The sequence below is a fragment of the Pseudomonas sp. JH-2 genome, assembly GCF_036231725.1.
Lineage (GTDB): Bacteria > Pseudomonadota > Gammaproteobacteria > Pseudomonadales > Pseudomonadaceae > Pseudomonas > Pseudomonas delhiensis.
On record NZ_JAZAQP010000034.1, the window covers coordinates 1 to 57,290 of the forward strand.

General features: G+C 69.4%; 45 protein-coding genes. 23 read left to right on the plus strand and 22 right to left on the minus strand.

The genetic code is table 11. The features are described 5' to 3' along the window. Nucleotides 1–437: 437 nt before the first annotated feature. A complete protein-coding gene (locus tag VV867_RS21220; protein ID WP_328567486.1) occupies nt 438–1,646 on the minus strand; it encodes an ammonium transporter in 1,209 nt (402 codons plus the stop codon). A 428-nt stretch (nt 1,647–2,074) separates the two neighbouring features. Between VV867_RS21220 and VV867_RS21225 the strand changes: the two genes are divergently transcribed. The 5 genes from VV867_RS21225 (at nt 2,075) to VV867_RS21245 (ending at nt 5,776) form a co-directional block, all read left to right on the plus strand. Further along, complete coding sequence (locus VV867_RS21225; RefSeq protein ID WP_089392657.1) at nt 2,075–2,392, plus strand: DUF883 family protein; 318 nt, start codon at nt 2,075–2,077, stop codon at nt 2,390–2,392. A gap of 3 nt (nt 2,393–2,395) precedes the next feature. After that, entirely contained in the window at nt 2,396–2,779 is a 384-nt protein-coding gene (locus VV867_RS21230) for a phage holin family protein (RefSeq protein WP_089392658.1), read from the plus strand. Next, the gene (locus VV867_RS21235; protein ID WP_328567487.1) at nt 2,776–3,129 is read left to right on the plus strand and encodes a hypothetical protein; all 354 of its coding nucleotides are present in this window, start codon (nt 2,776–2,778) and stop codon (nt 3,127–3,129) included. Before VV867_RS21230 ends, VV867_RS21235 begins: the two co-directional genes overlap by 4 nt. Nucleotides 3,130–3,211: 82 nt before the next feature. Then, a complete protein-coding gene (locus VV867_RS21240) occupies nt 3,212–4,375 on the plus strand; it encodes an EAL domain-containing protein (RefSeq protein ID WP_328567488.1) in 1,164 nt (387 codons plus the stop codon). A 69-nt stretch (nt 4,376–4,444) separates the two neighbouring features. Continuing rightward, complete coding sequence (locus VV867_RS21245) at nt 4,445–5,776, plus strand: deoxyguanosinetriphosphate triphosphohydrolase (RefSeq protein ID WP_109934763.1); 1,332 nt, start codon at nt 4,445–4,447, stop codon at nt 5,774–5,776. Nucleotides 5,777–5,815: 39 nt separating this feature from the next. On the opposite strand, the gene VV867_RS21250 is transcribed toward VV867_RS21245, so the two are convergent. Next, a complete protein-coding gene (locus VV867_RS21250) occupies nt 5,816–9,481 on the minus strand; it encodes a transporter substrate-binding domain-containing protein (protein ID WP_328567489.1) in 3,666 nt (1,221 codons plus the stop codon). A 64-nt stretch (nt 9,482–9,545) separates the two neighbouring features. After that, nucleotides 9,546–10,172 (minus strand): response regulator transcription factor, encoded by a 627-nt coding sequence (locus VV867_RS21255; protein WP_024128782.1) that lies wholly within the window; start codon nt 10,170–10,172, stop codon nt 9,546–9,548. 283 nt (nt 10,173–10,455) lie between these two features. On the opposite strand from VV867_RS21255, the gene VV867_RS21260 reads away from it, so the two are divergent. Continuing rightward, the gene (locus tag VV867_RS21260) at nt 10,456–11,703 is read left to right on the plus strand and encodes an EAL domain-containing response regulator (protein ID WP_109934762.1); all 1,248 of its coding nucleotides are present in this window, start codon (nt 10,456–10,458) and stop codon (nt 11,701–11,703) included. 27 nt (nt 11,704–11,730) lie between these two features. On the opposite strand, the gene VV867_RS21265 is transcribed toward VV867_RS21260, so the two are convergent. Beyond that, nucleotides 11,731–12,075 carry a YggL family protein gene (locus VV867_RS21265; protein ID WP_109934761.1) on the minus strand — a complete coding sequence of 115 codons (345 nt, stop codon included), beginning with the start codon at nt 12,073–12,075 and terminating at the stop codon, nt 11,731–11,733. Nucleotides 12,076–12,318: 243 nt separating this feature from the next. On the opposite strand from VV867_RS21265, the gene dacB reads away from it, so the two are divergent. Then, a complete protein-coding gene (gene dacB, locus VV867_RS21270) occupies nt 12,319–13,761 on the plus strand; it encodes a D-alanyl-D-alanine carboxypeptidase/D-alanyl-D-alanine endopeptidase (protein WP_109934760.1) in 1,443 nt (480 codons plus the stop codon). Nucleotides 13,762–13,785: 24 nt separating this feature from the next. Here the strand turns inward: dacB and rlmKL are convergent, their stop codons facing one another. After that, nucleotides 13,786–15,972 carry a bifunctional 23S rRNA (guanine(2069)-N(7))-methyltransferase RlmK/23S rRNA (guanine(2445)-N(2))-methyltransferase RlmL gene (gene rlmKL, locus VV867_RS21275; protein WP_328567490.1) on the minus strand — a complete coding sequence of 729 codons (2,187 nt, stop codon included), beginning with the start codon at nt 15,970–15,972 and terminating at the stop codon, nt 13,786–13,788. 466 nt (nt 15,973–16,438) lie between these two features. On the opposite strand from rlmKL, the gene rmf reads away from it, so the two are divergent. Further along, nucleotides 16,439–16,657: a ribosome modulation factor gene (gene rmf / locus VV867_RS21280; RefSeq protein ID WP_109934758.1), complete on the plus strand. Its 219-nt coding sequence runs from the start codon at nt 16,439–16,441 to the stop codon at nt 16,655–16,657. Between the two features lie 92 nt (nt 16,658–16,749). On the opposite strand, the gene VV867_RS21285 is transcribed toward rmf, so the two are convergent. Continuing rightward, nucleotides 16,750–17,781 (minus strand): quinone-dependent dihydroorotate dehydrogenase, encoded by a 1,032-nt coding sequence (locus tag VV867_RS21285; RefSeq protein WP_275627218.1) that lies wholly within the window; start codon nt 17,779–17,781, stop codon nt 16,750–16,752. A 209-nt stretch (nt 17,782–17,990) separates the two neighbouring features. Between VV867_RS21285 and VV867_RS21290 the strand changes: the two genes are divergently transcribed. After that, a complete protein-coding gene (locus VV867_RS21290) occupies nt 17,991–18,860 on the plus strand; it encodes a DUF6685 family protein (RefSeq protein ID WP_256595896.1) in 870 nt (289 codons plus the stop codon). Here the strand turns inward: VV867_RS21290 and VV867_RS21295 are convergent. Beyond that, nucleotides 18,857–19,306, minus strand: a complete 450-nt coding sequence (locus VV867_RS21295) for a helix-turn-helix domain-containing protein (RefSeq protein WP_275627219.1) — start codon at nt 19,304–19,306, stop codon at nt 18,857–18,859. The two genes, VV867_RS21290 and VV867_RS21295, sit on opposite strands and share 4 nt — an antisense overlap. Nucleotides 19,307–19,429: 123 nt before the next feature. Between VV867_RS21295 and VV867_RS21300 the strand changes: the two genes are divergently transcribed. Next, entirely contained in the window at nt 19,430–19,642 is a 213-nt protein-coding gene (locus tag VV867_RS21300) for a DNA-binding protein (protein WP_109934754.1), read from the plus strand. Between the two features lie 117 nt (nt 19,643–19,759). Here the strand turns inward: VV867_RS21300 and VV867_RS21305 are convergent, their stop codons facing one another. Beyond that, complete coding sequence (locus VV867_RS21305; protein WP_328567491.1) at nt 19,760–20,293, minus strand: hypothetical protein; 534 nt, start codon at nt 20,291–20,293, stop codon at nt 19,760–19,762. 202 nt (nt 20,294–20,495) lie between these two features. On the opposite strand from VV867_RS21305, the gene VV867_RS21310 reads away from it, so the two are divergent. Next, a complete protein-coding gene (locus VV867_RS21310; RefSeq protein WP_089392671.1) occupies nt 20,496–20,720 on the plus strand; it encodes a hypothetical protein in 225 nt (74 codons plus the stop codon). A 6-nt stretch (nt 20,721–20,726) separates the two neighbouring features. Here the strand turns inward: VV867_RS21310 and pgaD are convergent, their stop codons facing one another. The 11 genes from pgaD to VV867_RS21365 form a co-directional block, all read right to left on the minus strand. Then, on the minus strand, nt 20,727–21,170 hold the full coding sequence (pgaD, locus tag VV867_RS21315; RefSeq protein ID WP_109934752.1) for a poly-beta-1,6-N-acetyl-D-glucosamine biosynthesis protein PgaD: 444 nt from the start codon (nt 21,168–21,170) through the stop codon (nt 20,727–20,729). Continuing rightward, a complete protein-coding gene (gene pgaC, locus VV867_RS21320) occupies nt 21,170–22,495 on the minus strand; it encodes a poly-beta-1,6-N-acetyl-D-glucosamine synthase (protein ID WP_109934751.1) in 1,326 nt (441 codons plus the stop codon). Before pgaC ends, pgaD begins: the two co-directional genes overlap by 1 nt. Then, on the minus strand, nt 22,492–24,495 hold the full coding sequence (gene pgaB / locus VV867_RS21325; RefSeq protein ID WP_328567492.1) for a poly-beta-1,6-N-acetyl-D-glucosamine N-deacetylase PgaB: 2,004 nt from the start codon (nt 24,493–24,495) through the stop codon (nt 22,492–22,494). Before pgaB ends, pgaC begins: the two co-directional genes overlap by 4 nt. 9 nt (nt 24,496–24,504) lie before the next feature. Beyond that, nucleotides 24,505–26,967: a poly-beta-1,6 N-acetyl-D-glucosamine export porin PgaA gene (gene pgaA / locus VV867_RS21330; RefSeq protein WP_328567493.1), complete on the minus strand. Its 2,463-nt coding sequence runs from the start codon at nt 26,965–26,967 to the stop codon at nt 24,505–24,507. A gap of 1,131 nt (nt 26,968–28,098) precedes the next feature. Then, nucleotides 28,099–32,961, minus strand: coding sequence for an NAD-glutamate dehydrogenase (locus VV867_RS21335; RefSeq protein WP_328567494.1), 4,863 nt, complete (start codon nt 32,959–32,961; stop codon nt 28,099–28,101). A gap of 300 nt (nt 32,962–33,261) precedes the next feature. Beyond that, nucleotides 33,262–34,113: an urea carboxylase-associated family protein gene (locus VV867_RS21340; protein WP_089392677.1), complete on the minus strand. Its 852-nt coding sequence runs from the start codon at nt 34,111–34,113 to the stop codon at nt 33,262–33,264. A gap of 17 nt (nt 34,114–34,130) precedes the next feature. Beyond that, the gene (locus VV867_RS21345) at nt 34,131–34,796 is read right to left on the minus strand and encodes a GntR family transcriptional regulator (RefSeq protein ID WP_328567495.1); all 666 of its coding nucleotides are present in this window, start codon (nt 34,794–34,796) and stop codon (nt 34,131–34,133) included. 12 nt (nt 34,797–34,808) lie between these two features. Beyond that, nucleotides 34,809–36,317: an amino acid ABC transporter permease/ATP-binding protein gene (locus VV867_RS21350; RefSeq protein WP_109934745.1), complete on the minus strand. Its 1,509-nt coding sequence runs from the start codon at nt 36,315–36,317 to the stop codon at nt 34,809–34,811. A 46-nt stretch (nt 36,318–36,363) separates the two neighbouring features. Continuing rightward, complete coding sequence (locus tag VV867_RS21355; RefSeq protein ID WP_275627223.1) at nt 36,364–37,209, minus strand: ABC transporter substrate-binding protein; 846 nt, start codon at nt 37,207–37,209, stop codon at nt 36,364–36,366. A 384-nt stretch (nt 37,210–37,593) separates the two neighbouring features. Then, nucleotides 37,594–38,385 carry a putative hydro-lyase gene (locus VV867_RS21360; RefSeq protein WP_275627224.1) on the minus strand — a complete coding sequence of 264 codons (792 nt, stop codon included), beginning with the start codon at nt 38,383–38,385 and terminating at the stop codon, nt 37,594–37,596. A 99-nt stretch (nt 38,386–38,484) separates the two neighbouring features. Then, entirely contained in the window at nt 38,485–39,420 is a 936-nt protein-coding gene (locus VV867_RS21365) for a LysR family transcriptional regulator (protein ID WP_275627225.1), read from the minus strand. Nucleotides 39,421–39,624: 204 nt separating this feature from the next. Between VV867_RS21365 and VV867_RS21370 the strand changes: the two genes are divergently transcribed. The 5 genes from VV867_RS21370 to VV867_RS21390 are packed head-to-tail and all read left to right on the plus strand — an operon-like array spanning nt 39,625 to nt 44,244. Then, nucleotides 39,625–40,905 carry an MFS transporter gene (locus VV867_RS21370; RefSeq protein WP_275627226.1) on the plus strand — a complete coding sequence of 427 codons (1,281 nt, stop codon included), beginning with the start codon at nt 39,625–39,627 and terminating at the stop codon, nt 40,903–40,905. A 20-nt stretch (nt 40,906–40,925) separates the two neighbouring features. Next, nucleotides 40,926–41,678 carry a 5-oxoprolinase subunit PxpA gene (locus VV867_RS21375; RefSeq protein WP_328567496.1) on the plus strand — a complete coding sequence of 251 codons (753 nt, stop codon included), beginning with the start codon at nt 40,926–40,928 and terminating at the stop codon, nt 41,676–41,678. Continuing rightward, entirely contained in the window at nt 41,675–42,388 is a 714-nt protein-coding gene (gene pxpB, locus VV867_RS21380) for a 5-oxoprolinase subunit PxpB (protein WP_328567497.1), read from the plus strand. Before VV867_RS21375 ends, pxpB begins: the two co-directional genes overlap by 4 nt. Next, nucleotides 42,385–43,311 carry a biotin-dependent carboxyltransferase family protein gene (locus tag VV867_RS21385; protein ID WP_328567498.1) on the plus strand — a complete coding sequence of 309 codons (927 nt, stop codon included), beginning with the start codon at nt 42,385–42,387 and terminating at the stop codon, nt 43,309–43,311. The genes pxpB and VV867_RS21385 overlap by 4 nt, the downstream gene beginning before the upstream one ends. Before the next feature lie 54 nt (nt 43,312–43,365). After that, nucleotides 43,366–44,244 (plus strand): DUF1353 domain-containing protein, encoded by an 879-nt coding sequence (locus tag VV867_RS21390; protein WP_275627229.1) that lies wholly within the window; start codon nt 43,366–43,368, stop codon nt 44,242–44,244. 1,116 nt (nt 44,245–45,360) lie between these two features. Here VV867_RS21390 and VV867_RS21395 read toward each other — a convergent pair. Further along, nucleotides 45,361–47,250 carry a filamentous hemagglutinin N-terminal domain-containing protein gene (locus VV867_RS21395; protein WP_328567499.1) on the minus strand — a complete coding sequence of 630 codons (1,890 nt, stop codon included), beginning with the start codon at nt 47,248–47,250 and terminating at the stop codon, nt 45,361–45,363. A gap of 220 nt (nt 47,251–47,470) precedes the next feature. Here VV867_RS21395 and VV867_RS21400 point away from each other — a divergent pair, with 220 nt between their 5' ends. The 7 genes from VV867_RS21400 to VV867_RS21430 all read left to right on the plus strand — a co-directional run bounded on the left by VV867_RS21400 (nt 47,471) and on the right by VV867_RS21430 (nt 54,632). Beyond that, nucleotides 47,471–48,430: an AAA family ATPase gene (locus VV867_RS21400; RefSeq protein WP_328567500.1), complete on the plus strand. Its 960-nt coding sequence runs from the start codon at nt 47,471–47,473 to the stop codon at nt 48,428–48,430. Next, on the plus strand, nt 48,430–49,389 hold the full coding sequence (locus tag VV867_RS21405) for a DUF58 domain-containing protein (RefSeq protein WP_328567501.1): 960 nt from the start codon (nt 48,430–48,432) through the stop codon (nt 49,387–49,389). The genes VV867_RS21400 and VV867_RS21405 overlap by 1 nt, the downstream gene beginning before the upstream one ends. Then, on the plus strand, nt 49,386–49,883 hold the full coding sequence (locus VV867_RS21410) for a DUF4381 domain-containing protein (protein WP_328567502.1): 498 nt from the start codon (nt 49,386–49,388) through the stop codon (nt 49,881–49,883). Before VV867_RS21405 ends, VV867_RS21410 begins: the two co-directional genes overlap by 4 nt. Next, complete coding sequence (locus VV867_RS21415) at nt 49,876–50,886, plus strand: vWA domain-containing protein (RefSeq protein WP_089392692.1); 1,011 nt, start codon at nt 49,876–49,878, stop codon at nt 50,884–50,886. Before VV867_RS21410 ends, VV867_RS21415 begins: the two co-directional genes overlap by 8 nt. Continuing rightward, nucleotides 50,871–52,628 (plus strand): VWA domain-containing protein, encoded by a 1,758-nt coding sequence (locus VV867_RS21420; protein ID WP_425343472.1) that lies wholly within the window; start codon nt 50,871–50,873, stop codon nt 52,626–52,628. The genes VV867_RS21415 and VV867_RS21420 overlap by 16 nt, the downstream gene beginning before the upstream one ends. Next, nucleotides 52,625–54,259, plus strand: a complete 1,635-nt coding sequence (locus VV867_RS21425; RefSeq protein ID WP_328567504.1) for a BatD family protein — start codon at nt 52,625–52,627, stop codon at nt 54,257–54,259. The genes VV867_RS21420 and VV867_RS21425 overlap by 4 nt, the downstream gene beginning before the upstream one ends. A gap of 187 nt (nt 54,260–54,446) precedes the next feature. Next, complete coding sequence (locus VV867_RS21430) at nt 54,447–54,632, plus strand: hypothetical protein (RefSeq protein WP_328567505.1); 186 nt, start codon at nt 54,447–54,449, stop codon at nt 54,630–54,632. 46 nt (nt 54,633–54,678) lie between these two features. Here the strand turns inward: VV867_RS21430 and VV867_RS21435 are convergent, their stop codons facing one another. Continuing rightward, nucleotides 54,679–56,493: a monovalent cation:proton antiporter-2 (CPA2) family protein gene (locus tag VV867_RS21435; RefSeq protein ID WP_328567506.1), complete on the minus strand. Its 1,815-nt coding sequence runs from the start codon at nt 56,491–56,493 to the stop codon at nt 54,679–54,681. A gap of 68 nt (nt 56,494–56,561) precedes the next feature. Continuing rightward, complete coding sequence (locus VV867_RS21440) at nt 56,562–57,278, minus strand: lipoate--protein ligase family protein (protein WP_109933760.1); 717 nt, start codon at nt 57,276–57,278, stop codon at nt 56,562–56,564. Between the last annotated feature and the right edge of the window lie 12 nt (nt 57,279–57,290).

Sequence of the window (57,290 nt, forward strand, 5' to 3'; positions counted from 1 at the left end):
TCGCGACATCCATGTCGCATGACCTCCTGAGCGCCGGTTTCGCTCGGCCTTCTGAAGGGGCGTTCCGGTGCGCTCGGATATTTCTCTGGAAACCCGTAGGGCGCATAACGCCTACGGCGTTATCCGCCATCGTCGTCGGGCATCGGTGTTTGGGCTAACGGCGGATAACCGCGAACGGTTATTCGCCCTACGAGTTTGCCGGCTGACGCTGCGTTATCCGCTTGCTCGGGACAGCCCCCTCTCCCTTCAGGGAGAGCGTGATGCAAAACCACAAAGCTCCCGGGCTCCCCGTAGGGCGCATAACGCCTACGGCGTTATCCGCCATGATCGCGGACAAGGTCCGCTCCTTGGTTCCAGGAGGCACGGGCGTAGGAGCGGACTCCGTCCGCGATTGGACTCACCGGCCGCGCCGGACGCCGCGGTGGCACGAACGGCGCTCAATCGTGGTTGATCGCCCCGATCTTGTGGATCGACAGGTCGGCACCGTAGTACTCCTCTTCCTGGCTCAGGCGGATGCCCACCGCCGCCTTGATCCCGCCGTAGACCAGCAGCCCGCCGGCGAAGGCGATGACAATGCCCAGCAGGGTGCCCAGCACCTGGCTCGCCAGGCTCACCCCGCCCAGGCCGCCCAGGGCCTGCTGGCCGAAGATGCCGCAGGCGATGCCGCCCCAGGCGCCGCACAGGCCGTGCAGCGGCCATACGCCGAGCACGTCGTCGAGCTTCCAGCGCGTCTGCGCCGCAGTGAACACCCAGACGAACAGCGCGCCGGCCACCAGGCCCGTGGCCAGTGCACCGACCGGGTGCATCAGGTCGGAGCCGGCGCACACCGCCACCAGGCCGGCCAGCGGGCCGTTGTGCAGGAAGCCGGGGTCGTTGCGCCCCACCAGCAGCGAGGCGATGGTGCCACCGACCATGGCCAGCAGCGAGTTCACCGCCACCAGGCCGCTGGCGTGGTCCAGGGTCTGCGCGCTCATCACGTTGAAGCCGAACCAGCCGACCACCAGGATCCAGGCGCCCAGGGCCAGGAAGGGGATGTTCGACGGCGCGAAGGCCACCAGCCGGCCCTCGCGGTAACGGCCGTTGCGCGGGCCCAGCAGCAGCACCGCGGCCAGCGCCAGCCAGCCGCCGAAGGCGTGCACCACCACGGAGCCGGCGAAATCATGGAAGGGCGCGCCGAACTTCAGGGCCAGCCAGGCCTGCAGGCCGTGGTTGCCGTTCCACGCCATGCCCTCGAAGAAGGGGTAGACGAAGGCCACGATCAGCGCCGTGGCGCACAGTTGCGGGGCGAACCGGGCGCGCTCGGCGATGCCCCCGGAAATGATCGCGGGGATGGCGGCGGCGAAGGTCAGCAGGAAGAAGAACTTGACCAGCGCATAGCCGTTCTCCGCGCTCAGCTCGCTGGCCGGCTTGAGGAAATCCACGCCGTAGGCGATCCAGTAGCCGATGAAGAAGTACGCAAGGCAGGACACGGCGAAGTCCGAGAGGATCTTCGACAAGGCGTTGACCTGGTTCTTCAGGCGCACCGTGCCGACCTCGAGGAAGGCGAAGCCGGCATGCATGGCCAGCACCATCACGGCGCCCAGCAGGATGAACAGGGTATTGGAACCGTGGATCAGGGTTTCCACGGCACTGTTGAGGTTTTCCATGAATCAGGCAGCCCCGGATCAGACCGAAAAAGCACCAAAACAGCTCATCGCCCCGGCGCACCGCACCAGCATGAGGCGCAGGCGCACCGATAAGGTCCAGCCCCCTGCTCCACACGGCACACGAGGGCGCGGAGGGGCACCTCTGTTTTTTTGATTTTTCTTTTGTCTTTCAGTTGGTTAATGGATTTTCCGGCGGTCTTCGGACGTCCCTGAACGCCCCCGTCTGGGGCACTCGCACCGGATGACGCACCACGGCGTTGCAAGCGGCATACCATGCGCCCGACGGGCGAAGCGGCGCAGACTGGTCTTCACTGAACGGGCCTGAGTCCTGCTCTACGTCGCCGCTTCGCCGTCGATTTATGGGAAACTTCCCAACGCCCTGGGGCTCAGAAACCAGTGAACCCCTCGCAAACACAAGGAGCCTCACAATGCCCCGCAAGAGCACCGCGAATACCACCAAGGACGAGCTGCTGGCCGAGTTCCAGGCCCTGGTGGCCGACACCGAGAAACTCCTGCAGACCTCCGCGGAACTGGCCGGCGAGGAAGCCGATGCCCTGCGCGAACAGCTGCGCTCCGGGCTGGGCCGGGCCCGCGAACGCATCGACGCCGCGCAGAGCGCCGTGCGCGACCAGGGCCGCGCCGCGGTGGACGCCACCGAGGACTATGTCGGCGAGCATCCCTGGCAGGCCGTGGGCCTGGCCGCGGGCGTCGGCTTCCTGCTCGGCCTGCTGGTCGGGCGGCGCTGACCGATGAGCGACGCCAAGGACGCCCCGCCACACCAGGGCCCTTCCGTGCGGCGCTTCGGCGCCGCACTGCTGGGCCTGCTGCATGGCCACGTCGAACTCTTCGGCCTGGAGTTGCAGGAGCAGAAGAGCCGTACCCTGGCGCTGCTGCTGTTCGCCGGGCTGGCGTTGCTGTTCGCCCTGCTGCTGATACTGGGCCTGTCGCTGCTGGTGCTGGTGCTGTTCTGGGACAGCGACCGGCTGGCCGCCGTGCTCGGCCTGTGCGCCTTCTATGCGCTGGGCGGCGGGCTGTGCGCCTGGCGCCTGTACCAGCTGGTGGACGACGACAGCTCGCCATTCAGCGCCACCCTGGAAGAACTGGCCCGTGACCGGGAGCAACTGCTGCCATGAGTGAACTGCCGCAACTCTCCCCCCGCCCCACGCGGCAGGAACTGCGCAAGGCCGTGCTGCGCCTGCGCCTGGAAGTCCAGCGCCAGCAGCTGCGCCAGGAAAGCGAGAAGCTCCTGCAGCCGCTGCGCCAGGCCCGCGACCTGGGCCAGGGCGTGCGCCAGCAACTGCGCGGCGGCGCCTCACTGTGGGCCGCCGGCGGCGCGGCGGCCGCGGCCGCCCTGATGCTGCGCCGCAAACGCGGCCTGGTGCGCCTGCTGCGCCTGGCCATCGTGCTCGCGCCGCTGCTGCTGAAGCTGCGCCAGCCGGCCGCGGGCAGCCCGGAGAAGCCGCCGGCGTGCCAGGGCGACTGAGCGCCCTGGCTACATTCTTGCTAGGAGGCAATCCCGGGCCGGCGGCAACGCCCTCCCTTCCCCTTCACTAAGGATGTGTCCCTTGATCGACGGGCAACCGGTCGCCTGCTTCCAGCCTTTCATCGATACCGCCACCGGCCTGATCGCCGGGGTCGAGGCCCTCGGCCGGATGCGCCAGGCCGACGGCCAGCTGCTCTCGGTGGGCCCGCTGTTCGTCGATCCGAAGATTCCCCCGGCGACCTTGCGCCGCCTCGACCGGCAGATCCGCGACGACGCCCTGGCGCGCCTGCCGGAAGCGCCCGCGGACTGGTTCCTCAGCCTGAACATCTCGCCGCGCTGGATCAGCCGGCTGCGCCCCAACCAGCCGCTGCCCAGCCTCAAGCAACTGCAGCAGCACGGCGTCGACCCGCACCGGGTGGTCTTCGAGATCACCGAACTGGGCGGCGGCAACCAGCGCCTGCCCGAGGTGGTGGCGCGCTACCGCGAGGCCGGGGCGCGCATCGCCATCGACGATTTCGGCGCCGGCTACTCCCAGCTCGACCGCGTCCTGGCGCTGCAGCCGGACATCCTCAAGCTGGACATGCGCCTGTTCCAGCAGGCGGCCCGTGGCGGCCCCAGCGGCGAGGTGGTCAAGGCCCTGGCGCAGATGGCCGAGAAGACCGGCTGCTGGATCATCGCCGAAGGGGTGGAGACCGAGGCGGAACTGGACTTCGCCCTGGAGTGCGGCGCGCGCTTCGTCCAGGGCTACCTGTTCGCCCGCCCGGCCCTGGACTTCCCCGCCAGCGACGCCTACCTCGACGCCTTCGGCCAGTGGCGCGACCGCTACGTACAGCGCAAGCTGCAAGAGCGCGCCCGGCTGGTGCAGCTGCGCCAGCAACTGGCCGAACTGGTCGCCAGCCTGCGCCCCTGGGCCGAGGGCGGCGCGCGCCTGGCCAGCCTGCCCACCCCCGACGCCTTCCCGCGCCTGCTGCGGGTGTACCAGTGCGACCGCCACGGCACGCAGATCTCGCCCAACCTGGAATGGAACGGCCTGTTCTGGAAGGAAGACCGGCGTTACGTCGGCCACAACTGGTCCTGGCGCCCCTACTTCTACCAGTTGCTCGCCGAGGGCTGGGAAGAACGCCGGCTGACGCTGTCCAATACCTACCGCGACGCCACCACCAACCAGTACTGCATGACCGCCGGGCAGTTCATCGACCAGGGCCGCCGCCTGCTGCTGATCGACATCGACGCCGAAGGCCTGTGACAGGCCGCGATTGAGATTGCCGCGGGCAAGGGGTAGCGTTGGCCCCACCACGAGCAATCGGACGAGCGAATGGACTGGCATACCCTGCTCCCCCGCGAGCGCCTCGGCAAACCCGTGCACAGCAGCGCGGAACTGGGCCGCAGCGCCTTCCACAAGGACCACGACCGCATCATCTTCTCCGGCGCCTTCCGCCGCCTGGGGCGCAAGACCCAGGTCCACCCGGTGTCGAGCAACGACCACATCCACACGCGCCTGACCCACTCCCTGGAGGTCGGCTGCGTCGGCCGCTCCCTGGGCATGCGCGTCGGCGAGATGCTGCGCGGCGAGCTGCCGGAATGGTGCGACCCCAGCGACCTCGGGGTGATCGTGCAGTCGGCCTGCCTGGCCCACGACATCGGCAACCCGCCCTTCGGCCACTCCGGCGAGGACGCCATCCGCCACTGGTTCCAGCAGGCCGCCGCGCGCGGCTGGCTCGACGCCATGGATGCCGACGAGCGCGCCGACTTCCTCAATTTCGAGGGCAACGCCCAGGGCTTCCGGGTGCTCACCCAGTTGGAATACCACCAGTTCGACGGCGGCATGCGCCTGACCTACGCCACCCTCGGCAGCTACCTGAAGTACCCCTGGACCGCGCGCCATGCCGACTCCCTCGGCTACAAGAAGCACAAGTTCGGCTGCTACCAGAGCGAGCTGCCGCTGCTGGAGCAGATCACCGAGAAGCTGGGCATGCCCAAGCTCGACGACGAGCGCTGGGCGCGCCACCCGCTGGTCTACCTGATGGAGGCGGCGGACGACATCTGCTATGGCCTGATCGACCTGGAAGACGGCCTGGAGATGGAGCTGCTCGACTACCCCGAGGTGGAGGCCCTGTTGCTGGACCTGGTCGGCGACGACATTCCCGAGACCTATCGCCAGCTCGGCCCCAGCGATTCCCGTCGGCGGCGCCTGGCGATCCTCCGCGGCAAGGCCATCGAGCACCTGAGCAACGCCGCCGCGCGGGCCTTCGTCGAGCAGAAGCGGGCCCTGCTGGAGGGCGGCCTGGGTGGCGACCTGGTGGAGCACATGAGCGGCCCGGCCAAGCGCTGCGTGCAGCAGGCCAAGGCCCTGGCGCGGCAGAAGATCTTCCAGGACAAGCGCAAGACGCTGCACGAGATCGGCGCCTACACCACCCTGGAAATCCTGCTCAACTCCTTCTGCGGCGCGGCCCTGGAACAGCATGGCGGCCGCAGCCCGTCGTTCAAGAACCAGCGCATCCTCGACCTGCTCGGGCACAACGCCCCCGACCCCGACTGGCCGCTGCACAAGGCCTTCCTGCGGGTCATCGACTTCATCGCCGGGATGACCGACAGCTATGCCACCGAAATGGCGCGGGAGATGACCGGGCGCTCCAGCCCGGTGTGAGGCGTCGAGGTTGCGCCGCGCCCGTGGGGAAGCCCGGCCCTAGGCCGGGTCGTTCTCGGTGGCCGACGGCGCCGGCCGGATGCAGCCTTCCTCGTCCAGCCGCTTCAGATGGCCATGCAGGCTGGCCTGCAGCGCATCCAGCGCCCTGCGCAGTTGCTCCACGGCACTGCGCAGGGTCGAGAACTCGGCGCGCTCGGCGCAGGCCTTCTCCAGCTCCGCGCAGCGGTCGTGCAGGGCCATGGCGCCCACCAGCCGCGCCGCGCCCTTGATTCGGTGGGCCAGCTCGGCCAGGCGCCGCCGGTCCTGCGCGTGCAGCAGGGGTTCGAGCTGTTCGGCGTCCGCCTCGTTGCTGGACATCAGCTCGGCCATCAGGTTGCGCGTCAGTTGGGCGTTGCCGCCGGTCATCTCCAGCAACGCGCCGATGTCCAGGTCGCCCTCCTCCTGCGGAGCCGCTGCCGGGACCGGCCCCGGCGGCATCATCTCGCCGCACTGCAGTTGCTCCAGCTGGTCGCGCAATTGCTCGATGCTGATCGGTTTGAACAGGCAATCGTCCATGCCGGCCTCCTTGCAGCGCGCGATCTCGTCGGGCTGGGCATTGGCCGTGAAGCCGAGGATGGGGGAATGCGCCGCGCCGGTCTCCCGCTCGATCTCGCGGACTCGCCTGGCCAGGCTGTAGCCGCTGAGCACCGGCATGTTGCAGTCGGTGATCATCAGGTCGAACTCGCCGGGCCGCCATAGCTGCAGGGCTTCGCCGCCATCCGTGGCCATGGCCACGGTGTGCCCCAGGTGCTCCAGTTGCTGCGCCAGCAGCAGGCGGTTGACCGGGTGGTCGTCGACCACCAGCACGTGCAATGTCCGCTGCTCCACCGGGCGGCGCAGGATGATCAAATCCTCTTCCGGCGCGAGGGGCTCCAGCACCTGCAGCACCAGCCTGACGTGCACCTTGGTGCCCACGCCGGCCACGCTCTCCAGGCGCACCGAGCCGCCCATCATTTCCGCCAGCTTGCGGCAGATGGTCAGCCCCAGCCCCGTGCCGCCGTGGTTGGCGCGCCCTTCGCGCTGCACCTGGCTGAAGGGTTCGAAGAGCTGCTTCTGGTCTTCCTCGGCGATGCCGATGCCGCTGTCCTCGACGCACACCTCCAGTGCCAGCCGCTCGTTGGGCAGCGGCTCGCCCGAGACCCGCACCCAGACGCTGCCCTGGTCGGTGAACTTGATGGCGTTGCTCACCAGGTTGGAGAGGATCTGCTTGAAGCGCAGCGGGTCGATGAGCACGTCGCAGGCGGCCTCGGTCTCGATCTCCAGCTTCAGCAGCAGGCCCTTCTGCCTGGCCAGGCCGTCGAAGACGCGGGCCACCGACTCGATCAGCTCGCGCAGGCGCGCCCGTTCGGGCAGCAGCGTCAGGCGGCCGGACTCGATCTTGGCGACGTCGAGGATGTCGCCGATCAGCAGCAGCAGCGACTTGGCCGACTCGTAGGCCACCTCGATGGGCCCCTGCTCGCCGCAACCGCTGCAACGGTTGCGCGTCAGCGCCAGTTCGAGCATGCCGATCACCGCATTCATCGGCGTGCGGATCTCGTGGCTCATGGTCGCCAGGAAGGTGCTCTTCGCCCGGCTGGCTTCCTCGGCCTGCTCCTTGGCGATCTCCAGCTGCTGGTGCAGGCGCTCGCGCTCGGTGACGTCGACCCAGCCGGAGACCAGGCCGCGAACCTTGCCGGACGCGCTCCGGTAGGGCGTGAGCCAATGGTGCACCTGGCGCGGCTCGCCGTTGATCTCCAGCACCCGGTCGACGGCGACCGGCTCGCCGCTGGCCATCACCTGGAGGTATTCCCGGTGCAGGCCCTCGGCCTGTTCGGCGGAGAGCCAGATGCAGTCCCGCAGCAGCGACCCCGCCGCCGTCTCCTCCGACAGCCCGGTGGCCTCGCGGAAGGCCCGGTTGCAGGTGATCAGGCGCCCTTCGGCGTCGCGTACCGAGACCGGCTGGGGAATGCCGTCGATCAGCGCGCGCTTGAATGCCAGGCGGTCCTGCAGCTCCTGCTCGGCGTGCTGGCGCGCGCGCACCCTGAACAGCAGGTAGCAGTTCCACAGCAGGATCAGCCCGAGCAGCGCCAGGCCGCCCCACAGCAACCAGTAGAACTGCGAGCGGTAGCCTTCCCAGATGCTGTCCGGCGAGGCGCCGCTGGTGGACCAGCGGCTGATGATGCTGGCCATGTCCTCCGGCGAGATCGCCAGCAGGGCCTTGTTGAGGATGCTCAGCAGCTCCGGGTCGGCCCGCGAGACCCCCAGGGATATCTGCGCCGGCTCCAGGTCCAGGGTCGCGGCGATGCGCAGGTCGCGGTAGTAGCGGTTGACCAGGAAGGTGGCGGTGAGCATCGGCTGCAGGGCGGCGTCCACCCGCCCTTCCTCCAGCAGCGGCAGGGCGTCGCTGTAGTTGTCCACCTCCACCAGCTTCACCTGCGGGAAGTGCTCGCGCACGTAGGCCCCCACCACGCTGCCATGGGGCGCCGCCACACGCTTGCCGTCGAGGTCCGCGAGGTCCTGGCGGGTGTCGTCCTTGCGCGAGAGCAGCACGAAGGAGGTGCTCAGGTAGGGCCGGGTGAAGTCCACCTGCGCCTCGCGCTCGACGGTGGGCGTCATGGTCGCCAGGGCGTCGACCTGGCCCCGGCGCACCTGGGTGAACATGCCGGGGATGGACGAAGTCGGCAGCACCTCGAACTGCAGGCCGGTGCGCGTGCGGATCAGGTCCAGCAGGTCGGCGACTATGCCGCGGAAATTGCCCTGGGAGTCGAAGAAGGTCAGCGGCGCCAGCGACTGGTCGATGCCCAGCCGCGGCCGCGGGTTGCGCTCCAGCCAGCGCAGCTCCTGGGGCGTGAGGTTCAGCCGGTGGTTGGAGATGGAGAACACCCCGCCCACGCTCCAGCGCCGCTGGATCGACAGCTGCTGCTGGGCGCTGACGCTCTGCAGCGCCTCGTTGACGCTGTAGAGCAGCGGGCTGCCGTCCTTGCGCGCGGCGAAGGAGAAGCCGATGCCGTTGAAGTTGGCGAAGTTCAGCAGCTTGAGGTTGACCAGGTAGCCCTGGCTGATCAGGTACTGCGCGCTCAGGGCGTCGCCGACGTAGGCGTCCACCTGCCCGAGGGCGACGGACTCCAGGGCGCGGCGCAGCGAGTCGAAATGCACGACCTCGGCATCGGGGAAATGCTCGACCAGCTCCTGCGGCGAGAAGTAGTCGCCCACCACGGCGAGCCGCTTGCCGGTCAGCTGCAGGTCGCCTTCCAGGCGCATGTCCTGCGGCCCGACGATCACCGGCTGGTTCAGGGAATACGGGCGCGACAGCAACAGCTCGGGGATTTCCGCCTCGAAGCCGGTGGCGCGGCCGATCAGGTCGATCTCGCCGTCCACCAGCGCCTGGATGGTCTGGCGCCTGGACGGGTAGCGGCGCATCTCGATGCGCACGTTGAGCGCTTCGCCGATCAGCCCGAGGTAGTCGGCGGTGACGCCCTCCAGCTCGCTGCCGCTGACGGTGACGATCAGCGGCGGGTAGTCCGGCGCGGCCACCCCCACCACCAGCGTGCGCTTCTCGCGCAGCCACTGCCAGTCCGACTCCGGCAGCTCGACCCGCGGTCTCTCGGGAAGCGCCGCCGTGCGGGCCAGCAACGCGAGCTGCGTCCAGGGCGCGGGGGCCTGGGCCTCGTCGGCCCAGGCCCCCATCGCCAGCATCGCACCGAGAACGGCACCCAGCAGCGCCCTGCACCTCGACCCCATGGCGGACATCTCAGACCAGTGCGTTGCGCTTGGCGAACTCGATCAGGTCGACCAGCGAATGGGCATTGAGCTTCAGTAGCAGGCGCGTCTTGTAGGTACTGACGGTCTTGTTGCTGATGAACATCTGCTCGGAGATGTCCTTGTTCGAATAACCATTGGCCAGGTATTGCAATACCGACATTTCCCGGTCGGAAAGCCGCTGGATGAGTTCATGGTCGTCCATGCTGCCGTTGTTCTTGCGCGCCGGGCGCACGGCGGTGCTGGGGAAATAATTGTACCCGGCGATCACCGCGTTAACCGCGCTGATCAGTTCGGCCAGCCCGCCCTGCTTGCAGACGAACCCCGATGCCCCGGCCTGCATGCAGCGCATGGCATAGAGCGAGGCGCTCTGGCCGGTCAGCACGAGAATTTTCAGGGGCAGGTTGAACGCGGTGAGGCGGCTGATGACCTCGAGCCCGTCCAGCTTGGGGATGCCGATGTCCAGCACCACCAGCTCCGGCAGCAGATCCTTCACCAGGGACAGGGCGTCCACGCCGTTATCGGTCTCCCCGATGATGGTGTGACCTTCCTTTTCCAGCAGGACGCGCATTGCCATCCGTATTACCGGATGGTCATCGACGATAAGAACCTTGCTCAATTTTCAATCTCCGACAGACTTCCCAAGAGTGCGCCGTAAGATATCGTCTAGGGAATCGGTGTCGAGATTAACTGGGGCCACTTTGAACATCTTAAGTAAATTCCCATACATCAAAGGATAAATTCCTACACAAACTTGATTGGGCAACTTCCCCTAACTTTCCGATCGGTCTTTTTCAACATTCCCTGATGCAAATTCCCACAAGAAAAATGGAAGTTCTTTAAATAAATGGCGCCCGCCAGCCGGCACACTTCGCCCGTTATCCAATTCGGTACGCGCGACCATGAACAGATCGATCCCATCCAGCCTGCTGGTGCTGGAGGACCATGCATTTCTGCGCGAGGCGACCGTGCACGGCCTGCGGGTCCTCGGCTACGAGCAGGTCCTGGCCGCCGGCGACGGGGACAGCGCCATCGAGCTGCTGAGGCGGGAAGGCGGAGTCGACATCTGCATCTGCGACGTGCTCCCGCCGGGCATGGACCTGCTCGGGTTCCTGCGCCTGGCGGCCCAGGAGAAGCTGCTGCGGGCGATCATCGTGGTCAGCGAGATTCCCGCCGACCTGCGCCGGGCCATCGCCCACATCGCCACGCTGTACGGCCTGTCGGTGCTCGGCGAGCTGACCAAGCCGCTGCAGATGTCCAGCCTGCAGGCGCGCCTGCGCCACTACAGCGCCACGCCTGCCGCCGCCCCGCCGCTACCGCGGCCGACGCCCTCGGCGCTGGAGGTCTGGCAGGCCATGCGCAACCGCGAACTGAAGGCCTACTACCAGCCCAAGGTCGACCTCGACACCCTGCAGGAGGTCGGCGCCGAGGTGCTGGTGCGCTGGGACCACCCGGTCCACGGGCTGTTGCGCCCGGCCTACTTCCTCGCCGCGATCCGCCGGATGAAACTGCTGCCCGACCTCTTCGACCTGATCCTGGACCAGGCCCTGGACTTCGCCCGCCGCGAACTGCGCCAGGGCACCCAGCGGGCGCTGTCGATCAACATCGACCTGGAGGTGCTGCAGCAGCGCGACCTGGCCACCCACCTGAAGGAAAAGCTGCGGCAGACCGGCATCGATCCCGCCAGCCTGACCATAGAGATCATCGAAGGGGGGCTGGCGACCACGCCCCTGGCCAGCCTGGAGAACCTCACCCGCCTGCGCCTGCTCGGCTGCAACGTCGCCATCGACGACTTCGGCACCGGCTACTCCTCGCTGCAGCGCCTTTGCGACCTGCCCTGCAACGAGATCAAGCTGGACGCTTCCTTCATCCGCGACATGCAGCACAACCCGCGCACCCACGAGTCGGTCGCCAGCACCCTGGTGCTGGCGCGCCACCTGCAGCTGCGGGTGATCGCCGAGGGCATCGAGACCTGCCAGCAGCTGCAGCGCATGCGCGAACTGGGCTGCCGCTTCGGCCAGGGCTTCCTGTTCTCGCAGCCGATGTCGGAGGACGACTATCGCCGCTGGGCGGGCGTCGACCTGCCGGCGCCCGCGCCGGAGGCCGGCGCCGAACTGGAACTGGAAGGCGCGCACACCCCGCCGGGCTGAGCCGCGGGGCGTATGCCAGGCCCGCCCTCAGACAGGCTGGTGAATGGGCTGCTCCGGATACCAGGCGTCCTGCAGTGGGCTGACCGAACTGCCGCCCAGCTCGCCCTGCTGCTTCAGCCAGTCCTCCACGGCCTTGCGCTGCGCCTCGGTGACCGAGCCGCGGCGCGCCAGGCAGACGAAGCCGAAGTCGTCGCAACCGGTGTAGGCCAGGCCATTGGCGGTGATGGCCTGCTCCACGAAGCGCTTGAGGAAGGCCTGCAATTGCTCCGCGGGGAGCCCTTCGCGGTAGTCGAGCGACAGCTCGAACCCCAGCTCCTGGAACTCATCGACGCAGAGCTTCTTGCGCAGACGACGGGAACGGTTGCTGGCCATGGGGCGGATCTCCTCGATTGATGACGGCATGCGGGGCACGGCGGGCGCCGCCCCGCACAGACTCTAGCAGCTCGAAGGTGGCACTCACACGCGCATCGCGTGCAAACCCCAGCGCATCCGACAACGGCTTGCGGCATAATGCGCCGGCGCGTTGCCGCGCCACTGGCGCAATCGTCTATCGTCAGTGTCTGCTTTCGTCACCTTAGTCATGTCTATGCCCTGAACCGGGATTTCACTTCAACTATGTTCAAGTCACTGCGTGTTCTCGCCTTCGCTACCCTGCTGCCCTTCGCCCTGCCCACCCTGGCCGCCCCGATCAAGTCCGTCCTGCCCGAACGGGTGGAGAAGGCCCTCAAGGCCAGCAAGCTGACCAACGACGCCCTGTCGCTGGTGATGATCCCCCTGGACGGCCCGGGTACGCCGACCTACTTCAACGCCGACGTCTCGGTGAACCCGGCCTCGACCATGAAGCTGTTCACCACCTATGCCGCCCTGGAGCTGCTGGGCCCCACCTACCAGTGGAAGACCGAGTTCTACACCGACGGCAAGCTGCAGGACGGCGTGCTCAACGGCAACCTCTACCTCAAGGGCGGCGGCGACCCCAAGCTGAACCTGGAGAAGCTCTGGCTGATGATGCGCGACCTGCGCGCCAACGGCGTGCTCAAGGTCAACGGCGACCTGGTGCTGGACCGCAGCTACTTCAACCAGCCGCAGCTGCCGGTGTTCAACGATGACGGCGGCGACGACAACAAGCCGTTCCTGGTCGGCCCCGACGCCGCCATGGTCAACCTCAAGAGCGTGCGCCTGGTGGTGCGCAGCGAAGGCAACCAGGCCTCGGTGATGATGGACCCGCCGCTGGCCAACGTGCGCCTGGAGAACCAGATCAAGGTCAGCGGCCCGGCCAACTGCCCGGCCTGGCCGAAGCTGCGCTTCGTGCCGGAGACCCGCGCCGAGGGCACCGTGCTGGTCGCCGCCGGCGAGATTCCCCGCGGCTGCAGCGCGCAGACCTACATGTCGCTGCTCGACCACCCGGGCTACACCGCCGGCGCCATCCGCGGCATCTGGCAGGAACTGGGCGGCAGCATCAGCGGCGCCGACCGCCAGGGCAGCGTGCCGAAGAACGCCACCCTGCTGGCCCGCGCGCTGTCGCCGGACACCGTGGACATCATCCGCGACATCAACAAGTACAGTAACAACACCATGGCCCGCCAGGTGTTCCTCAGCATCGGCGCGCAGAACCGCACCAGCGCGGACGCCAACGACGGCCTGGCGGCGCAGCGGGTGATCCGCCAGTGGCTGGCGCGCAAGGGCATCACCGCCTCGCACCTGGTGATGGAGAACGGCTCGGGCCTGTCCCGCGACGAGCGCGTCAGCGCCCGCGAGATGGCCGCCATGCTGCAGGCCGCCTGGCACAGCCCCTACGCCTCGGAGTACATCTCCTCGCTGCCGATCGTCGGCGTCGACGGCACCATGCGCAAGCGCCTGCGCCACACCCCCATGACCGGCGAGGCCCACGTCAAGACCGGCACCCTCAACACCGTCCGCGCCCTGGCCGGGTTCAGCCGCGATGCCCGCGGCAACAACTGGGTGGTTGTGGCCATCCTCAACAGCAACCGGCCGTGGGGCGCCTCGTCCATCCTCGACCAGGTGCTGCTGGACCTCCACGCCTCCACCCGCGGCCAGTGATGCTGGCCGCGGGGGCCTGGCGAATCAGCGTGCGCTGATGCGCCAGGCCCGATGGATCTTCGGATTGCGCACGAAGTCCGGGTCCAGGGTCTGGGCGCTGATGTCCTCGACCTGGTAGCGCGCCGCCAGGCCCGGGTCCAGTTCGAACTTGCGGAAGTTGTTGGAGAAGTACAGCACGCCGCCCTTGGCCAGGCGCGTCATGGCCAGGTCGATCAGCTCGACCTGGTCGCGCTGCACGTCGAACACCCCCTCCATGCGCTTGGAGTTGGAGAAGGTCGGCGGGTCGATGAAGATCAGGTCGTACTCGCCGCGGTCCGCCCGCAGCCATTCCATGACGTCGCTCTGCACCAGTTTCTGCTTGTCGGAGAAACCGTTGAGCGACAGGTTGCGCCGCGCCCAGTCCAGGTAGGTCTTCGACAGGTCGACGCTGGTGGTGCTGCGCGCGCCGCCCCTGGCCGCATGCACGGTGGCCGTGGCGGTGTAGCAGAACAGGTTGAGGAAGCGCTTGCCGGCGGCCTCGCGCTGCAGGCGCAGGCGCATCGGCCGGTGGTCGAGGAACAGCCCGGTGTCCAGGTAGTCGGTCAGGTTGACCAGCAAGCGCACGCCGCCCTCCTCCACTTCCATGAACCGGCCTTCGCTGTTCTGCCGCTCGTACTGGCGCTTGCCGCCCTGGCGTTCGCGGCGCTTGATGACGATGCGTTCGCTGGGGATGCCCAGGGCCTGGGGCAGCGCCGCCAGGGCATCGAGCAGGCGCACCTGGGCCTTGGCCGGGTCGATGGACTTGGGCGCGGCGTACTCCTGCACGTGCACCCAGTCGCGGTACAGGTCCACGGCCAGGGCGTACTCGGGCATGTCGGCGTCATACAGGCGGTAGCATTCGATCTTCTCGCGCCTGGCCCACTTGCCCAACTGCTTGAGGTTTTTCTGCAGGCGGTTGGCGAACATCTGCCCGCCTTCGCTCAAGCGCGCCTGCTCGACGACCGGGGCCGAGGCCCCGGCGGACGCCTGGCGGGGTTCGGCGCCACGCTCGCCGGTGACGAACTGCCGCGGCTCCACCTCGAACATCAGCAGCTTGCACGGCAGCGCGCCGTTCCAGAAGGCGTACTGCTTGTGGCTGCGGATGCCCATGCGCTTGCCCAGCTCGGGCGCGCCGGTGAAGACCGCGGCGTTCCAGCCCAGGCAGGCCTGGCGCAGGCGCTCGCCCAGGTGCTGGTAGAGGTACAGCAGGCTGGCCTCGTCGCCCAGGCGCTCGCCGTAGGGCGGGTTGCAGACCAGCAGGCCGCGCTGGCCCTTGTCCGGGCGCGGCTCGAAGGTGGCCAGCTCGCCCTGGTAGACCTTCACCCACTCGCCCAGCCCGGCGCGCTCGATGTTGTTGCGCGCCGGCTGGATCAGCCGCGGGTCCGCCTCGTAGCCGCGGATCCACAGCGGCGTGCGCGCAAGGCCGGCGGCGGCGCGCTGCTCGGCCTCGGCCAGCAGCTTGCGCCACAGCGCCGGGACGTGGCCCAGCCACTTGTCGAAGCCCCAGTGCTCGCGCCTGAGGTTGGGGGCGATGTCGGCGGCCATCAGGCCGGCCTCGATGAGGAAGGTGCCGACGCCGCACATGGGGTCGGAAAGCGCCCCGCCCTCGGCGGCCAGCTGCGGCCAGCCGGCGCGGATCAGGATGGCCGCGGCGAGGTTCTCCTTCAGCGGCGCGGCGCCCTGCTGCAGGCGGTAGCCGCGCTGGTGCAGGCTGTGCCCGGAGAGGTCCAGGGACAGCACCGCCTGGCCGCGGTCCAGGTGCAGGTGGACGCGGATGTCCGGGTTGACCTTGTCCACCGTCGGCCGCCGGCCGAACTCGGCGCGCAGGTTGTCGACGATGGCGTCCTTGACCTTGAGCGCGCCGAAGTGGGTGTTGTCGATGCCCGAGCCCTTGCCGCTGAACTCCACCGCCAGGCTGCCGCCGGGGTCGAGGTGGTCGCTCCAGTTGACCGCGTTCACGCCCAGGTACAGCTCCTCGGCGTTGGCCACCGGGAAGCGCGCCAGCACCAGCAGCACGCGGTTGGCCAGGCGCGACCAGAGGCACAGCCGGTAGGCCGTCTCCAGGTCGCCGCGGCCGCGCACGGCGGACACCTGCGCCCGCGCCTCGATCAGACCCAGCGCCTGCGCCTCGTCCAACAGCAGGCCGTCGAGGCCCTTGGGACAGGTGAGGAAGAGTTCGTAGTGTTCCGACATCGCGATTCCCGGGCCGAAGCCCTTTCCAGGGGGGCCTTGGCCCCCGGTACCGGATACCGCGCCCAGACGCTGGCACCCGGCCATGATTCATTTCAAGAGGTTTCACCAACCCGCGACCCGAGGTCGCAGGCACTGGCCCGCTCGTCGGGATGAGAGAACCTCTCAATTTCCTGGCAGCTTGCCAGCTTCCGTTGCACAAGCCCCTGAACATGCGGTTTCGGGCAATTTGCCCGAGCCGCCTGCGGGGAAAACTTATGGCCTGAGCCCATAAGAGTTAAGTCTTTATGACAAATTGGTTGTTCACAGGCTCGAAGCCCATGGTTTAGAACTCAGCTTAACCCGTCGCCGCAAAGGTGTCGGGCGGGGTCTGTCACGCCGGCAACGGACCCCTTTTGGCGGAATTGTCCGCCAGGCCTCCCCAGGGGGCCAACGGGACATAACAGTCAACAAGTGAGGGCAACACCCTATGAGAAGACTCAAGCGTGATCCGTTGGAAAGAGCCTTTATGCGCGGTTACCAGTACGGCCTCAGTGGCAAGTCTCGCGATCTCTGTCCTTTCACCCATCCCACTACCCGGCAGTCCTGGCTCAATGGCTGGCGCGAGGGTCGCGGCGACAACTGGGATGGCCTCACCGGCACTGCCGGCCTGCAACGTCTGAACCAGATGCAACACGCCACTAGCTGACCAAGGATCACACCGATTTCCCCAAGGCCGTCCCATCCGGGCGGCAGGGCGCAAGCCCGAGGGCTCCGAAAGGAGCCCTTTTTTATTTGTCCTCAGCGCTCGGTGCGCTGCGCCTGGGCGATGGCGTCCACCGCCTCGCGGATCAGCGCCGGCCCCTTGTAGATGAAGCCCGAGTAGATCTGCACCAGGCTCGCCCCGGCGGCGATCTTCTCCGCCGCGTGAGCACCCTCGGTGATGCCGCCGGCGGCGATGATCGGCAGGCGCCCGCCCAGCTCGCCAGCCAGGACCTTGACCGTGTGGGTGCTCTTCTCGCGCACCGGCGCGCCCGACAGGCCGCCGGCCTCGTCGCCGAACGGCAGCCCCTCGACGCCTTCGCGGCCCAGGGTGGTGTTGGTGGCGATCACCGCGTCCATCCCCGCCTCCACCAGCGCCACGGCGACCATGGCGGTCTCCTCGTCGGTCATGTCCGGGGCGATCTTGATCGCCAGCGGCACGCGCCGGCCATGCTGCTCGGCCAGGTCCTCCTGGCGCTGGCGCAAGGCTTCCAGCAACTGCTTGAGCGAGTCGCCGAACTGCAGGCTGCGCAGGCCCGGGGTGTTGGGCGAGCTGACGTTGACCGTGACGTAGCTGGCGTGGGCGTAGACCTTGTCCAGGCAGATCAGGTAGTCGTCCACCGCGCGCTCGACCGGGGTGTCGAAGTTCTTGCCGATGTTGATGCCCAGCACGCCGCGGTACTTCGCGGCCTTGACCCGCTCCACCAGGTGGTCGACGCCCAGGTTGTTGAAGCCCATGCGGTTGATGATGGCGGTGGCCTGCGGCAGGCGGAACAGCCGCGGCTTGGGGTTGCCCGGCTGCGGGCGCGGGGTGACGGTGCCGATCTCGACGAAGCCGAAGCCCAGCTGGGCGAAGCCGTCGATGGCGTCGCCGTTCTTGTCCAGGCCGGCGGCCAGGCCCACCGGGTTGGGGAAGTCGATGCCCATGACCTGCACCGGCAGGCTGGCCGGCTTCGGGCAGAACAGGCCGTTGAGCCCCAGGCGGCCGCCGGCGCCGATCAGGTCGATGGACAGCTCGTGGGAGGTTTCCGGGGAGAGTTTGAACAGCAGCTCGCGGGCCAGGCTATACATGGTCGGGCATCGGTCGGCAAAATGGGGCGCTAGTATAGCCGGCCGGCCAGCCCCTAGGCGAGGCGCGGCCGCCGCGGTCGAGCCCGCGCCCGCGTGGCGCTCGCCATCGAAGGAAGGAAGCAAGATTTGTCACTGCCCGGACGCACAAGCGCCACTGGCTTACCTATGCTTAAGGCTGTCCGCCGGGCATCGGGAGTTTGCCGTCGACCATGAATCCACCCCGCAACATGGCCCAGCGCCTCGCGGCCATCGCCCAGCGCCTGGGGCTGGGCGGCACCGACCAGCACAAGGTCGCGCAGCGTACCCGTTCCCTGGCGCTGAGCTTCAGCGCCCCGGCGAGCCCGCCCGGCGGCATCGGCTGGCAGTCCGGCGCGCCGCTCTACCGCCTGGTCGACCTGCCGCGCGGCGCCTTGTCCGGGCCGGTGCAGGAAGACAAGGCGCGCGCCCATGCCGCACTGAAGAAGCTGGTCGGCTCGCGCCTGCTGGAACTCGAAGAAGTCGACCTGCGCGCGGTGGACGGCCTGTACACCCGCGGCCCCCTGGCGAATTCCGCGCTGCCCGACTTCGAGGCGCTGGCGGCCAGCGATGCCGGGCGCCAGGTGCGGATCATCAGCTACCGCGACTTCGGCAAGGCGCTCGGGCAGGCCCTGCCCGGCTTCGAGCGTGGCATCGAGCTGCAGTTGCGGCGGGCCGACTGGCATGGCCAGCGGCTGTTCCTGGAGCTGGACAACCACGTCGAAGCCTTCGCCTGCGCGGTGGCCTATGCGCGCCGCCGCGGCCTCGAACTGCGCCTGCCGGCCCGGGTGCGCCAGTTCAGCCTGCAGGGCAGCGCCCTGGACGACCTGGAGCGGCGCTACCACGTGCTGGCGATGCCGACCCAGGCCTGGAGCGACGCCGGGTTCATGGGCCTGCTGCTGGACACCGGCCTGCCCTATGCGCGCTTCGGCCTGTTCAACAGCGAAACGCCGGAAACCCTGCTGCTGCCCAAGGACCACCCGCAAGCCGATGAATTCGGCAACGGCCTGCGCAGCATCGGCGCCCCCGACCTGCTGGGCTACCTGCGCGGCTGCGCCGCCTAGTCGCGCGCCTCTTCGTCGTCGGGGCCGTCTTCGGGGTCGTCGTCGGTTTCCTCGCAGATTTCCCGCCCCGGCTCCTGGCGAAGGCGTTCGAGCACGTCGTGGTGGCGGCTGCGCCACTCCTCCAGGCTGAGATTGCTGCTGGCCAGCAGCGAGGGGTTCTGCTCCACCAGGTAGACGGCGGCGGACTGCGCCGAGTCGGCGATTTCCCAGGCCACGGATACCGGGTCGATGGGCCCTTCGTAGGTGATCCAGCGGGCGAAATCCGGATAGACGCTGCAGACCTTCTCGAAATCCTCGTCGCGCATGCGCTGGCGGCCGAACTCGATGTTCTCCACGGTCTTGGCCTTCATGCCGACGATCCTGGCGAATTCCGGGCGCTTGAGCCCGGTCAGCTCACGCAGGCCACGCAGTCTTTCCCCAGCGGTAAAAAGGAAACGTTTCTTCACGATCTGTAATCCATTTCCGGACATTCGAAGCACCATACAAAAACACTAATATTTAGTGTATTGTCGCCGGGAGATCCGTATCGCCTCTCTCCCAACAGCGCTGGTCATGGTGCAGGACACCACATGAAAGTGGAAGAACCCTTCTCCCCCGCTCCCGAGGATGAAACCTACTACCTGAGCCTCGAGCGTTTCGCCGAATGGCTCGGGATGTCCGATCAGCCGGAGGTTCTGGAGGCCTGGATCGCCAGCGGCAAGCTGCCCATGCGGGAGATCGCCGGACATCGCCTGGTTGACCTCAGAGCGTTCCTACGCGCGGAAGGGAAACCCAAACCCTGAACACGCCAGGGCTCCCACGAACGCGAGCCGCTCGCGGCCCCGCGGCACGGCCGTCCGCCGTGCCGGCAAGGGCGCCTTCATTCGACAGGGGGTTGCTGGAAGCGCGTCCGAGGGGCGTCAGTCTTCCCGGCTGGCCTCGACCAGGCGCTCGTAGGCCGGTGCCGCCGGAATGCCGATCTCCAGGCACAGGGCCATGACCCTTTCCAGGTCGCAGCCGTACACCAGCACCGCCTGCAGCTCGTCGTCCAGCGGCTCGCTGAAGTCCAGCAGCACGTAGCCGCCCTTTTCCGGATAGAGCGCGCCCAGCTGCACCTGGATGCGCTTCAGCGCGGTGAGCGGGTCGGCCTTTTGCAACTGCTTGGCCTGCAGCACGAAGTTCACGCTCGCATCGAACGAGGCGCGGATGCCCTCGAACAGTTCCTTGTAGTCGTCGGCCTGGAACAGCACGATGTCCGGCAGGCTGCCGACCACTACCCATTCGCCCAGCGGGATGGGGAAGCTGTCGTCATAGTTGATGTCCGGGTTGGCGGCGAGGAAGGCCTCGGGGTCGGCGTAGGCCGCGGCGGCCTCCTCGGCGATCCGGCGGGTTTCCTCCTCGCCCATGCAGCCCGAGCTGATCAGGGTGAGGAGTTCGGCGAGCTGCTCTTTCATGGCGCGGTCCCGGGAGATTGCGAAAGCCGCGAAGGATACCCCGAATCGGCCCGGCCTGCTGGGCCGCCGGAACCTATGGCGGCCCCGGGTGTCGGAACTCGGCCCGGACGATAGCGACTATCGACCGGGATGATTTCCCTGGATGCCGGGCCCTCGATAGCCTTTGTCCACCCCCACTTTCCACGCCCCGGGTGAACCCGCCATGTTCCGATCCCTTTCCAGCCTGGTGCTGGCCGTCCCCGTGCTGGTGGGCTGCGCCGCGCAACCGCCCGCCAGCGAGCCCCAGCGGGCGTACAGCGACGCCGAGGTCAAGGCCTTCGCGCTGAAGATCCTCAGCGCCAGCAACATGGACAGCGACCTCTACGCGCGCTACCGCCGCGCCCTCACCGAGCCGCGCCACGCGCGTAACGAGGACAGCGGCAGCTGAGGCCGTTCAGGGCGCCTCGACTTCCATTTCCGCCGGGTTCTCCACCCACACCAGGTTGCCGTGCTCGTCGTTGTGCAGGGTCACCACCTGGGCGCCATGCAGGCGGGCCAGGGTATCGCCACTGATATTGAAGCTGCGCGACAGCGCCTGGCGCGACAGGTCGGGCATGCGCGAGCGCCGCTCGTAGCGCGCCGCGCGCAGTTGGTTGTAGCGGGCCCAGGAAACCAGCAGCGCGGCGATCAGGGCGCTGCACAGCACGTAGACCATCAGCGTGTCGAGGGTCTGCAGCAGCTTGCCGCCCCAGTCCAGGCGCGGCCCCTGCCAGCCGCTGGCGAGCAGGGCCGTCATGCCGCGCACCATCAGCCAGGCGAAGACCGTCCAGGCGCACAGCGTCAGCAGTACGTCCAAGGTGCGGGGCAGCCAGTGCTGCGGTGTCTTGATCAGTTCCATCACGTACTCCTCTTGATGCCGCGGTCGGGGCTGGTCCAGCGCGCGCGGCCCTGGCGCGCCCTGAGCATGACCTTGGGGAAGCTCACCAGGGTGGTCAGCAGGGTGACCAGCCAGAAGGCGAAGGGGTACCAGATCACCCAGAACAGCGAACTGGCCAGGTGGCGCTCGTAGCGCCGCTCGATCAGCAGGCTCAGGGCGAACTGCAGCAGGCACACGCAGGCCAGCAGCAGCCCGGTGAAGGCCGGCGGCACTATGTCGGCGACGCGCAGGCTGGGCGGCAGCTCGACCACCAGGCCCAGCGCCCAGAGCAGGATCGACAGCAGGAAGGTGAACGCCCAGGCCGCCGACAGGCTGAACTCGATGAGCAGCGGCCACATGTAGCGGTAGCGCCAGGTCCAGATACTGCGGATGTTCTTCAGCAGCACCTCCGCCCCGCCCTGCGCCCAGCGCAGGCGCTGCTTCCACAGCCCGCGCAGGGTCTCGGGCATGAGGATCCAGCACAGCGCGCGGGGCTCGTAGAAGATCGACCAGTGGTCCAGCTGCAGCTTCCAGCTGATGTCGATGTCCTCGGTGATCATGTCCGTGCTCCAGTAATCCACCCGCGCCAGGGCGGTGCGGCGGAACGCGGCGACCACGCCGGAGACGGTGAAGACCCGCCCGTAGACGCGCTGGGTACGCTTGATCAGGCCGATGATGGAGGAGAACTCGCCGACCTGGACGCGGCCGATCAGCGTCGAGCGCGTGCGGATGCGCGGGTTGCCGGTCACCGCGCCGACCCGCGGGTTGTCGATCAGCGGGGCCACCAGGTAGGCCGCGGCGTCGGGGTCGAGCAGCGCGTCGCCGTCGATGCACACCAGGTACTCGCTGCGTGCGGCCAGCGCCCCCATGCGCAGGGCCACGGCCTTGCCCTGGTTCTGCGCCAGGTGCAGCACGCGCAGCCGCGGCTCGCCCTCGGCCAGGGCATCGAGCACCTGCGCGGTGTTGTCCGAGGAGCCGTCGTTGATGGCGATGACCTCGATGTTCGGGTAGTGCTGCGCCAGGGCGGCGCCGATGGTGTCGGCGGCGTTGTCGCCCTCGTTGAAGCAGGGGATGAGGATCGACACCAGCGGCTCGCCCTCCAGGCGCGGGACGTCCTGCCGCCAGGCCCAGTGGCGCTCCCAGTGCAGCCAGAAGTAGGCGCCGCCGGCCATCCACAGGGCCGACATGAACAGCGGATAGAAGAACACGAAGTTCAGCAGTATCTCGCCGGTGAGGACTATGGCTACGCCGATCGGGCCGCCGAGCAACAGCAGCAGGACCAGCAGGGCAACGATGCGATCGATCATGGCTCGGGGTACCAGGCGTTGGAGATGGCCGGACGCAGCGCCTCGAGCGGGGGCTGGTCGTTGACGAAATCGTCCGGGTAGTAGCCGAAGCTGCGCACGCCCTCCCACTGCAGGCGGTGCATCCAGCGCCGCAGCTGGGCGGCGTCGACGGGCGCCTCGCGCCCTTCGCGCCAGTCGCGCGCCTGCAGCTCGAAGACGGTGCGCTGCAGCGCACCGGGGCGCTTGGCCACCTCGCGCACCAGGCGCTGCAGCCAGGCCTCGGACTGCTCCGCGGGCACGCCCTCCATCAGCGGCATGGCCATGGGCGCGGTCCAGTCGTAGGCGGCCAGGAAGTCGTCCAGGTTCTGCGCGAACCAGGCCTCGCTCTGCGGCTCGAGGATCGGCAGCGCATAGAGGTTGCGCGCCGTCTGCACCTGCGGGCCACGGATGGCGCGCACGCGCTCGGCGAGCTGGCGGGTGAAGTCCACCAGGTAGCGGCTCTTGAAGCGCGTCCAGCGCTGCAGCGTCTGCGCATCGCCGCGCAGGCCGGCGATGTCGCCCGGCAGGCCGGCCGCGCGGTAGGCCGCCAGCGCCTGGGGCCCGGCGTCCTCGAAGTCGGAGAGCAGCGCATCGTCGTGGAACAGCAGGCCGGCGAAGGCGGCGTGCCCGGCCAGGTCCTCGTAGATCTCGGTGATCTGCCGGCGCACCTCGGGGTCGAACGGCGACAGCCGCCGGTACTGCTGCGGGTCGATCTCCAGGCGCCCGCTGCGCGGGTCCCAGCGCTGCACCCGCGGCAGCTGCGGGGCCAGGTCGAAGGCCAGCACCGGCATCCAGGCGAACACTTCCACGCCGGCGCGGGTACGCAGCTGCCAGGCGGCGCGGTTGAACAGGTCGGCGCGCATCGGCAGGTGGCGGTTGGGGAAGTACAGCGCTTTCACCGTGCCATCGCCTACCGGGTCGGCATAGGCCTGGAGGAACACGGTGTTGATGCGCAGGTCGGCGATACGCTGCACCAGTTGCCCGAGGTTGGCCTCCATTTGCCGCGGGTCGGGATCGTAGACGTAGTCCAGGTCGACGTGGGCGACGCGCAGGTTGTCCTGCGCCTGGACGCGGCTGATGGCCGAGGTGAAGCGGTGCAGGTCGGGGTCGCCGTTGAGCAGGAAGCGCGGCAGGTTGTCCAGGTGGTCGATGCTGCCCAGGCCGTCCTCGAGGGTCAGGGCCAGGGCGTAGCCGTCGTCGCCGACCACCTGCAGGGCGGTACCGCTGGCCGCGCCATAGGGCCATACCCACACCCGTGGCGGCTTGCCGGTGATGCTCTGCAGGGTGCGGCTGATGCGCTTGACGTCGATGCCCACGCGGTTGCGGTATTCGGCCTCGGTTTCATAGCGCCCGGCATTGGCCAGGTACAGGCGGTTGGCCGCCGCCGGCAGCTGGCTGCCCTGCGGGTTGCCGGGGCCGCCGAAGTGCAGGGCCTCGGTGTGCGCGCCTATTTCCACCAGGCCGGACTTGGCGATTTCCGCCAGTTGCTGGCGGGTGAGGAAGCGCCGGCGCTCCACCGCCAGGCCGCCGAAGTCCACGCGCTGCTGGTCCGGGGTATCCAGCCAGACGCCCACCGGCGCCATGATCGCCGGCCAGTCGTAGGCCTTCAGGATCGGCAGCACGCGCTGGTAGAAGCTGCTGTAGCCGTCGTCGAAGCTCAGCAGCAGCGGTTTCTCCGGCAGGCTGCCGCGGCCAGCGCGGGCGGCCAGCAGTTGGTCCACGGAGATCGCCTGGAAGCCCTGCTCGTGCAGCCAGGCCAGCTGGTCCACCAGGTTGGCGGTGCGCACGCTCATGAAGGCCTGGTCGGCGTCGCGGTCGGCGACCTCGTGGTAGGCCAGGGTCAGGATGCGCCCCGGCGGCCAGGGCTTCTCGTTGGCGGCAAGGGTGCGCTGCGCCGGCTCGACGAAGGGGGGCGCCTCGCTGGCGCAAGCCCCGAGCAGCAGCGCCAGCCCCAGCAGCAGGAAATGGTAGGTGGCTCTCATGTTCGGGTCCTAGAAGCGGTAGCTGAGGTCGAAGACCAGGCGGTAGTCCAGTTCGCGGTCGCCGTCGTAGGGGCGGCTGACGGCGGACAGGGCGAGGCCTGCGTCGAAGCGGTCGTCCAGGCTCAGGCGCTGGCCGTAGCCGATCAGGCCGACGGCGCCGGTGCCGTGGTGCTGCTGGCTGTAGCTGCCGGCGCCGAGCTGGCCCTGCTGGGTCCAGCGTGTCTGGTAGCGGCGGTAGAGGGTGTGCTCCAGGTTCAGGCTGGGCAGCAGCAGCAGGTCCGACTTCGGGTTGAAATAGGGGACGTCCTCCGACTTGCTGTTGCGGCTGCCGGACACCTCCAGGCCGAGGTCCGCCACCAGGTAGGGCGAGCTGTAGAAGCGCTGGCTGCCGGTGAGGGCGAGTTCATGGCGCATGTTGCCGTCGCTGAAGTGCGAGGGCGCGTAGGCCAGGCGCCACTCGCGCTGCTCGCTCTGGCGCCAGCGCAGGAAGCCGTCCAGGCGGTCGGCGCGGATGCCGCTGTTGAGCGCCCGCAGCGGCGTCTCCCGGGACAGGCGCGCGGCGCTCCAGCCGTACTGCCACTGGTCGTCGATGTCGTGGACGCCGGACAGCCTCAGGCCCAGCTTGTCGCCATCGCCATAGTCGTTGTGCGACACCTCCGCCTCCAGCGTGGTGTTGCGCCCGGTCCACTCGGTGCCCACGCGCTGCCAGCGGTAGTGCCCGGTGCCTTCCTCGAAGTCGCCGGTGGCATAGCCGGCGCCGCCGAACAGGCGCCAGTGGTCGGCGATGGGCGGGCTGTAGAGCACGCTGTCGAAGCCCAGGTCGCGGCTGCCGTTGACCTCGCCGCCATTGGCATGGCCGCCATAGGCGCTGATGCGCAGCTCGGCCATGTGGTGCACCTGGCGCAGGTAGTCCAGGCGCTGGGCCTGCAGTTGTTCGGGGAAGCGCTGGATGACGTCGTCGGCCAGCAGGTCCAGCTGCCGCCATTCCTGCAGCTCGCGCGCCACCATGCCCTGTTCGGTTTCCAGGGCCACGCCGCGCGGGTCGGTGCTTTCGGCGATCTTCAGCTGGTCTTCCGCACGCCGCGGCCAGCCGCGGGACAGGTAGGTGCTGGCCAGGCCGGTGCGCAGCCGCGAGTTGTCCGGCGCGCTCGCCACCAGGCTTTCGTAGTCCTGCTGCGTCGCCGGCAGGTCGTTGCGGTACAGCCGGCCGTTGGCCTGCAGCAGGCGGGCCTCCAGCCAGTCGTCGTTGGGCACGGCCACGCCCATGCCCGGCGGATGCAGGCGCACCGGCTGCTGCGCCACCAGGCCATCGGCCAGGGTGGGCAGCTCGTCGAGCCGTTCGCTTTCCACCAGGGCGTAGAACAGCCCCTGGTGGTCGTCCATCCAGTCGCTGTCCTTGGCGTTCTCGCTGGCGATCACCTGGCGGTACAGCTCGGCGGCCCGCTCCGGCTGGCGCTGGTACAGGCTGGCGCCGGCGACCCAGCGCAGGGCGTAGGGCGGCAGCTCCGCGCCCTCGGCATGCAGGCGCTCGTATTCCTCGACCACCTCGGCCATGCGCGCCCGGGCATAGAGGCCGCCCAGGCGGTCGACGCGCACCCGGTGCACCTCCTGCGCCGCGGCCGGATCACCGGCCCATTGCGCGAGCAACCGGTCCGCCTCGGCGATGGCCCGGTCGGCGACCACGAAGCGCTCGCTGTCGCGCAGCGGCGACACTTCCGCCAGGCGCACCAGCTCGGCGACGCGGTCGGCCTGCAGGCTGCGCTGCTGCGCCGCCGACAGCACGCCGGGGTGGCGCTCGCCGAAAGCCAGGGCCTGGCGCGGCAGGCCGGCGGCCTGCAGGGCATCGACGTATTCGCTCAGCACACGGCTTTGCCGCGGGGCCAGTTGGCGGGCCTGGTCCACCTGGAACAGTGCCGCGTAGGGCTCGCCCATCTGCTGGTGGACATAGGCCAGGGCCAGGCGCCGCTCGGCGTCGCGCGGCGCGGCGGCGACCAGGGCCGCGGCCTTCTGCAGCGCCTCGGGGCCGCGGCCGGCATCCACCAGGGTCATCGCCTGGCCCTGTTGCAGGGCCGGGTCGCCGGGATGGGCAGCCAGGCCGCGGCGGTAGGCCTCAAGCGCCTGGGGCCAGCGCTTGAGGTTGCGATAGGCCCGCGCCACCGCGGCCCAGGCGCCGCTGGACAGCCGGGCCTGGGAGTGGCGCTGGTAGGTCTGCAGCACTTCCTCGTCCAGCCCCGCCCACCCGGCGATGACCAGGTGGTCGTCCAGGTGCGCGAGGTCGTCGGGGTTCTGCCGCAGGCGCTGCAAGGCCGGCTGGTAGTTGCCGGCGCGGGCTTCGCGCACGAGCTGGTCGTAGTCTTCCGCGGCCTGGGCCCAGGCGCTGCCGAGCAGCAGCACGGCCAGGCAGCCGCCCATGGGCAGCCGCCGCTGGAAAAGCTGCGAAGCGAGAAAGGACAAGGGGGTCTTGGACAGCACAGCAATCATCCCTAACTGCATGGAAGCCGCGCGAAAGCCGACACTCTGTCGAAAACTGACGCAGCCGCCGCATGCCGGTTTATTGACATTCAAGGCGAGAAGAAAAGCTTTCCGTCAGAATTTAGTCAACTGCCGTTCGTGAAAAAACGCTGACGTCCTACGACTAATGGCTGATTTCACGTCAATAAAAGCCAGGAAATTGACGAACAAAGGCAAAAGCTGGGGAAGCGATTTTTTGACGGAAGCGGGCTATGGTGGGGCCAGTCAGGCCATTCGGGACCTTAAATACCGATAAATATCGATATCTATTCTTGCCTTCCGGAAAAACCGTCGAGAGATGGCTAATAGCCATTGACCATAGCCGCTCCTTCTGAAAGCGCGAACAGAAATGTAACCAAACATTTCGAAATCGACCGTAACGCGAAAGGATCTCAAGGGGGGTTCGTTGGGGGATGTGCGGGGAGTTTCCCTGTAGGCGCGGATTTATCCACCCCACGTCGGGCCCGACCATGACGTAGGGCGAATAACCGTTCGCGGTTATCCGCCGATGCGCCGAGGCCGCGGCCAACGCCCAGGTCAACCCCGGAGCCGCCGAGAATCATGGCCAAACGGCGGATAACGCCGTAGGCGTTATTCGCCCTACGCCAGGCCCGACCATGACGTAGGGCGAATAACCGTTCGCGGTTATCCGCCGATACGCCGAGGCCACGGCCAACGCCCAGGTCAACCCCGGAGCCGCCGAGAATCATGGCCAAACGGCGGATAACGCCATAGGCGTTATGCGCCCTACGGGGAGCCCGGGAGCTTCGGGGTTCCGCATCACTCCGAACGGTCCCCTCTCCCGCTTGCGGGGGAGGGTTAGGGAGGGGGGCGGAGTCAGGGTTTGGCAGAGGTGCCAGAGCGAAGTCCGTCCCCTCTCCCCAACCCTCGCCTACGCGGCCCGCCCTGAAGGGAGAGGGGGCTGTTCGGCGCGGGCGGATGATGCAGAGTCAGCCGGCAAACTCGTGGGGATAACCGTTCGCGGTTATCCGCCGATGCGCCGAGGCCACGGCGCGCCATGGCCACGTGCGATGAAAAAAAGCCCCGCACAAGGCGGGGCTCAGTATCGACAATGGGCTCAGCCAGCAGGCATCAGGCGATGCTCGTGGCGTGCTGGCTGCTCTGCGCCAGGTCCAGCAGTTCGCGGTTGGCCACCGCGTACATGGCGTAGTCGGTGCTGGTGGAGGCGCGCAGTTCCACCAGCATGGCGCGCCAGCGCTCGGCCATTTCGCGGTGCTGCTCGATCCACAGGGCCACGCGCTCGGCCATGTCCTGCGGGCCGTCCTGCATCTGCAGGACCGAGACGGTGATCGCCCGCTGCTGCCAGTCGAGGTCGTCGCGGAAGGCTTCGCGGGCCAGCGCCTGCCAGTTGTTCTCCACCGGCAGGTTGCTGATCTGCTGCAGGTACCAGGTCAGCTCCAGCTCGCTGCCGATGGCGAAGTAGGCGCGCGCCACTTCGGCCGGGTCGCGGCCGGTGACGTCCGCCGCCTCGACGATCGGCAGCAGGGTGTAGAGGTGGCTGGTGCCGGCGACCATGCGCGCCAGCAGTTCCGGCACGCCGGCGTCGACGTAGGCCTGGTAGCGCGCCTGCCACAGCTCGCGGGTCGGGCCTTCGAGCAGCTCGTTGAGCTTCAGCCCCAGGGCCGCGATGCGCGGGCCGAAGTGGGCCACGTCGCGGGCGGCGTCCTGTTCGTTGCGGCGGCTGCGCAGGAACCAGCGGGTGGCGCGGCGGCCCAGGCGCATCAGTTCGTCCATCAGGGTCAGCTGGACTTCCGCCGGCACCTGGTAGTCGAGCTGCTCGATCTGGCGGAACCAGTGCGGCAGGTGGAACACGTCGCGGACGATCACGTAGGCGCCGGCGACGTTCGCCGGGGTCATGCCGGTGGACTCCTTCAGGCGCTGCACGAAGGTGATGCCCATGTGGTTGACCAGGTCGTTGGCGATCTGGGTGCTGACGATCTCGCGCTTCAGCCGGTGCCTGCGCATGGCGCTGCCGAACTTGGCCACCAGGGTCTGCGGGAACGCCGTCTCCATGTCGCGGGTGAGGTAGTCGTCGTCCGGCACCTGGGACTTGAGCAGCGACTCCTTGAGGTCGATCTTGCTGTAGGAGATCAGCACCGACAGCTCGGCGCGGGTCAGCCCCTGGCCGGCGGCGATGCGTTCGGCCAGGCCGTCGTCGGTGGGCAGGAACTCCAGGGCGCGGTCGAGCTTGCCGCGGGCCTCCAGGTCGTTCATCAGCCGCTTGTACTCGGCGATGCGCTCGCGGGCGCGGCGCTCGGCCAGGCTCAGCGCCTGGGTCTGCTTGTAGTTGTTGCCCAGCACCAGGTCGCCGACCTGCTCGGTCATCTCGGCGAGCAGGCTGTTGCGCTGCTTGCCGGTCATGTCGCCGGCGGCCACCACCTCGTTGAGCAGGATCTTGATGTTGACCTCGTGGTCGGAGCAGTCCACGCCACCGGCGTTGTCGATGAAGTCGGTGTTGCAGGCGCCGCCGTTCAGGCCGAACTCGACGCGGCCCAGCTGGGTCACGCCCAGGTTGCCGCCCTCGCCCACCACCTTCACGCGCAGCTCGCGGCCGTCCACGCGCAGGGCGTCGTTGGCCTTGTCGCCGACATCGGCATGGCTCTCCTTGCTGGACTTGACGTAGGTGCCGATGCCGCCGTTCCACAGCAGGTCCACCGGCGCCTTGAGCAGCGCGTTGATCAGCTCGGTGGGGGTCAGGCGTTCGGCCTGGATGTCGAAGCGCGCGCGCACCTCGGGGCTCAGGGCGATGCTCTTGGCGCTGCGCGGGAAGACGCCGCCGCCGGCGGAGATCAGCGCGGCGTCGTAGTCCGACCAGGCCGAGCGCGGCAGGTTGAACAGGCGCTGGCGCTCGACGAAGCTCAGCGCCGGGTCCGGGTTGGGGTCGAGGAAGATGTGCAGGTGGTTGAAGGCGGCCACCAGTTGCAGCTTGTCGGACATCAGCAGGCCGTTGCCGAACACGTCGCCGGCCATGTCGCCGATGCCGATGACGGTGATGTTGTCCCTCTGCACGTCGATGCCGCGCTCGCGGAAGTGCCGTTGCACCGAGACCCAGGCGCCGCGGGCGGTGATGCCCATGCCCTTGTGGTCGTAGCCGGCCGAGCCGCCGGAGGCGAAGGCGTCGCCCAGCCAGAAGCCGTACTCGGCGGCGATGCCGTTGGCGATGTCGGAGAAGGTCGCGGTGCCCTTGTCGGCGGCCACCACCAGGTAGGGGTCGTCCTCGTCGTGGCGGACCACGTTGGCCGGCGGCACCACCTCGCCTTCCTTCAGGTTGTCGGTGATGTCCAGCAGGCCGGAGATGAAGATGCGGTAGCAGGCGATGGCCTCGGCCTGGATCTCGTCACGGCTGCCGCCCACCGGCAGGCGCCGCGGGATGAAGCCACCCTTGGCGCCCACCGGGACGATCACCGCGTTCTTCACCTGCTGGGCCTTGACCAGGCCGAGCACCTCGGTGCGGTAGTCCTCCTCGCGGTCGGACCAGCGCAGGCCGCCGCGGGCGACCTTGCCACCGCGCAGGTGCACGCCCTCGACCCGCGGGCAGTAGACGAAGATTTCGTACTTGGGCACCGGCTTGGGCAGCTCGGGGATCGCCCTGGGGTTGAACTTGAAGCTGAAGTAGCTCTTGTTCTGGCCGGCGGCGTCGGGCTGGTAGAAGTTGGTGCGCAGGGTGGCCTTGATCAGGTCCAGGTAGCGCCGCAGGATGCGGTCCTCGTTGAGCACCTGGACGTTGTCCAGGGCCGCGAGAATGGCCTGCTCCAGCTTCTGCTGCTTGTCTTCCAGGTCCTCGGCGGCGAGCTTGCGGGCCAGGTAGAAGCGCGTCTTGAACAGCCGCACCAGCTCGCGGGCGATGTCCACGTGGGCGTTCAGCGCGCTGGCGATGTAGCCCAGGTCGAAGCCCAGGCGGATCTGCTTGAGGTAGCGCGCGTAGGCGCGCAGCAGGGCGACGTCGCGCCACGGCAGGCTGGCGGTCAGCACCAGGCGGTTGAAGGCGTCGTTCTCGGCGTCGCCGTTGACGATGTGGACGAAGGCGTCCTGGAGGACCTCGTTGAGCTGCTGGATGTCCACGTCCAGGCCTTCGGCGTAGGTGAAGGCGAAGTCGTGGATCCAGTACTCGCGGCCGTTGGCGTGGCGCAGGCGGTAGGGGAACTCGCCGAGCACGCGCAGGCCGAGGTTCTCCAGGATCGGCAGCACGTCGGACAGCGCCAGGGGCGCGTCGGCGTGGTACAGCTTGCAGTGCAGTTGCTGCTCGCTCTGCGCCAGCGGCTGGTAGAAGCTCATCACCAGCGGGCGGGCCTCGGACAGGCTGAGCAGGTGCTGCAGGTCGACCACCGCGAAGTGCGGGGCGAAGCGCTCGCGGTAGCCGGCCGGGAAGCCCTTGGGGAAGTCCTCGAGGATGTTGGTGCCCTGCCCTTCGCCGAAGTTCTCCACCACCAGCGCGGCGTAGTCGTCCTGCCAGGAACGGCAGGCCTGGATGGCCTCTTCCTCGAGCAGCTTGGTGTCGATGTCGATGCGCGTCTTCGGGTCCACCCGCAGGATGAACTGCACCCGCGCCAGGGTGGATTCGGAGAAGAAGGTCCAGAACTCGCAGTCGCTGGCCTTCAGGCGCTCGCGCAGGACCTGCTCGATCTTGATCCGCGTCTCGGTGGAATAGATGTCGCGCGGCACGTAGGCCAGGCAGTAGGCGAAGCGGCCGTACGGGTCCTTGCGCAGGAACAGGCGGATCTTGTTGCGTTCCTGGATCTGCACGATGGCCATGGCGGTGCTGAACAGCTCGTCCACCGGGGTCTGGAACAGGTCGTCGCGCGGCAGCACCTCCAGCACCTGGGCCAGTTCCTTGCCCAGGTGGCCGTTGGCGTCGAAGCCGGAGCGGCGCTCGACCTCGGCGACCTTGCCGCGGATCGAGGGGATGTGGTTGACGCTCTCGTTGTACACCGAGGAGGTGAACAGGCCCATGAAGCGGAATTCGCGCAGCACCTTGCCCTTGGCGTCGATCTCGCGGATGGACACGTAGTCCGGGTAGGCCGGGCGGTGCACGCGGCTGGGGTGCGAGGCCTTGGCGAAGGACAGCAGCAGCGGCTCGCGCAGGTAGGCCACCGCGTAGTCCTCGATGTGCAGCTCTTCCTTGCTCAGGCCGGTGCGCAGCAGCTTGGTCACGCCGAGGAAGGACTTCTCGTCGTAGTTCACCCGGCCGCCGTCGCCCTCGTCGACCACGGTGAATTCCTCGTAGCCGAGGAAGGTGAAGTGGTTGTCCAGCAGCCATTCGAGGAAGGCGCGGACCTCGGCGGTCTCCTCGGCGCGGGCCTTGGCCTTCGACTTGCCGAGCCAGGCCAGCAGTTCCTCGGCCTTGCCGCGCATGGCCGGGAAGTCGGCCACCGCCAGGCGCACTTCGCCCAGCACCTCCAGCAGGCTCTTCTCCAGGGTGCGCAGCTCGCCGACGTGGGAGGCGCGGTCGATCTCCAGGTACATCAGCGACTCATGGCCCACGTCCTTGCCCTGGCTGTTCTTCGGCAGCACTTCCAGCAGCTCGCCCTTGGCATTGCGGCGCACGCTGACCACGGTGGTCTGCAGGGTGTGGATGCTGTAGCCGCGGCGGTTCAGCTCCATGCGCACCGAGTCGACCAGGAACGGCTGGTCCGGGTGCAGCACCTGCACGGCGGTGTGCGTGGACTGCCAGCCGTGCTTCTCGTAGTCGGGGTTGTACACGCGCACTTCCGGCTCGGCCGGGTCGAAGCGCTCCAGCAGGCGCCAGGAGGACAGGGTGCAGCCGACCAGGTCGGACAGGCGGCGCTGGGTCAATTCGTCGAGGGAGATGAGGCTGAAGAACTGTTCGGCGAACAGGGCTACTTGTGGCAGCACCTTTTCGCCGACGTGCTGCGCCAGCGCCGATTGCAGTTGCTGCTGGAAATCGGCTTTGCTGGCCGCGGTGAAGAACGCCATGGTCAATGCTCCGCTTGGCTTGTCATTGGGTGAAGCAAGGGCTTTCTCGAGCTGCGAATCGCCCCGGGGGCGGCGCCGGGCCGCCGTCTTCCGATGAAGTTCAGCAGATGCTGGGCATTAATCCAGGCAGGGGAAGCATCCAGGATGGCGGCCGGACCGCCCGGTCACGATTCACTTGCGGAGCTTAACGAGACGGCGGGGCGATGGGATTACCACGCCGCGACATATTCGTTCATGCAGGGGTAGCGGCGGCCCTGCCCGGAGGCGTGCCGGCCGGCGGCCGGCACGCCCGTCGCCGGCTCAGCGCTCCCAGTCGGGCTTCTGCAGGCGCAGGCCGTGGAGGCCGTCGTAGGCCGCGCGCTGCGGCGGCTGCCAGCCTTCGAGCAGGGCCGGCTCGACGCGGTAGATCTCCACCCCCAGCGGGCGGCAGACACTCAGCGGGTCCTGGGCCTCGGGGCCCCACATCGGCAGCGACAGGTCGCCGCCCGGGCAGGTGGACAGCGCGCAGAGCACGTCGATCTCGGCGAAGAACTCCAGGTAGTCGCCCTGCTTCGCCGGGCAGGCCTTCATGAAGTACATGTCGTCGTGGTTCAGGCCGGTGCACTGGAAGATGTTCAGCACGTCGTGCACGTCGAACTCGGTCAGCCCGTGGGGCAGCACCGCGCGGGTCAGGTTCGAGTGGCAGTGGTGGTGGAAGTCCTCGCCGGTGAGCATCTTGTTGACGTAGGGGTCGCAGCGGGTGCCGAGCAGGTCGTGGAGGCGCCCGCCGTGCTCGTCGATGCCGTAGGCGGCCAGGCTGTCGTCGGTGATGGTCAGCAGCGGGCGCAGGAACGGCAGGTTGGACCACAGGCGGTCGTAGGTGGTCACGTGGGCGCCCTGCAGCTGGCGGGTGCGCGCGGCCCACATGCGCTCGCGCGGGTCGTTGGCGTTCCACACGTTGAAGTCGCCGACCTGCGGGCCCACCGGGGTGGTGACGCGGAACAGGTGCCCGGCCGGCACCTTCCAGGCGCGGCCGGTGCGGATCGGCACCTCGAACTGCTCGATCAGGGTGCGCGCACCCTTGTCCTCGCGCAGGCGGTCGTAGAACGCCTTGTCCACCTGCAGGGCGGAACCCTTGTTGGCCTGGTAGGCGGCGGGATAGTCCTTGTACATGTTCGGTATCTCCTGGTTCAGAGGCAGTGGGGTGCGCTGAGCAGGTCCAGCAGCGCGTTTTCGGAATCCTCGAGGTAGCTGGCCATGGCCTCCGCAGCCTCGTGCTTGCGACCGGCGCCAAGCAGGTCGTGGATGTGCCGGTCGCGGTCGATCCAGGGGCGCTGGAAGTTCTCCTCGTTGGGTGCGAGGGAGAACACCAGGCGCATCTGCGCCGCGACGTTGGCGAAGAACTCGTCGAACAGCGGGCTGCGCATCAGCCCGACGATGTGCTGGTGGAAGTGCAGGCTGTGGGTGCCGAAGGCCTGCCAGTCCTCGCGGTCCTGGGCCAGCTCGGCGGCTTCTATGGCCTCGAGCATGCGGTCGGACTGGTACTCGCGCAGCGGCTTGCTGGCGAGGATCGCCTGCAGCTCCAGGGTGCGCCGCACCAGGAAGATGTCGCGCACCTCGGCCAGGCCCAGGCGGCGCACCATCACCCCCTTGTTGCGCACGTAGGTGGCCAGGCCCTCGCGGCCGAGCTGGTGCAGGGCCTCGCGGATGGTGTTGCGCGAGGCGTTGTAGGCCTTGACCAGCTCGCTCTCGACCAGCGCCATGCCCGGCAGCAGGCGCCCGCCGATGATGTCCTCGCGCAGTTCGTTGGCCACCTGGGCCGACAGCGACAGGCCGCCGGCGTCTTTGCTTTTCATCTACGGCCCTCCTCAGGCCAGCTGGACGTCCTTGAGGAAGCGCCCCATGCGCTCGCTGCGCTGCTCCAGCAGCTCACGCGGCGGCCCGGCCTGGACGATGCGCCCGGCCTCCATGAACACCACGCGGTCGGACAGGCGGAAGGCGAAGTTCATCTCGTGGGTGACGATGACCATGGTCATGCCCTCCTTCGCCAGCTCCTCGATCACCGCCAGCACGTCGCCGACCAGCTCCGGGTCCAAGGCCGAGGTCGGCTCGTCGAACAGCATCACCGCCGGGCGCATGGCCAGCGCGCGGGCGATGGCCACGCGCTGCTGCTGGCCGCCGGAGAGCTGGTGCGGGTACTTGCCGGCGTGCGCCAGCATGCCCACCTTGTTCAGCAGCGCCAGGCTCAGCTGGCGCAGTTCGGCGGCATTGGCGTGGCTGTGGTGGTGCGGGGCGAGCATGACGTTCTCCAGCACCGTCTTGTGCGGGAACAGGTTGAAGCCCTGGAACACCATGCCGACCTGCACGATGCCCTGCATGTGCACCTTGTTGCCCAACGGCCCGCCCGGTTCGCGCGCGCCGCGCAGGAACGGCTTGCCGCAGAGGGTCACCTCGCCCTGGTCGAGCGCTTCCAGGCCGTTGAGGGTGCGGATCAGGGTGGTCTTGCCGGAGCCCGAGGGGCCGATGATCGACACCACCTCGCCCCAGCGCACGTCCAGGTCGATGCCCTTGAGCACTTCCAGCTCGCCGTAGTGCTTGCGCGCGCCACGCACCTGCAGGGCGAAGGCGCCCTGCCCCGCGGCGCCCTCGTTGCGCCGCGGCAGCACCGCCGGCAGGTCGCCCACCGGCACCGGGCGCGGCTGGCGGCGGGTGACGTCGAGGTGGTTCTCCAGGCGCCGCAGCAGGTAGCTGAACAGGGTGACGATGAGCACGTAGTAGAAGGCCACCGCCAGCATGGTCTCCATCACCAGGAAGTTCTGCGTGTAGAGCTGCTGGCCGACCAGCAGGATCTCGCTGAGGGAGATCACCGAGACCAGCGAGGTCAGCTTGACGATGGTGATGTATTCGTTTGCCAGGGTCGGCAGCGCCACGCGCAGCGCCTGGGGGATCACGATCAGCCACTGCACGCCGCGGTAGCCGATGCCCAGCGCCTTGCCCGCCTCCAGCTGGCCCTTGGCGACCGCCAGCAGGCCGCCGCGATGGATCTCGGCGATGTAGGCCGTCTCGCTCAGGACCATGGCGATCAGCCCGGCGCCGTAGGGGTTGGACAGCAGCGCGCTGGTGCCGGGGAACACCTGCGGCAGGTTGTAGACGAAGATCAGCAGCACCAGCAGCGGCAGGCTGCGGAAGAACCAGATGTACAGCGCCGCCGCGTCGCGCAGGTAGCGCCGCGAGGATTGCCGGGCCAGGGCCACCAGGAAGCCGAGGGCGATGCCCAGCAGCCAGGTCTCCAGGCTAAGCTCCACCACGGTGCCCACCGCGCGCCAGAAATCGGCGTTCCACAGCAGGCCCAGGGCATAGTGCCAGTCGAAATGCATGTTCGTGCTCCGTGTCGCTCGGCCGGCCGGCTGGCCGGCCGTCGGTTCAGTTGCCCAGCGCCTGGGCGACGTCCGCCGCGGTCGGCTCGGCGAGGTTGTAGCGTTGCAGCAGGGCCTGGTATTCGCCGTCCTGCTTCATGGCCTCGAAGCCCTGGCGCAGGCCGTCGAGCAGCTCGCCATTGCCCTTGCGCACGGCCAGGCCGATGACCACCGGGTAGATCAGCTCGCGGGAGGCGATCTGCAGGCGGCCCTGCAGCTTCTCGGCGGTGATCTTGGCCACCGCGGCGTTCTCGAACTGCACGTCCACCGCCTTGGCCAGCAGGGCCTGGGCGGCTTCCGGCGAGGTGGGGAACTCGCGCGACTGGATCGCCGGCTTGCCCTGGGCCACGCAGTAGTCGCGCGAGACCTCCAGCAGCCGGGGAATCCACGAGCCGCCCTTGATCGAGGCCACGCGCTTGCCGCACAGGTCCTCGGCGCGCTGCGGGCGGAAGTCGTCGTCGTTGCGCACCAGCAGCGAGGCGCCGCTCTTCAGGTAGGGCAGGAAGTCCACCTGGCGGGCGCGCTCCGGGGTGACGTAGAGCGCCGAGGCGACCACGTCGAAGCGCCGCGCGTTAACGCCCATCACCAGGTTGGCGAAGCGGGTGTCGCGGAACTCCGTCTGCAGCTTCAGGTGCTCGCCCAGGCCCTTCATGAACTCCGGGTCGAAGCCCGCGGGCTGGCTCTGTTCGAGGTAGGCATAGGGTGGGTAGGTGAGGTCCGAGCCGACGCTCAGCCGCCCCTCCTCCAGGGTGCCGGTGACCGCCGCCATGGCCGGCGCGGCCAGCGCCAGCACGCCGGGCAACGCCAGTGCCGCCAGCCAGCCCGCCTTCCTGCCCACAATTCGCTGTTTCATGGTGATGCCCTCGCAGAGTTATTGTTCAACAATCTTTCCGTTACGAGTAATCAAATTTAATGCCAACTCAGAAAAAGGCCGCCTGAAAATGGCCTTCGGCAGGAAAAAATCCGTTCTCTCGGAGGAGGTTCCCGCGTCCACGTGCGCTGTTACGGGGCAGGCGTTACCAAATGGAGCAGCGTGCTATCGAAAGGCTACCCAGCGCCCCGGCGGGAACAGCGGCAAGCCAGGCTGCACGGCCGAAGAAGATCGGTAACACCACGGGGATGTCGCTCAGCCGCGGCCAGCGTCGATGGCCTGGCGCAGCGCCTGAGCGGATGCAGGAGTGGCGGGGGTGGCCTGACAGCAGGGCACTCCCCGCTACCGGCGTGCTGGGCGAGGAACTCAGAGTTGGCCGTAGAGCAGGTCGCTGACCAGCATGCAGCCCGGCGCATGGGTGATGAACAGCTCCGGCTCGGCCTCGGCCAGCACCGCCTGCGGGGTAACGCCACAGGCCCAGAACACCGGCAACTCGTCGGCGGCCAGGTCCACCGGCTCTCCGTAGTCCGGCGCCCGCAGGTCGGAGATACCGATCAACCCCGGGTCGCCGATGTGCACCGGGGCGCCGTGGGTCAGCGGGAAACGTCCGGTGATCTGGCTGGCGCGTACCGCGTCGGCGGCCTTCAGCGGGCGCATCGACACCACCATGCTGCCGGCCAGGCGCCCGGCGGGGGTATTGGCGAGATTGGTGCGGTACATGGCCACGTTGCGCCCCTGCTCGATGTGCCGCAGGGCGATGCCCTCGTCCTGCAGCGCCTGCTCGAAGGAAAACGAGCAACCAATGGCGAAGGCGACGAAATCGGCCTCCCACAGTTCGCCGATGTCGCTCGTTTCGCGGTGGGGCTGGCCGCGGCGGTACACGCGGTACAGCGGCACGTCGCTACGCACGTCGATGTCGACGCCGAGCTTGTGGAAGCGCGGCGAGCCGGGCTCGGTGACGTCCAGCAGCGGGCAGGCACGCGGGTTGAGCACGCAGAAGCGGAGGAACTCGTCGGCCCAGGCGCGCTGCAGGATGACGATGTTGGCCTGCAGGTGGCGCTGGCCCAGGCCGCTGGTGTGCCCGGCGTAGTCGCCACGGCGGATCAGCCGGCGCAGCTCCAGGGGGCTGAGGGAGGCAAGGTCGTGGGGCGGTGTCATCGGCGGCTTCCTCGTGCGGGGCGGAACCGACCTTTTAGGCGGCCGGGCGCCACAGCGTCCAACAAATAGTTTCCGGGGCCGGGCATAAGGAAAGTTGATTCAGGCGTCGGTCACCGGCGGCAGCAGGACGAAGTGCGCCGGGCCGACCCGCTCCGCGTAGGCCGCCAGTACCGCGCGGCCCATCCCCAGCACCTGCTCCACCAGTTCCAGGCCGCTGCCGCCTCGCCAGGACGCCACCAGCGGCAGGTCCGGCGGCGGCGGCTCGACGCGCAGCACGCGGAGCTCGCCGCGCTCCAGCTCCTGGGTCACCAGCGCCGGCGGCAGCGCGCCTATGCCGAAACCATCGCGCACCAGGCGGGTCATGGCCGCCACCGAGTTCACGCAGTTCAGCCGCGGCACGCTGATGCCTCGGGCCTGGAGCAGGGTGAGCAGGTCCAGGTGCGGCCGCGAGTGCTTGGAGAAGGTCACCACGCGCTCGCTGGCCAGTTCCTCCAGGCTCGCGTAGTCGCGGGCGTAGGACGAGCCGCTGGCCACCACCCAGCGCAGCGGGTAGCTGCCCAGCTCCAGGTTGAGCACCGACTCGTGGCGGATCGGGTCGGTCTGGAAGACCAGGTCCAGGTAGCCCTTGCGCAACTGCTCCGCAAGGTTGATCGCGGTATCGGCCGTCAGCTCGACCTCCAGTTCCGGGAAGCGCTCCATGCCCCGCGCCACCAGCGGGCTGAGCCAGGTGTGGACGACCGTGTCCATGGCGCCGATGCGGATGCGCCCCTGGCTGACGCGCCCCGCATCGATCGCCTGGTGCAGCTCGTGCAGGGTGTCGAGCATGCGCTCGGCGTATTCCAGCACCTGATGGCCCTCGGGCGTCAGGGTCACGCCGCGCGAATCGCGGACGAACAGCTTCACCCCCAGCTCGCCTTCGAGCACGGCGATGCGACTGGAAATGGCGGCCTGGGTGCTGAACAGCTTCTCGGCGGTGAGGCGGAAGCTTTTCAGGCGAGCGACCCAGACGAAGGTCTCGAGGAATTTCAGGTTCATGGGCGGTACCGGGAGCGGACGGGCAAGCATACCCCCCGGCCGCCGGCGCGGCGACCTGGGCGCACGCCGGCGGCCATCGGAATTTCTTGTCACCGGCGACCGTTTTTATTAGCTGGACGACCGCCGCCGGGCCTCGAAGAATCTTCCCCCAGGTGACGCTATCCGGCCACCGAACAAATCCAATAACGATGATCGGAGAATCCCATGGAAAAGCAGGCGACCGCCGTGGGCGGCCTCGAGGTGCGCAGTAGCGGCCATTTCGGCTGGTACCGCGACCTCAGCAAGCAGGAGCGGCGCACCTTCTGGAGCTGCAAGATAGGCTACGGCCTGGATGGCATGGACACCCAGATGCTCAGCTTCGTCATTCCCACGCTGATCGCCCTGTGGGGCATCGGCACCGGCGAGGCGGGGCTGATCCACACCTTCACGCTACTCGCCTCGGCCCTCGGCGGCTGGATCGCGGGCATCCTCTCCGATCGCATCGGCCGTGTGCTGACGCTGCAACTGACGGTACTCTGGTTCGCCTTCTTCACCTTCCTCTGCGGTCTGGCGCAGAACTACGAGCAATTGCTGCTCGCCCGCACTCTGATGGGCTTCGGCTTCGGCGGCGAGTGGACCGCGGGCGCGGTGCTGATCGGCGAGGTGATCCGCAGCAGCGACCGCGGCAAGGCGGTGGGCCTGGTCCAGTCCGGCTGGGCCCTCGGCTGGGGCGCCACCGCCCTGCTCTACGCCTTGCTGTTCAGCCTGCTGCCGCCGGAGTACGCCTGGCGCGCGCTGTTCCTCCTCGGCCTGCTGCCGGCGCTGTTCGTGCTCTTCGTCCGCCGCCTGGTCAAGGAACCGGAGGTCTACCAGCGCGCCAAGGCCCGCGAGAGCGGCGAAAAGATCAATTTCCACGAAATCTTCGCCCCCGGCATGCTCAGCATCACTCTGCGCGCCTCGCTCCTCACCACCGGTGCCCTCGGCGGCTACTACGCCATCACCTCCTGGCTGCCGACCTACCTCAAGACCGAGCGCCACCTCAGCGTGCTCGGCACCGGCGGCTACCTGGCCATGGTCATCCTCGGCTCCTACGTCGGCTACGTGGTCAGCGCCTTCCTCACCGACCTGCTGGGGCGCAAGAAGAACTTCATCCTCTTCGCCGTCGGCTCCTTCATCGTGGTGCTGCTCTACACCCGGCTCCCCATCGGCAACTCGGCGATGCTCTGGCTGGGCTTCCCCCTGGGCTTCTTCGCCTCGGGCATCTTCAGCGGCATGGGCGCCTTCCTCACCGAACTCTTCCCCACCCGCATCCGCGGCTCGGGCCAGGGCTTCTGCTACAACGCCGGGCGCGCCATCGCGGCGCTCTTCCCCATGCTGATCGGCATGCTCAGCCAGCACGTGCCGCTGGGGCTGGGCATCGGCGGCTTCGCCGCGGTGTCCTACGGCGTGGTGATCCTCGCCGCCCTGAGCCTGCCGGAAACCCGCGGCCGCCAACTGGAACCCTGAGACGTACAGCGAGGACGACCATGCACCTTCCCCTGCTCAACTGCGACATCGGCGAAAGCTTCGGCGCCTGGAAGATGGGCCTGGACGCCGAGGTCATGCCGCACATCGACTGCGCCAACATCGCCTGCGGCTACCACGCCGGCGACCCCGGCAGCATGCGCCACACCGTGGCCCTGGCGCTGGAACACGGCGTGCGCATCGGCGCCCACCCCGGCTACCCCGACCTGCTCGGCTTCGGCCGCCGCTCCCTGGAGTGCAGCGCGCAGGAGGTCGAGGACATGCTGCACTACCAGGTCGGCGCCCTCGACGGCATCTGCCGCGCCCAGGGCGCCCGGGTGAGCTACGTCAAGCCGCACGGCGCGCTGTACAACGACATGATGCGCAAGCCCGAGCAACTGCGCGCGGTGATGCGCGCGGTCGCGGCCTACGACCGCGAGCTGCCGCTGATGCTGCTGTCCACCCGCGACAACCAGGGCGCCCTGGCCATGGCCGCCGAGTTCGGCCTGCGCCTGTGGTTCGAGACCTTCGCCGACCGTGCCTACACCCCCGAGGGCCACCTGGTGTCGCGCCAACTGCCTGGCGCGGTGCACCACGACAGCCGCCAGGTGATCGCTCAGGCGCTGACCCTGGCCCGCGGCGAGGCGCTCACCGCCAGCGACGGCAGCGCGCTACGCCTGCGCGCCGACACCCTCTGCGTGCACGGCGACAACCCCGGCTCGGTGGAGGCCGTGCGCCAGCTGCGCGCGGCCCTGGACGCCCTGGTGCCGGCATGAGGCCGCGCCTGGAAGTGGTCGCCCTGGACAGCTACATGTTGCGCCTGTTCGATGCCATCGACGAAGCCAACATGCCCTGGCTGCTGGCCGCCGCGCGGCGCCTGGACGAGGTCTTCGGCGACGAGCTGCTGGAGCTGGTGCCTTCCTACACCACCCTGATGCTGCGCTTCGACCCGCTGCGGCTGGAGCCGCTGGCGCTCCGCGAACGCCTGTTCGCCGCCCTCGACGGCCTGCGGCCGCTGCCCGGCGAGAACAGCCGCGAGCAGGTGCTGCCGGTGTGGTACGACCCCGGCGTCGGCCCCGACCTGGCCCGCCTGGCGCGGCACAGCGGGCTGGATGCGGCCGAGGTGATCCGCCGCCACAGCGGCCGCGCCTACCAGGTGTTCGCCCTCGGCTTCGCTCCGGGCTTCGCCTTCATGGGCCTGGTCGAACCGGCCCTGGCCTGCCCGCGCCTGGCCACCCCGCGGCAACGGGTGGCGGCCGGCAGCGTCGGCATCGCCGAGCGCCAGACCGCCGCCTACCCGCTGGCCTCCCCCGGCGGCTGGAACCTCATCGGGCGCACCCCGGCGCGCCTGTTCGACCGCGAACGCGACGGCTACAGCCTGCTGCAACCCGGCGACCGGGTGCGCTTCGAGGCCATCGACCGCGCCGAATTCATCCGCCTGGGCGGCGACGACACGCCCATGCCCGCCGAGGAGGGCCTGGCATGACCGTGCTGCACGTGGAAAAGAGCACCCCGCTGGCCCAGCTGCAGGACGGCGGCCGCTTCGGCGTGCGCCACCTGGGCGTGACCCAGGGCGGCGCCCTGGACTGGGAAGCCCAGGCCTGGGCCAACTGGCTGCTGGGCAACCGCCTGGACGCGGCAGTGCTGGAGATTCCCCTGGGCGGCGTGGTCCTGCGCGCCAACGCCGACACACAGCTGGCCCTGGCCGGCGCCGACCTGGCCGCCGAACTCGACGGCCAGCCGCTGGCCCCCTGGCAGGCCTTCGCCATGCGCGCCGGCCAGCGCCTGGGCTTCCACCAGCCGCGCAGCGGCGCCCGCGCCTACCTGGCGGCCCCCGGCGGCTTCCTCGGCGAGGCGGTGCTGGGCAGCTGCGCCACCGTGGTCCGCGAAGGGCTCGGCGGCCTCGACGGCCAGGGCAAGCCGCTGGCGGCCGGGGACGCGCTGCGCGCCGCCGGCGGAACGCCCCCGCAACGCCACATGCAGGCCCACCAGCGGCCGTGCTACGACGGCCCGGCGCACCTGGAACTGATCCTCGGCGCCCAGGCCGGCGACTTCGCCGGGCAGAGCCTGTTCGACGCCTTCGACGCCACCTGGAGCCTCGACCAGCGCGCCGACCGCATGGGCATGCGCCTGCTCGGCCCGCCGCTGTACTACCTGGGCAAGCCGATGATCTCCGAGGGCATCCCCCTGGGCGCCGTGCAGGTGCCCCCGGACGGCCAGCCGATCGTGCTGCTCAACGACCGCCAGACCATCGGCGGCTACCCGCGCCTGGGCGCCCTCAGCCCCAGGGCCCTGGCGCGCCTGGCGCAATGCCTGCCGGGCGCCGAGCTGCGCCTGCGGCCCAGCGTGCAGCCCGCGGCGCTGGAAGCGCACCGGCGCCTGTTGGCGCAATGGCGACAGGTCGACTGAAGCCGGCGAGCAGCAATGGCACAATGGCATCCTCCAGACATCACGGAGGATGCCATGCAAGCCGCCCCACCGCTGAACCGCCCGCTGCTGCGCCACCTCGCCAACCTGCTGGTCACCGCCCTGGGCCTGGTGCTGCTGGGCCTGGCCTGGCTGCTGCAGCCGCTGCTGGTGCAGTACCTGCTGGCCGGCGCGCTGCCGGTGTACCTGGGCGTGCTGCTGCCGCAACTGGTGGGCCGCCGCGAGCGCCTGCGGCGCATCCGTGCCGCGCGGGCGGCCTCGGTGGAGCGCTGGGGCTTCTGCAGCCGCGACCGCCCCGGGCCCTGGGTCAACTACATCGACTTCCCGCTCACGGTGGCCTGCGAGGAAGCCCGTGGCTGCTTCTTCTATAGCGAATGGCTGGTGGTCCACGACGGGCGCATCATCGTCAACCCCGGGCACAGCGAGGTCGACCTGGCGCACGGCGAGGTGCGCTACCACTTCGACCGGCCGCGCACCTACGCCTGGGACGGCTGCTCGCCGAAGGTGCCCTTCTACTGGCTGGCGATCTTCGGCACCCCGGACTGGTGGGAGCACCTGGAGGACCTGGCCTGCATCCGCGACGGCGAGGTCCGCCGCAAGCAGGTGTTCTGGCCCCTGGCGCACCATGCCAGCCTGGTGCACGACGCGCTCTACCAGTTCCTCAACGTCTCGCCGCTGGACAAGGCCTGCGCCGACCGCCTGTTCCTGCGGATGCTGCTGGACGCCGGCATGCCGCGGCCGCTGGCGTACCTCTATTACCTGGCGGTGGTGCTCGGCGGCGCGCCGAAGATGCGCCGGGTGCGCAACGGCAACAGCCCGTTGCGCTGCCTGACGCCCATCCCCGGCGCATCGGGCACCCCGGCCCGGGAGGCCCGGCTCGGGGTGCCTGATGCGGTTCATTTGGGCAAGGACTAAGCGTCCCTTTCCGGGGACGTAGGTGCTGGGTTTCAGAGCGCCCTCTCCCCAACCCTCTCCCGCAAGCGGGAGAGGGGGCTGTCCGTGCCACCGGAACGTCTGGCGTGGTCGGTTAGTCCAATCGCGGACGGAGTCCGCTCCTACGCCCGTGCTTTTCTGGAACCGTAGGAGCGGACTCTGTCCGCGATTCGGCGGATAACGCCGCAGGCGTTATGCGCCCTACGGGTTTCCCGAGAGCTTTAGGTGCCGGGTTCAAGAGCGCCCCTTTCCCCAACCCTCGCCTACGCGGCCCGCCCAGAAGGGAGAGGGGGCTGTCCCGAGCAAGCGAATAACACAGCGTCAGCCGGCAAGGCCGTAGGGCGAATAACCGTTCGCGGTTATCCGCCGTTGACCGTGCCACCGGGGCGTCCGGCGTGGCCGGTGAATCCAATCGCGGACGGAGTCCGCTCCTACGCCCGTGATTCCTGGAACCGTAGGAGCGGACCTTGTCCGCGATTTGGCGGATAACGCCGTAGGCGTTATGCGCCCTACGAGTTATCGCGAACGTGGGGAGTCAGGGTTCGCGAGCAAGCTCGCTCCTACGAAGAGCAGTGCCGCTCTTGATTTTGGACTTCCAGAGAAACCACCGAGCGCACCGGAACGCCCCTTCAGAAGGCCGAGCGAAACCGGCGCTCAGGAGGTCATGCGACATGGATGTCGCTAGAGCCCCGATCAGCACAGGGACGTGCTGTCGGGGCGGGCCTCCGTGGCGGGGGAGTTCGCGAGGGTAGCCCGGCTCCATCGGGCCCGTATGTCGGGGCAAGCCTTTTTGGTTCCTTTTGTGGCGTTTGACAAAAGGGACTCGCCCGAGGGGGCGAAACAAGAAACATCAACGCACTCCGAGCGGCGCGCTACACCGAGCAAGAAGGCATCTGGGTTATTCCCCTTCGGGCCAGCGCAAGCGCTGTTCGCGATGGAGCCGCGTCCCGCGTTCGCGGGAATGACGGGGGTTAGGTTGGATACAAGGGGCCAAACCGCAAGCAATCCATGACCCAACCCACATGAAAATGCCGTTTCCCCATAAAAGAGAAACGGCATTCTTTCTCAAGTGAACAGCACCAGGCCCGCAGCGCCGGCCTAGAGCGTCCACTTCCAGGGAATATGCGACTCGACGTCGCCGTTACTGAAGATATCCCCTTCATCCTCCAGGCTGCCCACGTCCAGGTAGAGCTCGGAGCCGCTGCCCAGCACCCCGTGGTTGACCAGGCGTTCGGCATTCACCCAGAACTCGTCGTAGGCGAGGATGGCGCCGTGGTTGATGAGCTCGCCGCGGATGTCGAGCCTGGCGTACAAGCCGCTGATCAGGCTGCCGCCCTGCTCTATCTCCATGGATTCGGCGCTGAGCCGGAGGTCGTCCTGGCTGATCAGCCGGCCGCTGCCGCTGTAGCGCCCGCTCAGCTCCAGGTGCAGCTCGGACTCGCTGCCGATCACCCCGGCATTGCGCCAGTCGCGGCCCGTTCCCCGCACGCCCAGCGCGCCGTTCAGCCGGCCGCTGGCGCCCTGCTCCAGCTCGGCCACGTCGAGGATCAGCTCGCGAGCCTGCAGGCTGCTGTTGTTGAACCAGTGGTCGCGCTTGATGTGCAGCACGGAGCGGGTGACGAAGCGGCCGCCGGCCAGGCCCAGCTGCGCCAGGTCGATGCCGAAGCGGCCGTTGCCGTTGTGCCCCACCCAGCCGCCGTCGTTGAGCAGGCCCGCGCTGCGCAGGTCGAGGTCGCGGGCGTTGGTCTCCAGGGTGCCGTTGCGGTTGTCCAGCACGCCGCCGATGGCGATCTCGGTAGTCCCCTGCCAGCCCCGGGCGCGGATCCGTCCGCGGTCGTTGACCAGGCCGGCGGCGTACAGGCGCAGGCTGCCGCGGCTTTCGATCAGGCCCCGGCTGTTGTCCAGGGCACCGCCCAGGCTGAAGTCCATGTCCTGGGCGCGCAGCTCGCCGCCGCGGTTGTCCAGGCCGCCGCCCAGGCGCAGGAGCAGGCGGCCGGCGCTGTCCAGCCGGCCCTGGTTGACCAGGTTCCCGGCGGCCCACAGCTCGGTGTCGCCGCCGGCGCTGACCGGCCCGGCCAGGTGCAGGTCGCCGGCCTTCAGGCGCAGGCTCCCGGCGCTGTGCAGGCGCGCCAGCTGCAGGCGGCCATTGGCGTCGATGTGGATGTCGCCGGCGCTGGCGGCCAGTTCCCCGGCCAGCCTCACACCCACGCCCCGCTCGGTGCCGACCAGGCGGATGGCGTTGGCGTACATGCCGCCCAGGGCCGAGCTGTCGATGGCCAGGCGCGGCCGCTGGCGGCCGTCGTCGGCCTTGGCGCTGGCCGCCAGGCTCTCGCCGTCCACGCGGTTGCGCCCGGCGACCAGGTCGAGCTGCCGGGCGTGCAGCGCGGCGTTGAGCGAGGCGCTGCGGGTGATCAGCTCGAAGCGCCCCACCTGGCGGGCGTCGAGCCCGGCGCCCTCGATGCCGATGTGCCCGTCGTCGACGTCGTAGCCCACCAGACGGTCGCCGTCGAACAGCGGCTTGCCGGTGGTCAGGGTGGCCCGCGGCATGTTGATGAAACCGCAGCCGTTGCAGGTCACCCCATAGGGGTTGGCGAGGATGAAGTGCGCGCCCGGCCCGGCGATCTCGATGGCGCCCAGCAGCTGCGAGGGGCTGCCGCCGGTGACCTCGCCGAGGATCTTGCGCGCCGCGCCATCGTGCAGGTTGGGATTGCCGCCTATGGCGCCGCCCAGTTGCGACTGCGCCGCGCCCGGCGAGTTGTTGAGGATCAGGCCCTCGCGGCCGACGTTGAAGTGGCCGAACCTGTTGTGCGACAGGCCATTGGCGTTGGGGGTGGCGATGTTGACCACGGGCACGCCGTTGCCGGCGGAGCCCAGGCTGGCGTTGCCGGCGCCGGGGTCCAGGGTCAGCGGGGCGGCCGCGGCGTGCGGGTGGCTGAAGAACAGCAGGCCGGCCAGGACGACCGGGAAATGCAAGGCATTGCGTTCCATGTCCATCGACTCCACGTTTTCCATGAGGAGCCTCCCACGTTAGAGGCAGTGCGCTTCGGAAACGCGTCCTTGTCCCGTGGGAAGCGTCCCCCTCGGCCGGCGGAACCGACGACCACGCCGCGCCGCCACGCCACCCTGCACGCACCTGCGCCGATGCAGTAAAGTAATGCCCCCGGCGGCCGCGCCACGCCGCCCTCCCCATTCCAGGAACCCGCATTCGATGGAACACCGTGAGTCGCTCCTCGCGTTGCGACATTTCCTCTCCAGCCAGATCCTCGGCCAGGAAAAGCTCGTCGAGCGCCTGCTCATCGCCCTGCTCGCCGACGGCCACCTGCTGGTGGAAGGCGCGCCCGGGCTGGCCAAGACCAAGGCCATCAAGGACCTCGCCGAAGGCCTGGAGGCCGAGTTCCATCGCATCCAGTTCACCCCCGACCTGCTCCCGGCGGACATCACCGGCACCGAGATCTATCGCCCGGAAAACGGCACCTTCTGCTTCCAGCAGGGGCCGATCTTCCACCACCTGGTGCTGGCCGACGAGATCAACCGCGCCCCGGCCAAGGTGCAGTCGGCGCTGCTGGAGGCCATGGCCGAGCGCCAGGTCAGCATCGGCCGCAGCACCTACGACCTGCCGCCGCTGTTCCTGGTGATGGCCACCCAGAACCCCATCGAGCAGGAGGGCACCTACCCGCTGCCCGAGGCCCAGCTCGACCGCTTCCTGATGCACGTGAAGATCGGCTACCCGGAAGCCTCGGTGGAGCGCCGCATCCTCCAGCAGGCCCGTGGCGAGGCGCTCAACGGCGAGGCGCGGCCGGAGCGCCAGGTGACCCAGGAATCGATCTTCACCGCGCGCAAGGAAATCCTCGGCCTGTACATGGCCGACGCGGTGGAGGAATACCTGGTGCAGCTGGTCATGGCCACCCGCACCCCGGCCAAGTACGACACCGAGCTGGCCGAGTGGATCGCCTACGGCGCCAGCCCGCGCGGCTCCATCGCCCTCGACCGCTGCGCCCGGGCCCACGCCTGGCTGGGCGGGCGCGACTTCGTCAGCCCCGAGGACATCCAGGCGGTGCTGTTCGACGTGATGCGCCACCGCCTGATCCTCTCCTTCGAGGCGGAAGCCGCGGGGATCGACCAGGACCGCGTGGTCCAGCGCATCCTCGACGTGGTCGCCGTGGCCTGATGCCGGACACCGCCAGCAACGGCGTGACGGTCAGCCTGCAAGAGCTGATCGACATGCGCCATCGCCTGCGCGAGGTGCAGCTGTTCTCCACCCCGGCCCGGCGCAGCCCGCTGATCGGCCTGCACCACTCGCGCCTGCGCGGGCGCGGCGTGGACTTCGACCAGGTGCGCGTGTACCAGCCCGGCGACGACGTGCGCACCATCGACTGGCGTGTCACCGCGCGCAGCCAGGAGCCGCACACCAAGCTGTTCCACGAGGAGCGCGAGCGCCCGGTGTTCGTCCTCGTCGAGCAGAGCCGGCGGACCTTCTTCGGCTCCGGCCTGTGCCTGAAGTCGGTGCTGGCCGCCCGCGCCGCCGCCCTCCTCGGCTGGGCCGCGCTGGCCCACAACGACCGCATCGGCGGCCTGGTGCTGAGCGACCACGACACCCACGAGATCAAGCCGCGGCGCAGCAAGCAGAGCCAGCTGCAGTTGCTCAACCTGATGGTGCGGGCCAACCACGCGCTGCTCGTCGACGCGCCGGCGCCCGCCTCCGGCGACTGCTTCGGCCTGGCCCTGCGCCGCGCCCGCGAGGTGCTGCGGCCGGGCAGCCTGGTGATGGTCGTCTGCGACGAACGCGCCCTCGGCAACGCGCCCCAGGGCGACCTGGCCGAGCAGCAGCTGGGCCTGCTGGCGCGGCACACCGACCTGGTCCTGCTGCCGGTGTCCGATCCGCTGGACCACGCCCTGCCGGCCGCCGGGCTGATGCGCTTCGCCGAAGGCCAGGCCATGCTCGAGGTGGACACCCACGTCGACGAACAACGCCTGGCCTACCGCGCCCTGGGCGAGGCGCGCCGCGAGCGCTGGGCGCGGGTCAGCCAGCGCCTGGGCGTGCCGCTGCTGCCGCTGAGCACCCAGCTGGACCTGGTGGAGCAATTGCGCGACCACCTCGAACAACCCGCCGCGGGGAAGCGCCCGTGACGCCCCTCGACGCCCTGGAACCGCTGCTCCAGCCCGCCGCCGTGCCCTGGTGGCCGCCGGCGCCGGGCTGGTGGCTGCTGGCCGCGCTGCTGCCGCCGCTGGCCTGGGCGGCGTGGCGCTGGCGCCACCGCCTGCTGCCGCGCCACCGCGCGACGGCCCCGGCGGAAGCGCCGCTGGAACCGATCCGCGTCGCCGCCCTGGAAGAGCTGGCGCGCCTGCCGCGCCCCTACGGCGGCGCCTCCGCCGGCCCCTGGCTGCAGGCGCAGAACGCCCTGCTCAAGCGCCTGTCGCGGGTGCGCTGGCCGGACGACAACTGCCACACCCTGAGCGGCCGCGCCTGGCTGGCGTTCCTCGACAACCGCTGCCCGGCGGCCGGCCTGACGCGCTGGATGATCCTGGTGGAGGGCGGCTACCGCGCCGAGTGCAAGCTCGACGACAAGGCCATCGACGGCCTCGCCGCCGCCGTGGAAACCTGGGTGCGCAAGCATGTTTGAATTCGCCTGGCCCTGGGCCTTCCTGCTCGCCCCGCTGCCCTGGCTGCTGCGCGTGCTGCTGCCGCCGGCCGACAGCGGCGAGGCGGCGCTGAAGGTCAGCTTCCTCGCCGAACTCGAGGGCCTGGCCGGCCGCCGCGCCCGCGCGCAACTGCCGGCCTGGCGCCTGCAGGCGCCCTTCGTGCTGCTCTGGCTGCTGTTGCTGCTGGCGGCGGCGCGCCCGCAATGGGTCGGCGAGCCGCTGCCGATCCCCGCCAGCGGCCGCGACCTGCTGCTGGCGGTGGACGTCTCCGGCTCCATGGACACCGCCGACCTTACCTGGCAGGGCAGCGAGATCAGCCGCCTGAACCTGGTGCAGAAGCTCTTCGGCAACTTCATCGAGGCGCGCCGCGGCGACCGCGTCGGCCTCATCCTGTTCGGCAGCAAGGCCTACCTGCAGGCGCCGCTGACCTTCGACCGCCACAGCGTGCGCGTCTGGCTGGACGAGGCGCTGATCGGCATCGCCGGCAAGGACACCGCCCTGGGCGACGCCATTGGCCTTGCGCTCAAGCGCCTGCGCCAGCGCCCGGCGCAAAGCCGCGTGCTGGTGCTGATCACCGACGGCGCCAACACCGCCGGCGAGATCCCGCCGCTGACCGCCGCGCGCCTGGCCGCCGAGGAGAGCGTGAAGATCTACACCATCGGCATCGGCGCCGACCCGCAGCCCGGCGGCGTGCTCGGCGCGCTCGGCCTCAACCCCGGCCTGGACCTGGACGAAGGCACCCTGAAGGCGATCGCCAACCTCACCGGCGGCGAATACTTCCGCGCCCGCGACGGCGCCGAGCTGGAGGCCATCTCCAGCACCCTCGACAGCCTCGAACCGGTGACCCAGAAGCCCACCCAGGCGCGCCCGGCCCTGGCCCTCTACCACTGGCCGCTGGCCGCCGCGCTGCTGCTGAGCCTGCTGCTGGTGGCCGGCGAACTCTGGCCGCCGCAGCAATGGCGCTGGCCGTGGAGGCGCCCGTGAACCTCTGGCCGCACCTGCTGCGCCCCTGGTGGCTGCTGCTGTTGCCGCTGCTGGCCTGGCTGCTGTGGAAGCTGCTGCACCGCCAGCGCCGCGCCGGGCGCTGGCAGTTGCTGCTGCCGGCGGCCTTCCACCCCTGGCTGCTCAAGGGCGGCAGCGGCCGCGCCGACCGCCGCCCCTGGCTGTACCTGGGCCTGGCCTGGCTGCTGGCGGTGCTGGCGTTGCTCGGGCCGAGCTGGGAACGCATCGAGCAACCGGCCATGCAGCGCAGCGACCCGCTGGTGGTGATCCTCGAGCTGACGCCGCGGATGCTCGCCGGCGACCTGCCGCCCAGCCGCCTGGAGCAGGCCCGGCGCAAGCTCCTCGACCTGCTGCGCGCGCGCCCCGACGCGCAGACCGCCATCGTCGTCTACGCCGGCAGCGCCTACACCCTGGTGCCGCTGTCCAACGACCTGTTCACCGCGCGCAACCTGCTCGATGCGCTCAAGCCGTCGATCATGCCCGAGCCCGGGCAGCGCGCCGACCTCGCCGTGCAGCTGGCGCGCCGCCTGCTCGACCAGGGCGCCCAGGGCAACGGGCGCCTGCTGCTGCTCACCGGCGGCCTGGACGAAAGCGAGCAACAGGGCATCCGCAAGGCGCTGCACGGCCACGGCCGGGACTTCGCCATCCTCGCCGTGGGCAGCGCCGGCGGCGCGCCCATCCCGCAGGAGGACGGCACCTACCTGAAGGACGACCAGGGCGGCATCCTCCTGCCGCGCCTGGACGAGGCCGGGCTGCGCCAGTTCGCCGCCGGCCTGGACGCCGGCTACCAGCGCCTGGGCGCCGGCGACCGCGACCTCAAGGCCCTCGGCCTGCTGGACGCCAACCGCGGCCTGGAAGCCGCCGGCAACGACGCCGTGCTGCGCCTGCAACGCTGGGCCGACCAGGGCTACTGGCTGCTCCTGCCGCTGCTGCTGCTGGCCGCCTGCGCCGGCCGCCGCGGCTGGCTGTTCAGCCTGCCCCTGCTGCTGCCGCTGTGGCTGGGCGCGCCGCGACCGGCCCTGGCCTTCGAGTTCGCCGACCTCTGGCTGCGCCCCGACCAGCAGGGCCAGCGCCTGCTCGCCGAGCAGCGCCCGGCCGACGCCGCCCGGCACTTCGCCGACTTCCGCTGGCGCGGCCTGGCCCTCTACCAGGCCGGCGACTACGACGGCGCGGCCCGCGCCTTCGCCCAGGGCGACACCGCCGCCGACCACTACAACCGCGGCAACGCCCTGGCCCGCGCGGAGCAGTACGAGGCCGCCATCGACGCCTACGAGCGGGCGCTGGAACTGCAGCCGGACCTGCAGCAGGCCCAGCGCAACAAGGCGCTGCTGGAAGAGCTGCTGCGCCAGCGCGAGCAGGACGCCGCCCAGCAGCGCGCCAACGCCTCGCAGGCCCTGCGCAGCGGCGAGGCCGAGTCGTCGCCGACGGCACCGGCCAGGCCCTCGGGCCAGCAGGACCAGGAAGAACGGCCGGCGCGCCCTTCCGCGGCCCTGCAGAACCGCCAGCAGGCCAACGCCGAGCGCCTGCAGGCCACCGACCCGGACGACGAGCCGCCCACCGATGCGACGGAACTCCCGGCCCCCTCGGCGGACGAAGAGGAACTCAGCGACGAAAGCCGCCAGGCCCTGGAACAATGGTTGCGGCAGATTCCCGACGAACCCTCCGAACTGCTGCGCCGCAAGTTCTGGTACCAACAGCAGCAGCACCAGGAAAACATGCCATGAAAGGGTTGATCTGCCTGATCCTGCTCAGCCTCCTCGCCTTCCAGGCGCAGGCCAGCTTCACCGCCAGCGTCGACCGCGCACGCCTGACCGAGGGCGAGAGCCTCGACCTGACCCTGGAGTCCGACGACCCCACGCAGTTCGGCAAGCCGGACCTCACGCCCCTGGGCGAGGCCTTCGAGATCCTCGGCACCCGCCAGGTCAACCGCCTGACCACCCTAGACGGCCAAGCCCAGGCCACCACGCGCTGGATCATCACCCTGCGCCCCACCCGCACCGGCGCCCTGCAGATACCGGCGCTGCGCATGGGCAACAGCCAGACCCAGCCGATCGGCCTGCAGGTGCTCAAGGCCGAGGACGCGGCCGGGCAACAGAAGCTCTCGCCGGTGTTCATCGACGCCAGCCTCGACCACGAAACGGTCTACGTGCAGGCCCAGGCCATCCTCACCCTGCGCATCTACCACTCGGTCTCGCTGTACGACGACAGCAGCCTCAGCCCGCTGCAGATCGACGACGCCAAGGTCGAGCAGCTCGGCCAGCCGCGCACCTACGAGAAGGAAATCAACGGCGTGCGCCACGGCGTCATCGAGGTGCGCTTCGCGATCTTCCCGCAGCACAGCGGCGAGCTGACCATCCCCGCGCTGAACTTCAGCGCCACCCAGGTGGCGCGCAACAACCCCGGCGACACCTTCGGCGTGCTGCCCGGCAAGCGCCTGCGGGTGAGCTCGCCGGAGATTCCCCTGGAAGTGAAGCCCAAGCCCGTCGACTACCCGGCCGACGCGCCCTGGCTGCCGGCCCGCGCCGTCGCCCTCAGCGAGAGCTGGGCGCCGCAGCCGGACCAGGCGAAGGCCGGCGAGGCCCTGACGCGCAACCTGATGCTGCGCGTCGAGGGGCTTTCCAGCGCCCAGTTGCCGCCGCTGCCCCAGGCCCTGCCGGCCGGGCTGCGGCACTACCCCGACCAGCCGCAGCTGGCCGAGGAACAGGGCGACCAGGGCGTGATCGGCAGCCGCGAGGAACGCCAGGCCCTGGTGCCGGACCAGGCCGGCCAGCTGAGCCTGCCGGACATCGAGATCACCTGGTGGAACACCCAGGAAGACCGCCTGGAGCACACCACCCTGCCCGGCCGCACCCTGGACGTCGGCGCCAACCCGCAGCTGGCGGCCCAGCCCCCGGCGACGCTGGAAGGCGCCGTGGGCACCGGTGGCCAGCCTCTGTGGCCCTGGCAGCTGGCGACCCTGCTGCTGGCCCTGACCAGCCTGCTCGGCTTCGGCCTCTGGTGGCGCGCCCGGCGCCAGCCGGCCATCGTCCGCGCCGCGGCCAACGCGCCCAGCGCCCGTACCCTGCTCGACGAACTGCGCCGCTGCTGCCAGGCCAACGACCCCCACGCCACCCGCCAGGCCCTCGACGCCTGGGCCCGCCAGCAGCCGGAAACCCTGGCCGACATGGCGGCGCGCTTCGTGCCGCTGTCCGACGCCATGGACGGCCTCAACGGCGCGCTCTACAGCGACAGCGAGGGCGGCCACAACTGGGAGGGCGAGGACCTCTGGCGGGCGATCCGCACCCTGCCCGCCGCGGAAGGCGGCGGCGCGGCGACGGCCGAGGGCAACAGCCTGCCGCCGCTCTACCCGCGCTGAGCCGGGCCGGCGCCCCGCCGGGGCATCGATGGCGTCGATAGTCACCAGCAGGCGGATTCAATTCCCTTCGCCGCGACCGGGCGCGAGCATGCGCCCATGGCCCCGCGAACCCAGGGGCCGCGAGGCGGCCTGAGCGTGCATACCCCGGAACGCCCCGCTGACCACGAGGCTGACGGAGGAACGCAGCATGCAGGCCGCACTGGATATTCTGTTCATCATCGGCTCCCTGGCGGAGCTGCTGCTCTACGTCGCGCTGGCCGCCATCGGCCTGGCCGTGACCCTGCTGCTGGCCGCCATCGGCGTGCTCACCCTGCGCTCGCCCGGCGAGCCGATCCGCATCGACGAGCCGCCGCGCCGCCGCGTGCGCGGCTGAAGCCCGCCCGCCGGCCGGGCGCAAGCGGCCCGGCCATGGCGCCCGCTCAGGGCTTGCCCACGCCCCGGTCTTCCAGTTGGTCGGCCTCGAACAGCGTCTCCAGCTCCCGGCGCGCCTCGCGGGCGGTCTGGATCACCGCCGCGGCATCGTCGTAGACCTTGTACTGGGCCATCAGCACTTCCTCGTCGTGGCGGCGGAAGCGGCGGATGCGCGCCAGCGCCTGTTCCTCGGAAAGGCCCATCTCCATCAGCACCCGCCGGCTCATCTCCAGGCTGGAATGGAACAGCTCGCGCACCGGGCTGGCCCCGGCGTCGAGCAGGTGGTAGACGTGCTGGCGGTTACGCGCCCGGGCGATGATCTTCACGTGCGGGTAGAGCTTGCGCACCAGGCGCGCGGTGTCGATGTTGGTCTGCGGGTCGTCGGTGGCGACGACGAAGAACTCGGCCTTGTCCACCTGGGCCGCGCGGAGGATTTCCGGGCGCAGCGGGTCGCCGTAGAAGATCGGGATGCTGCCGTAGCTGCGGCTCAGCTCGATGGTGTCCACCGAGGTGTCCAGGGCGATGAAGGGCACGCGCTGGGCGCGCATGATCCGCGCGACCACCTGGCCCATGCGGCCCATGCCGGCGATCACCACCCGCGGCGCGTCGCCCTCGATGCGCGTGTATTCCTCCGGCGCCTCGCGCACCGGCTCCGGCTTGGGCTTCACCAGGCGCGCGGCCAGCAGCACCAGCAGCGGCGTCACCGCCATCGACAGGGTGATGCAGAGCACCAGCAGGCTGTGCAGGTTGGCGTCCAGCAGGCCTTCGGCGCGGGCCAGCTTGAACACCACGAAGGCGAATTCGCCGCCGGCCGCCAGGACGATGCCCAGGCGCAGCGCCGAATGGCCGTCGAGGCCGCCGGTGAGGCGCCCGAGCAGGTACAGCAGCGGCAGCTTCAGGGCGATCAGCAGCACCGTCAGGCCCAGCACCAGCAGCGGCGAATGCAGCAACAGGCCGAGGTCGGCGCTCATCCCCACGCTGATGAAGAACAGCCCCAGCAGCAGGCCCTTGAAGGGCTCGATCTGCGATTCGAGTTCATGGCGGTATTCCGAGTCGGCCAGCAGCAGGCCGGCGAGGAAGGCGCCCAGGCCCATGGACACCCCGGCCAGCTCCATCAGCCAAGCGGTGCCCACCACCACCAGCAGCGCGGTGGCGGTGGACAGGTCGGCCATGCCGGTGCGCGCCACCGTGCGGAACACCGGGCGCAGCAGGTAGCGCCCGCCGACCACCACCACGGCGATGCTGCCCACGACCTCCAGGAAGTGGCGCCAGTCGCCGCCCGGCGCAGCCTCGTCGGCGCGCGCGCCGAGCAGCGACACCGCGGCGATCAGCGGGATGGCGGCGATGTCCTGGAACAGCAGGATGGCGAAGGCCAGGCGGCCGTGGGGGCTGGCCAGTTCCTTGCGCTCGGCGAGGATCTGCAGGCCGAAGGCGGTGGACGACAGCGCCAGGCCGCCGCCGAGCACCACCGAGGTGTTCAGCGGCAGCTCGAAGGCCAGGTGCGCCAGCGCGCCTATCACCAGCGCGGTGAGCAGCACCTGGGCCAGGCCGATGCCGAACACCGCCTTGCGCATCACCCACAGGCGCTTGGGCGACAGCTCCAGGCCGATGATGAACAGCAGCAGCACCACGCCCAGCTCGGACAGGCTGGCGACGCTTTCCGGGTCGTCGATCAGGCGCAGCACCGAGGGGCCGATCAGCACCCCGGCCAGCAGGTAGCCGAGCACCGCGCCCAGCTGCAGGCGCTTGGCCAGCGGCACCATGAAGACGGTGGCGATGAGGAAGACCACCGCCGATTGCAGATAGTTGGAACCATGCTCCATGCCGGAACGCTCCTTGGCAGGATGAGGCCCGGCGCGCGGCCGGGCGGGTGGAACGGAAAAGGTGTGGGTCAGGCCGGCGGCGGCAGGCCTTCGCGGGCCAGGTGGCGCTGGAACTGCCCGGCCAGGGCTTCGACCTGCGACCAGGGCTGGGAGTGCCGTTCCTCCAGGGCCACGTGGCTGTCGGCGCGGATGACGGCCGGCAGCTCGACGGCGCGGTAGAAGGCGTTGACCACCTCGGCCATGGCTGCGCGCTGGTTCTCCAGCAGGATGGCGCCATGGGCCAGCACCACGTAGCGCCCGTCGCTCTGCCGGCGGCGCCAGCGCTGGGCGGTGCCGACCAGCTTGCGCCCGCCCAGGTTGACGTTGTAGCGGCCGTCGCAGAAGGCGCCCTCCACCTCGCCCAGGCCGGCCTCCAGGCCCAGGGCGGCGAGCCAGTCGCAGAGCGGCTGGCAGAGGCGCTGGTAGGCGGTGTCGATGCGCGTCTGCTCGTTGTCGCCGTCGGGTACCGCATAGCACAGGGCGACGTTGAGCACCGCCGGCGACTGCGGCACCGGCTCGCCGCCGGTGTCGCGCAGGGCGATCGGCCAGCCGAGCTCGGCGCAGCGCGCCTCGGCCTCGGCGAAACCGGCCAGCCGGCTGAGCCGGCGCGGCATCACCAGCGCCTGCTGCAGCGGGCGCCAGAACAGCAGGCGGCTGTCGCCCTGGCCGCTGAAGACCTGGTCCAGGGCGGCGCGTTCGGCATCCAGGCCGTCTTCCGCGGAAAACCGCAATACCCGTTCGCCCATGTCCTTCTCCTT

Bases quoted from the DNA above. Each gene is read 5' to 3' on its own strand.
- VV867_RS21340 (WP_089392677.1), bottom strand. From the start codon at position 34,113: ATGTACAAGGACTATCCCGCCGCCTACCAGGCCAACAAGGGTTCCGCC.
- VV867_RS21440 (WP_109933760.1), bottom strand. From the start codon at position 57,278: ATGGGCGAACGGGTATTGCGGTTTTCCGCGGAAGACGGCCTGGATGCC.
- VV867_RS21310 (WP_089392671.1), top strand. From the start codon at position 20,496: ATGTTCCGATCCCTTTCCAGCCTGGTGCTGGCCGTCCCCGTGCTGGTG.
- VV867_RS21345 (WP_328567495.1), bottom strand. From the start codon at position 34,796: ATGAAAAGCAAAGACGCCGGCGGCCTGTCGCTGTCGGCCCAGGTGGCC.
- pgaD (WP_109934752.1), bottom strand. From the start codon at position 21,170: ATGGAACTGATCAAGACACCGCAGCACTGGCTGCCCCGCACCTTGGAC.
- VV867_RS21245 (WP_109934763.1), top strand. From the start codon at position 4,445: ATGGACTGGCATACCCTGCTCCCCCGCGAGCGCCTCGGCAAACCCGTG.
- VV867_RS21390 (WP_275627229.1), top strand. From the start codon at position 43,366: ATGCAAGCCGCCCCACCGCTGAACCGCCCGCTGCTGCGCCACCTCGCC.
- VV867_RS21265 (WP_109934761.1), bottom strand. From the start codon at position 12,075: ATGGCCAGCAACCGTTCCCGTCGTCTGCGCAAGAAGCTCTGCGTCGAT.
- VV867_RS21285 (WP_275627218.1), bottom strand. From the start codon at position 17,781: ATGTATAGCCTGGCCCGCGAGCTGCTGTTCAAACTCTCCCCGGAAACC.
- VV867_RS21365 (WP_275627225.1), bottom strand. From the start codon at position 39,420: ATGAACCTGAAATTCCTCGAGACCTTCGTCTGGGTCGCTCGCCTGAAA.
- VV867_RS21425 (WP_328567504.1), top strand. From the start codon at position 52,625: ATGAAAGGGTTGATCTGCCTGATCCTGCTCAGCCTCCTCGCCTTCCAG.
- VV867_RS21355 (WP_275627223.1), bottom strand. From the start codon at position 37,209: ATGAAACAGCGAATTGTGGGCAGGAAGGCGGGCTGGCTGGCGGCACTG.
- VV867_RS21305 (WP_328567491.1), bottom strand. From the start codon at position 20,293: ATGAAAGAGCAGCTCGCCGAACTCCTCACCCTGATCAGCTCGGGCTGC.
- VV867_RS21250 (WP_328567489.1), bottom strand. From the start codon at position 9,481: ATGGGGGCCTGGGCCGACGAGGCCCAGGCCCCCGCGCCCTGGACGCAG.
- VV867_RS21430 (WP_328567505.1), top strand. From the start codon at position 54,447: ATGCAGGCCGCACTGGATATTCTGTTCATCATCGGCTCCCTGGCGGAG.
- VV867_RS21225 (WP_089392657.1), top strand. From the start codon at position 2,075: ATGCCCCGCAAGAGCACCGCGAATACCACCAAGGACGAGCTGCTGGCC.
- VV867_RS21415 (WP_089392692.1), top strand. From the start codon at position 49,876: ATGTTTGAATTCGCCTGGCCCTGGGCCTTCCTGCTCGCCCCGCTGCCC.
- VV867_RS21300 (WP_109934754.1), top strand. From the start codon at position 19,430: ATGAAAGTGGAAGAACCCTTCTCCCCCGCTCCCGAGGATGAAACCTAC.
- VV867_RS21370 (WP_275627226.1), top strand. From the start codon at position 39,625: ATGGAAAAGCAGGCGACCGCCGTGGGCGGCCTCGAGGTGCGCAGTAGC.
- pgaB (WP_328567492.1), bottom strand. From the start codon at position 24,495: ATGAGAGCCACCTACCATTTCCTGCTGCTGGGGCTGGCGCTGCTGCTC.
- dacB (WP_109934760.1), top strand. From the start codon at position 12,319: ATGTTCAAGTCACTGCGTGTTCTCGCCTTCGCTACCCTGCTGCCCTTC.
- VV867_RS21220 (WP_328567486.1), bottom strand. From the start codon at position 1,646: ATGGAAAACCTCAACAGTGCCGTGGAAACCCTGATCCACGGTTCCAAT.
- VV867_RS21400 (WP_328567500.1), top strand. From the start codon at position 47,471: ATGGAACACCGTGAGTCGCTCCTCGCGTTGCGACATTTCCTCTCCAGC.
- VV867_RS21360 (WP_275627224.1), bottom strand. From the start codon at position 38,385: ATGACACCGCCCCACGACCTTGCCTCCCTCAGCCCCCTGGAGCTGCGC.
- rlmKL (WP_328567490.1), bottom strand. From the start codon at position 15,972: ATGTCGGAACACTACGAACTCTTCCTCACCTGTCCCAAGGGCCTCGAC.
- VV867_RS21375 (WP_328567496.1), top strand. From the start codon at position 40,926: ATGCACCTTCCCCTGCTCAACTGCGACATCGGCGAAAGCTTCGGCGCC.
- VV867_RS21290 (WP_256595896.1), top strand. From the start codon at position 17,991: ATGAATCCACCCCGCAACATGGCCCAGCGCCTCGCGGCCATCGCCCAG.
- VV867_RS21405 (WP_328567501.1), top strand. From the start codon at position 48,430: ATGCCGGACACCGCCAGCAACGGCGTGACGGTCAGCCTGCAAGAGCTG.
- VV867_RS21435 (WP_328567506.1), bottom strand. From the start codon at position 56,493: ATGGAGCATGGTTCCAACTATCTGCAATCGGCGGTGGTCTTCCTCATC.
- pgaC (WP_109934751.1), bottom strand. From the start codon at position 22,495: ATGATCGATCGCATCGTTGCCCTGCTGGTCCTGCTGCTGTTGCTCGGC.
- VV867_RS21350 (WP_109934745.1), bottom strand. From the start codon at position 36,317: ATGCATTTCGACTGGCACTATGCCCTGGGCCTGCTGTGGAACGCCGAT.
- VV867_RS21230 (WP_089392658.1), top strand. From the start codon at position 2,396: ATGAGCGACGCCAAGGACGCCCCGCCACACCAGGGCCCTTCCGTGCGG.
- VV867_RS21235 (WP_328567487.1), top strand. From the start codon at position 2,776: ATGAGTGAACTGCCGCAACTCTCCCCCCGCCCCACGCGGCAGGAACTG.
- VV867_RS21395 (WP_328567499.1), bottom strand. From the start codon at position 47,250: ATGGAACGCAATGCCTTGCATTTCCCGGTCGTCCTGGCCGGCCTGCTG.
- VV867_RS21385 (WP_328567498.1), top strand. From the start codon at position 42,385: ATGACCGTGCTGCACGTGGAAAAGAGCACCCCGCTGGCCCAGCTGCAG.
- rmf (WP_109934758.1), top strand. From the start codon at position 16,439: ATGAGAAGACTCAAGCGTGATCCGTTGGAAAGAGCCTTTATGCGCGGT.
- pxpB (WP_328567497.1), top strand. From the start codon at position 41,675: ATGAGGCCGCGCCTGGAAGTGGTCGCCCTGGACAGCTACATGTTGCGC.
- VV867_RS21335 (WP_328567494.1), bottom strand. From the start codon at position 32,961: ATGGCGTTCTTCACCGCGGCCAGCAAAGCCGATTTCCAGCAGCAACTG.
- VV867_RS21260 (WP_109934762.1), top strand. From the start codon at position 10,456: ATGAACAGATCGATCCCATCCAGCCTGCTGGTGCTGGAGGACCATGCA.